Origin of the sequence: Paracoccus sp. MC1862, assembly GCF_016617715.1 — a bacterium.
In the GTDB taxonomy this organism is placed as follows: domain Bacteria; phylum Pseudomonadota; class Alphaproteobacteria; order Rhodobacterales; family Rhodobacteraceae; genus Paracoccus.
In genome coordinates this window covers 2,235,795-2,280,000 of sequence record NZ_CP067225.1, presented here as the reverse complement: position 1 = coordinate 2,280,000, position 44,206 = coordinate 2,235,795, and the positions used below count along the sequence as shown (strand labels likewise).

Here is a 44,206-nt window from a genome sequence, read left to right as displayed (position 1 = left end):
TCCAAGTCAAGTACACTAACCAAGTCTTTCTCTTCGGGGAAAGGCGGGAATAGTTGCATGCTGATCTGGAAAGAAGTTGGCTTGTCCCGCCGAAGGACAGGCCGGACGCCGCAGGGATGCGGGTCTTTCTTCTTCCGGGTCAAATCAAGCGCGAAAAGGGCGTTTGGTGGATGCCTTGGCAGCAAGAGGCGATGAAGGACGCGATACCCTGCGATAAGCTTTGGGGAGCCGGGAATAGGCTTTGATCCAGAGATCTCCGAATGGGGAAACCCACCTGAAATCCGGTTATTGTCACCATTCGGTGTCAATAACCGGGTTAACCAGGTATCTTCAACCTGAATACATAGGGTTTTAGAAGCAAACCCGGGGAACTGAAACATCTAAGTACCCGGAGGAAAGGAAATCAACAGATACTCCCTTAGTAGCGGCGAGCGAACGGGGACCAGCCGAGCCGTGAGACTGACCAGAATGGCCTGGAAAGGCCAGCCAGAGCGGGTGACAGCCCCGTATGGGAAGGTTGATCGGACGCATTAAGTAGGGCGGGACACGTGAAATCCTGTCTGAAGATCGGGGGACCACCCTCGAAGGCTAAGTACTCCTTGCTGACCGATAGCGAACCAGTACCGTGAGGGAAAGGTGAAAAGCACCCCGACGAGGGGAGTGAAACAGTTTCTGAAACCGGACGCCTACAAGCAGTCGGAGGGGCCTTGAGCCCTGACGGCGTACCTTTTGTATAATGGGTCAACGACTTGGTCTGTCTGGCAAGCTTAAGCCGTTAGGTGGAGGCGCAGCGAAAGCGAGTCTTAAAAGGGCGAATGAGTCAGACGGATCAGACCCGAAACCAGATGATCTAGCCATGTGCAGGATGAAGGTTGGGTAACACCAACTGGAGGTCCGAACCGACACCCGTTGAAAAGGGTCCGGATGACGTGTGGCTAGGGGTGAAAGGCCAATCAAATCTGGAGATAGCTGGTTCTCCGCGAAAGCTATTTAGGTAGCGCCTCGGATGAATACCCACGGGGGTAGAGCACTGCATGGATGATGGGGGCCCACAGCCTTACTGAGTCTAAGCAAACTCCGAATACCGTGGAGTACTATCCGGGAGACACACGGCGGGTGCTAACGTCCGTCGTGGAGAGGGAAACAACCCTGACCAACAGCTAAGGCCCCCAATTCGTGGCTAAGTGGGAAAGCATGTGAGACTTCCAAAACAACCAGGAGGTTGGCTTAGAAGCAGCCATCCTTTAAAGATAGCGTAACAGCTCACTGGTCTAATCAAGAGGTCTTGCGGCGAAGATGTAACGGGGCTCAAGCCACGAGCCGAAGCTTTGGGTGTGCAGCAATGCACGCGGTAGCGGAGCGTTCTGTGATATGGAACGCTGCCTCTTTTGCGTCCTCAGATGCAACGGAGGCAATGTTCTGACTGTGAAGCCGGGCTGTAAGGCATCCGGTGGAGTGATCAGAAGCGAGAATGTTGACATGAGTAGCGACAAACAGGGTGAGAGACCCTGTCGCCGAAAGTCCAAGGGTTCCTGCTTAAAGCTAATCTGAGCAGGGTAAGCCGGCCCCTAAGGCGAGGCCGAAAGGCGTAGTCGATGGGAACCAGGTTAATATTCCTGGGCCAGGAGATGGTGACGGATCCTTGAGGTTGTTCGATCTTACTGGATTGATCGGGCAGCTGCGGGGTCCCTGGAAATAGCCCTCCATGAGACCGTACCCGAAACCGACACAGGTGGACTGGTAGAGAATACCAAGGCGCTTGAGAGAACCACGTTTAAGGAACTCGGCAAAATACCTCCGTAAGTTCGCGAGAAGGAGGCCCCGTTGGCGCGCAAGCGTTGGCGGGGGGCACAAACCAGGGGGTGGCGACTGTTTACTTAAAACACAGGGCTGTGCGAAGCCGCAAGGCGACGTATACAGTCTGACGCCTGCCCGGTGCCGGAAGGTTAAAGGGAGGGGTGCAAGCTCCGAACTGAAGCCCCGGTAAACGGCGGCCGTAACTATAACGGTCCTAAGGTAGCGAAATTCCTTGTCGGGTAAGTTCCGACCTGCACGAATGGCGTAACGATCTCCCCGCTGTCTCAAACGTGGACTCAGCGAAATTGAATTGCCCGTGAAGATGCGGGCTTCCCGCGGTTAGACGGAAAGACCCATGCACCTTTACTACAGCTTCGCACTGGCATCAGGATTGAGATGTGCAGGATAGGTGGTAGGCTTTGAAGCGGGGACGCCAGTTCCCGTGGAGCCACCCTTGAGATACCACCCTTCGCACTCTTGATGTCTAACCGCGGTCCGTTATCCGGATCCGGGACCCTGCGTGGTGGGTAGTTTGACTGGGGCGGTCGCCTCCCAAAGAGTAACGGAGGCGCGCGAAGGTTGGCTCAGAGCGGTCGGAAATCGCTCGTTGAGTGCAATGGCAGAAGCCAGCCTGACTGCAAGACTGACACGTCGAGCAGAGTCGAAAGACGGCCATAGTGATCCGGTGGTCCCGAGTGGAAGGGCCATCGCTCAACGGATAAAAGGTACGCTGGGGATAACAGGCTGATGATGCCCAAGAGTCCATATCGACGGCATCGTTTGGCACCTCGATGTCGGCTCATCTCATCCTGGGGCTGGAGCAGGTCCCAAGGGTACGGCTGTTCGCCGTTTAAAGAGGTACGTGAGCTGGGTTTAGAACGTCGTGAGACAGTTCGGTCCCTATCTGCCGTGGGTGTAGGATACTTGAGAGGAGTTGCCCCTAGTACGAGAGGACCGGGGTGAACGTTCCACTGGTGGACCTGTTGTCGTGCCAACGGCAGTGCAGGGTAGCTATGAACGGACAGGATAAACGCTGAAGGCATCTAAGCGTGAAGCCCCCCTCAAAACAAGGTATCCTTGAGAGCCGTGGAAGACCACCACGTCGATAGGCCGGAGGTGTACGCGCAGCAATGTGCTCAGCTGACCGGTACTAATGGCTCGATTGGCTTGATTTGATCCGGAAGAAGACAGATCTGCCTTCTTCCTCAGCATCACTTGGACAACACGTGGCGAAAGCCGCAACGCTGAGCGTTTCTTCCCCGGTCTGGTGGCTACAGCACGAGCGAAACACCCGATCCCATCCCGAACTCGGCCGTTAAGCGCCGTCGCGCCAATGGTACTGCGTCTCAAGACGTGGGAGAGTAGGTCACCGCCAGACCTGGAAAGAAACGCACATCCCTCTGATACGATAAACCAACCCCGCACCTTACCACCAGCGGGGACGCTGCCACAGGCAGCACGGACGCGGGGTAGAGCAGCCCGGTAGCTCGTCAGGCTCATAACCTGAAGGTCACAGGTTCAAATCCTGTCCCCGCAACCAAATTTATACAATATGTCAGCAGCTTACGCCCCGCCTCAAAGCGGGGCTTTCGCATGTCCGCAATCCACATCAACGCCACATCAACGTTCGACGAGGCCCCCGACAGCGGGGAGCCTTGATCGTGGCCAGGGGCCCTCACAGCACCATCTCGTAATGCGTGCTGCGGCCTCCACCTTCCCCCTTCCGCAGCAGACCGAGGTCGATCAGTGCAGCGATGTCCCGGTTCGCCGTGTCCTGCGAACACTTGGCAATCGTGGCCCACTTCGACGATGTCATCTTGCCCTCGAAGCCGTCGAGCAGACGGTTGAGTACCTTGATCTGGCGTTCGTTCAGCGCCAGCGCCCCGGCCCGTTCCCAGAACTGCGCCTTGGCGATCACGGCCGCCAAGACGCCATCCGCTCCATGGATTGCGCGGCCGAGGCAATCGAGGAACCACAGGATCCATGGAGTGACGTCCGTGCCGCCCTTCTGGGTCCGTTCCAGCTGATCGTAATAGGCGTTCCGTTCCAGCCTGATCTGCGCCGACATGCTGTAGAACCGCTGTGGGCTGCGCTCCGACCGAGCGAGGGCCAGATCGGCGATGGCGCGGGCGAGGCGGCCATTCCCATCCTCGAACGGGTGGATGGTCACGAACCACAAATGCGCCAGCGCAGCCTTGATCACTGGATCGGTTGTCAGGGGCGCGTTGAACCAGGCGAGAAAGGTGTCCATCTCGGCCGCGACCTCAGTGGCCGGTGGTGCCGCGAAATGCACGCGTTCCCGGCCATACGGCCCTGACACCACCTGCATCGGGCCCATGCTGTCGTCGCGCCAGTTCCCGACCCTGATGCGCGTCATGCCGCTGCGCCCCGTTGGGAACAGGGCGGCGTGCCAGGCAAACAGGCGCTCGGTGGTCAGGAGGGCTTCATAGTTCCGGGTCGCGTCCAGCATCACCTCGACGATCCCTTCGACGTTGCGGTCTGTCGGGGGCAGGGCGCCGATGTCAATCCCGAGGCGCCGGGCAAGCGAGGAACGGACCTGCGAGGCATCCAGCTGCTCCCCCTCGATCTCGCTCGTCTTGACGACATCCTGAGTCAGGGTCTGCAGCACGGCCTCTTCGCGCAGCTTGAAGCCCAGCGCCTCCATGCGGCCGATCAGACGGCCTTGGTCATGGCGCACCGCCGCCAGCGGGGCTGCGATGGTCGCGTCCTGCCAGGTCAGCTTTGGCCAGTCCGGCTGCTCCCAGATGTACACTACAATCTCCGCACTATGCGCGTCGATTATGCGGGGCATTCTCCGCAAGCGCAAGGAAGAACGCCGCAGAAAATGCGGAGTAAAGAGGGCCTATTCTCCGCAGGAGCCGAGATTCAGCCATGTGCCAGTCTACGGATCCAAGTCAGGCGGTTGGGCCGGCCTGCTCCGAAAGGCCCCAGACGGCTCTGGAAAGCGTCACAAGGGAACGCTGCCGTTCATGCAGGGATGCCTCGTTCCAAGAGGCGTAAGGCACGATGGAAGCGGCAGCCTTGTCGATGCGGGTATTTGCGCCCACCTTTGGCCGTTCGCTCAACGCCCGCGTCAACAGCAGCTTGGACTGCTGATACACTGGCCGCTTCTTGCTGTAGGGCCGATTGCCGAGAGAGGTGTTGATAGATTTCTCGACGAGGACGAGGTTGCCCAATCTCTGTACAACCTCCGGGTCGCTGATCGGTCCGAACTCTGCGGCAGCTTCGGCACTCGGGATCTGCGGGAAGATATGTTCGACCTCATACCCGCCGCTGACATAATTGGTGAGCCACCTCGTGCCCTCGGTTTCGCCATAGGCCAACAAGTCAACCTGCTGGGTCAGCTTGGCGAGGACGTACTGGAAGCGGTAGAGCTGCAGGCTGCGGAGCGCGAGACGCCCCACCGCGTCATCGAATCGGTTCGAAAGGTCCGCTTTCGCCTTGTCGAACCGAGCCACGATAAAGGCGTCCAGTTCTTCCTCGCTCTTGATGGCCCGAAGCTCCGTCGCCCATTTCGCAAAGTTGCGCTCGAAGTCACGCGTCGGCTCACGCGTGATGACGTAACAGAAGAAGAGGTTCTCGACCTCGGCCGCCAGCCGGTCGAACAGTGCTGGACCAAGATGGCGCCCCGCCAGCAGCAGGATCAGATGCTGCCGCGCTGCCTGGCCCCCGAGTAGCCGAATGTTGTCGAGGAACCGGTTGCGATCACCCTTCTCGTTCTTGCCTTCACGGAAGCACTCGTAGGCCCGAGCCGCCGCGACGAGCTCCTTGGCGAAGCCGATGGGATCGCGACCGTAACCGACCAGTCCGTCGTTCTTCGAGAACCAGCCATAGATCTCGTCTTCGCGCAGAAGTTCGACGTCGTAGCGGCTAAAGATGAAGTAGCGCAGAAAGCGCAGGGGTTTTTCGCCCATGCGGAAGATCGTGTCCTGCAACTCTTTCCAAGTGTCCTTGAGCCGGTCGAACTCGCCCTTGGGCGTCTTCATGAACAGGAGGTTCTTCAGCAGGTCCATCGAGTTCAGGCCGACACCGCGGTCGTTGATCGTCTCGAATATCTTCAACGCTTTCGCCACGTCCTCGGTTTGGATGCGGATCAATTTCACCTTGTTGGTGAGATAGCCGTAGAACTTGCGAACCGCTGCGACGTCCTGGCCGAATTCCGAGATGAGGAACCGGGTAACAACATGATGGGCGTTCTGCATATTTCGCATCGACTGGGTCCAAGCCTGGTCGATGGCGTTTCCATCGGCAAGGCGTGTCAGCGCGTCGCCACTGTCTTCGTACTGCAGGTCCAGCCGGTATCGCCGACGTTCTTCGCCCGAAACGTCTACCGCCGCATCGGCAATCTGGGCGTTCAACACGGACGAAGGTGGCGCACCAAGTTCTGCCAGCCGGTCGCGGAGCGCGCAAAGTGTGATGTAGAGGGTCGTCATGCGCTGCTGGCCGTCGATTAGGTCGAGCACGCCGTCTCGGCCCGGGCAGACAACGATGCTACCGATGAAGTATTCCGGTGCATCCTGAGCGGCACCATCGCCCATCTCTTCGCGAACGTCTTTCAGAAGCTGTTCGACCTGGTCCGTATCCCAGACATACTCGCGCTGATAGTCAGGGACGGCGTAGAAGGACTGAAAGAGGCTGGCGACCGAGCAGTCTTCGCTCTGAATTCTTTGAATAACCATGCAGCCTCTCCCTCATGATCGTACAGATGACACCTCGCAAAATCGGAGGAACTCTTCTAGGCCCAAGTTGCCGTGCTGGTGCCGAAATCGGGAAACCGGTCTTCCCGCAGCGCGCTGCGGCGCAAGGGTCGCCCGCCAGATGGACGGTGGCGGCGTTCAATCGAAGTGCACAATTGTGCCTATCGCCAGACGCGACAGACGCCGCCCCGCCGTGTCATCATCCCCCTGCAGCGAATCCCTGCCGCTCGTTGACAGCGTGAATCCATGAACCGGGCCGGGCGCTGCGCCGCGGTCGAGGCGTCTGGCGCTTCCCGCAGTGCTGCTGCCGGGCCCGGTTTCTACCTGCACACCCGCGCCTGGTCGCGCAGGACGGCGTAGTCGCTGAACATGCGGATGATCACGCTCCCGTCCGGAAGGGCCTCGACCCCGTCGGCCGCGCGTGCCTGATCGGCGGCGGTGTAGTCGACGACGGGCGGGCAGGGCGCGATCCTCTCAGAACCGGCCATCCCGCAGCCGGTCAGCCAAAGCATCGCGATCAGCAGGGCGCCGGACGGCAGCAGCGAGCATTTGGCGGTGGACGGCATCGTTTCTCTCTCTGGCGTCGAGGCGTTCGGCGACGCGCCCAGCGCGTTCGCCCGCACGGCGGAGGTTCAGCAACAACAGCAGGATCGCTGCGGCGGTAAGGATGAGGCCCGGCGCCTTGAGCACCCGGCCATGGGTGAGGAGCCAGCCGATCACCGCTGGCCCCGTTTCCAGTCATCGAGCCGCGCGTGGATGGTGACGGCGATGCCGATCAGCGCCACGGCGATGAAAACCCACCGCAGGGTGTCGAGGTAAGGCACCAGCGGGACGATGGCGGATTGGGTTTCGACCAGGACCTCTTGCGCGACCTCAACACCGGCGGCACCGGCGGTGGCCAGCCCGGCCGCCCCGCCACCTTTCAGAGTGCGGCTGTCGGCCAGAATTTCGCGGGTGGGCGGCACCTCTGGCGCGAAGGGCACGGGGCGCGCCGGGAACGGCTCGCCCCAGCTGCGGGCAGGGCCGAGGTCGATGTGCATGAAGCCCGAGCGGGGATAGGTGCCGAAGCCGAGGAAGCCAACGGCGCGCGCCGCTGCTTCGAAAGCCACCGGATCGTGGTTTGCCATCGCGATGTCGAAGGCCGTGCCCTGCATGTGCTTTGAGGCCGGGGCCCCGCCGACTGCGCGGTTGTGGCTGGGACTACGATAACCCGAGCGCACGATCAGCGGCTTGCCGAGGCGATTGCGCAAGGACTGCAGCCTGTCCATCGCCTCGGAATTGATCCTGATCGCGCCGGTGCCGCGGCAGGCGATCTCGGCGGGCGAGAAGCTGGGCCAGCGCCAGGCGGTTTCGGGCACGTCGCGGAAACGGGCATAAGTCGTGGTCGGCATGTCATTCTCCAGAAATGCAAAACCCCGCTTCTCGGCGGGGGTGGATGGCAGGTTTGACGGTGTGGGAAGTCGGTCAGTCGGTGCGGCCACGCTGGAAGGCTCCGAACATCAGGTCGCGCATGGCGCGGATGTCGGTCTCGATCCGTTCCAGCCTGTCAGCGTCGGCCTTGCGATCCTCGGCGCGCAGCTTGTCGATCCGCTCGCGCTCGAGACTGAGTTCGCGGTCGAGGCGCTCCAGCATCGCCTCATTGGTGAACGCTTTGCGCGTGACGGAGGCGGCGATGGCCAAGCTGCCGCCGATCAGCGCTGTGACGGCGGCGGTCAGACCGTGGTCGCGAAATGACTGCGCAGCGCCCTCGAGAAGGGTGGGTTCGTCGGTCATGTCGGAGGCTCTCAATAGTCGGTTTCGACGTAGAGGCCGGAGCAGTCGTAGGCGACGGCGCCGGCGGTGGCGCCGGTGTTGAGATAGAGGCGAGGCGACAGGAACTGGGTGCTGGCGGGCAGATCGACGGTGATCTCCTGCTCGAAGACCGCGCCTGAGACCTCGTCGACCACCCGAACCCAGACCGAGGATCCGTTGGGCGGGGCAGCGATGAAGACGGTCAGCACGCCGCCGGTGGCAATGGCGAAGGATGCGCCCATGTCGGTCAAGGGCGGCGCACCGGTGCCATCGTTGCGGACAACCTGCCAGTTCGCATGGGTACCACGCTGGAAGCCGATGCCGATGCAGTTGACAACAGCGGCCAGCGTCAGCGTCGTCGCAACCGCCGCTGTGGATCCGTAGAGGCCGAAAAACCCCATGCCGGTTGCCTGCAACGCCGTCAGTGAAAACCGGGTGGCGAAAGTCCAGCCGCCCAAGCCCGCTCCATTGCCACGCCAGCAGGCCCAACCTGCCGATCGCTGGTCAGCGGCGGCATCGACGGTGGCGGCAGAAGTAAGTCGCCAGCGGCGCATGGATGTCGCGAGGTTTGTGGCGGCCAGGCCGGGCGTCGAGACGGTGCCGACTGAGGTGATCGGCAGGCCCTCGGTGTTGATTGTGATGCCGGTCGAGGGCGACCAGTTGGCGATGCGGTTTACCCCGAAATGCGGCTGCAGCGGGAAATCCCGACCCGAGGGTCGCATGACGTCGATCCACGGCGCCCCGGCGCGGCTGCGGGCATAAACGGCCGCCTTCCCCGCTGGCGGCGGTGACGGCGCCGCGCTCAGGCCCGGCAGGATGGTGGGCTGCGGCAACTCCACGTGGCCACTACTGCGGTCGATCTTGATCGCCTCGATGAAGCTGCTGCCATCCGGGCTGACCTTCACGCTGAAATCGTCGCTGCCGAGGAGGCCGAACAGCGCCCGGGCGGAGAAGCCGGTCTTGAAGGCGAGGGCGGCATCGTTGGCCGGCGTCGCCTTGTTCACCGTCGCCTCAATCCCCGCGCCGTCGTTGTTGAGCAGCACCGCCGGCGTGTTGACCGACAGGCGGTTGTAGCTGTCGGCGGTGGCGCCGCCGAGGCCGAGGACCCGGGCCTTGAGATCCTGCGGCATGCCGACCGTCTCCCAGACGCTGCCGTTCCAGACCACGAATGCCTGTTCGTCGGCGATCCAGGCCAGCCATCCCGGTCGCGGCACCAGCCGCATCCAGGCGCCATCGACCCGAAAGGCGACATTCAGGTCCCAGCCCGCCCAGAGGCCGGTCGCCCCCGAGGCCACGATGTGGCGGTCCCCATCGGCGAGGCTGACGGGCGGGGCGGTCAGATCCCGGTCCAGCACCGACAGCTGGATCATGGCGTCGAGCAGCCGCAGCGCTTCGTTGTGGGTGACGTGCTTCTGGGCCTGCGCGGCCAGTATGTAGGGCAGCAGGAGATGGGTGGTGAGGTCGGACATGAGGGCCTTCAGAAGCTGAGGGTGACGGAGCGCACGGCACCCGGCCCGATCAGGGCGGAGAGCTGGCAGATGCGGATGTCGAGGCTGTCGCCGGAACCGAGCAGCGCACCCCGATCGGCGATCTGCTGGGCAGCGCTGTAGAGGACACTGGTCGTCGCCGTGCTCAGCCGGCGTTTCACGGTCGCGCCGTCGAGGATTTCCACCTCATAGGCCTCGACGTCCTCGGCGAGTGGAACCTCGCCCGCGCCCCAGCTTTCAGCGACGAGCGAGCGCGAGCGGCGCATCCAGCGGATGATCAGATCGCCGGGGCTTCGGGCCGTGCGCCACGGCTGTTCGACATGGACGACCGAGAACGGCCGCAGGCCCGCGCCGTCGGGCGTGAAGGGGGTCGCGACAAAGCTGTCATCGCTGATCGGACGTGAGGCGGGAGCGATCCGCCAGTTCCATGGCAGACCGAGGTCCGCCTCGCTGATGGGCAGCGACGCCAAGGCGCTGTTGAGGACCACGACCCTCGCGCCGGTCGGGACCACACTGACGATGGCGCCTTCCGTGCCGCGCTGGCCGCGCAGCAGGCGGGTCAGACGGTAACGTCCCGCTGCGATCAGCTCGGCCGATCCGGCCTGAACGATCTCCCATTGACCGGCCGTGGTTTCCACCGCCAGTGCATTGGCCCCGCCGAACAGGGTGATGTCGGTGACGCTCTCCAGCGTGCCGGAATAGAGATCGACCACCAAAGTATTGCCGAGATCGAAGCGCGACACCGGCCCGGCGTGGAAATCCGCCGCCAGCACGCCCATGCTGGCGCGGGTGCCGAAGGTGGTCAGCAGCTCGAAACCGTCCGCGGCGGCGCTGCGGTAGACCGCCAGTTCGCCGGGCCACGGCTTCGCATGAGCGGCGATCAGGGGACGGTGGGCCGGATGATCCTCGCGCAGCTGCGGCAGGTCCAGAATGACGACATCGGGCGCGCCGAAGACAACGGGCGTCGAGAGCGACGCTGGGCGCGGCTCGCCCGAGGGCAGATCGTAGACCAAACGGTCCTGCCGCACGGCCTCGATGCCACGCACGTCCGAGTCGGCGACCGAGACCAGCCGCATCTCGGCCAAGCGGCCATCATGATCGAGGAGGATCACGTCGGCGGGGTCCAGCGCCAGCCGCGAGGGCGGCAGGCGGAAGACGGCGGTTTCCCGGCCCACCCACGCCTCCATCAGCGCGCGGCGGCAGCGGCGCTCTGCTTCCTCCGGTGGCACCGCCATCGGAAAAGCTTCCGCGGCGATCCGGGTCGTGTCGACCGTGATGCGCCGCGCTTCGACCTGCGCCGCGTCATAATCCTCGTCGGCCCGCGCAACCTGCTATTTCAGGGCCTGCGGCAGTTCGGTCTCCTGGCCACGGGTCAGCTCCATCACCTCGCCCTGTGCGGACGCAGAGGCGACCATGCTGTCCGGCGTGATGGTGGCGCTGGCGATCGAACCGCGCATCACGAAGCGGATGCGACCCTCGCTTTCCACAGCATCGAAGCCGAACTGACGGGCCAGAGTGGTGATGGACGCGCGCGGGCTTTCGAGCGCACCGATGACATAGCCCTCGACGGCGCCCCAGAGCCCGGAGACGTCAATCTGCTCTTCCGGCATACCGGCGCGCAGGCAGAGTTGCCGCACGAGCGCGGCCAGCGACACGGTGCCGAGCCGCCCGGTCAGCCATTGGCCGAGCCGCCAGTTCGGTCCATCGGTCCAGACATCCGTCAGGCCGGGAAAGAACGGATAGGGCCGGGCGTCCCAGGTCCAGGCGGCGCATTCGGGCACGTGCACCATCGGGCCGCCGTAGAGCGACGAGACCGGGTTGTTCGCCTGCTTACCCCACCAGAGATACGTCGCCTCCAAATACGCCCGCTGGATCGCATCGTCCCGCCAGCCGCGCGAGAAATGCGGGGTGAAGCTCTCCGACGACTTCGGGTCGAAGAAGACGTTCGGCTGATTGGTGCCGCGGTCGATGGCCGGGCAGCCGAGCTCGGTGAACCAGATCGGCTTCGACTGCGGCACCCATGCGGTGGGCATCCCGCTCTCAATACCGCCCAGCCTGTTGAAATGCGGGTTCGACCACCAGGCGCGCAGATCCTTGAAGCGGAACACCCACGGTTTGCCGGCGGCACCGTCCGTGATCGGCGTACGGACCTGTGCGGTGTGGTCGGCCGCGGAAGCATAGAACCAGTCGAAGCCTTCGCCGCCGGCGATGTTCGCCTGCAGATAGGCGCGGTCGTAGATCGCGGGCCAGCCCTCGGCCGCTTCGGCATGTGTGAGGCCATCCCGCCAGTCCGATAGCGGCATGTAGTTGTCGATGCCGATGAAATCGATGTTCGGGTCGGCCCAGAGCGGATCGAGGTGGAAGAACACGTCGCCGCTGCCGTCCTGCAGATGGTGCCCGAAATACTCCGACCAGTCGGCGGCATAGCCGAGCTTCGTGGTCGGCCCGAGAATCGTCCGGACATCCGCGGCCAGGTCGCGGTAGGCTTGCACGGCGGGATTAGTGCTGGCGCTGCTGCGGATCGTGGTCAGGCCGGGCATCTCCGACCCGATCAGGAAGGCGTCGACGCCTCCGGCGACTTTGCAGAGATGCGCGTAATGCAGGATCATCCGGCGAAGGCCCCAGTTGCCGGGCGCACCTAGCCAGCTGACACTCTCGCCCGAGACGCTGAAGCTGGCAGGCGTCGCGCTGCCGAACAGCGCGGAAACCTGCGCGGCGGCTGTTCCGGTCTTGTCGACCGATCCTTCGTGACCGGCGGCCGGCGAACAGGTGATGCGGCCGCGCCACGGGAAAGTCGGCTGACCAGTCGCCGCAGCATTGTCGGAATACGGGTTCGGCAGCGTGTTGCCCGGCGGCACGTCCATCAGCAGGAACGGATAGAAGGTCACCCGCAGCCCGCGGGCCTTCATCTCCCGGATCGCCTGCACCACCGCGAAGTCGGCCGGGGTGCCGCCATAGACGGGCCGGTCCTCGGCATCACGGCTGACGAGGAAGGCATCGGCACGCGTAACGCCGTTCACCGACCAGGCCGATGGCGTCGTGGTCTTCGCAGCAACCTCGACCCCGGGCCGCACCTTGCAGCTTCCGGCCCGCAGATCATCCCCGAACCACGCGACCACCAGGCTGACGCTTTCCACCGCCGGTGCCATCGCCTGCAGCCTGTCCAGCGCCACGACGATGTCGGCGGTGTCTGTCATCGCGTTCAGGTTCTCGGCCGAGGTGGCGCCGCCCGGGGCCGTCGATTTCTTCACCGGTGCGGTCGCATAGCTGAACTCGCCCGAGGCGGGGATCAGCGTCACCGCTTTCACCAGTCCCTCCGCGGTGTCGGGATCCGCGAGCGGCCGGAACACCTCGAAGCTGATCTGCGGCAGCCGGTTGCCGTAAGGGCCGAGATCGAGTTCCTCGAGGACCACATAGGCGGTGCCGCGATAGCCGGGGGTGCTCCCTGCACCCATCTTCGCCGCAATGAACGGGTCCGGGCTCTGCGCTTCGTCGCCCGGATACCAGCGCCAGGTGACGCCGGTCCTATCCATGACCTTGCCGTCGGCCCAGACCCGACCGATGCCGGTGATCGGACCCTCGCATAGCGCCACCGCGAATGAAGCGTAGTAGCGGTACTCGGTGGTCCTGACCTTCGGCCCGGCGCCTTTGCCGCCGCCCTGACGGGTCGTGCTGGTTTCCTCGCGGAAATCGGTGGCCCAGATGATGTTGCCGCCAATCCGCATGCGGCCGTAGAGTCGGGGGATCACCGTGCCCTCGGTCGAGGAGGTGATGCGCAGGCTGTCGAGCCGCGCGCCCTCGATGCGCTGCGCCGGTGCCAGCGACGAGACGATCCAGCTGTCGACGGCGGAGCCGATGGTCGAGCCAATGAAGCCGCCGATGGTCGCCGCGCTGACGCCGAGGATCGTGCCGCCGATGCTGGCGCCGATCGCGGAGCCGGCGGCCGCGAGAACCAAGGTAGCCATGTGGGATCTTTCAGATGCTGTTGGAGCGCGGGAACAGGAAGGCGAAGGCGATGCGCCGCCGCCAGACCGGGGTGAGCGGCTCCTCGATCACGCCGAGCCGCTCGTATGAATGGATGAAGCTGTCGGGCCCGGTGACGATCCCGACATGCTTGGCGATGGCACGGGGCGCCATGCGGAAGAGAAGCAGGGCGCCCGGACCGGCCTCGGAAGGTGCGATCTCCGGCATCATCCGGCGCGCCCCCTCGGCCAGCACTTCACGCGGGCCGGCCTTGCCCCAGTCGCGGCTGTAGGGCGGAATGGGGAACGGCTCCGGGCCGACGACCTCGCGCCAGATGCCGCGGGCCAGCCCGAGGCAGTCGCAGCCGACGCCGCGGAGACTGGCCTGATCGTGATACGGCGTACCGAGCCACGACCGCGCGACGGCGATGACGTCGTCTGGATCAGCTGCGATCACAACACGCCCCCTTCATGGCCGCCGTCCTGGCTGGCATAGCGGAGGATGGCGTCCTGACCCGGAATATGCGGGAAGCCGCGGAAGCTGGTGGTGTTGGCGAACCTAGCGCCGCAGGTCTCAATGCGCTTGTCGCAACCCGCGCGAATGGTGAAGACGTCACCCTCGGCAATGGGCCGCACCGGTGCTTCCAGCAGCGTCAGCAGCGCGATGCCGTCCCGGACGTCGTGACCCAGCACCTCGGTGCGCCGTCCCGCGTTGGCGCCGCGCGTCCATTCTAGCGTGCCGAAGGTGAACCAGCCGGGGATGAAGCCGCCGAGCCCCGAGGCGGTGAAGGCCCGGTCGCGCAGGAGATCGATGACGGCGCCGGTGCCCTTGAAGGCGGGATTTTCGAGATCGACACCGCAGCGGGCATCGCCCAGCGCCGCGTCACACCCCGCCTGAAACGTCCGCCCGACGGTCAGGCCGAGCACATGCGCCAGCGACCGCACCTCGGCCACGAAGGCCATCCGGCCGCGCCGGATCTGGCCGACTGCGCTGCGGCGCATCAGCACCCGCTGGCTCGGGTCGGACCAGTTCACCCGCCAGAGCTCCACGCCGGCATTGTCCCAGTACCCGTCGAGAATGTCGGTCTCGGTGATCCGGTCCGAGGTCAGCACTCCGGCGGCATCCTGCGCATCGACGGCGAGATCGGAGCCGGAGCGGAATTCCGAGGCGGCAAATCCGCTTTCCGGCTCGAAGCTGGTGCTGGCGAAGGCCAGCGCCCGATCATGATCGGTGAAGCCCAGCGTGATGCCGTCTGCCCGGGTGATCCGCCAGCACCAGGCGAGGGTCGTCGTGCCGTCGTCGAGATGGGCCTGCAGCGCAGGGGAGAGGGATTTCATCGCCGAATCTCCAGCAGCGGAATGGATGTGATGGAGCCGAGCCGCTCGAGGTCGAGGGTGACGTCGAGCGCATCGGTGTCGAAGCGCACCGGCACGTCGAACTCGAAGCCCGCGGTGATGGTGACGCCCGCGGCTGGCGGTGCGTCGAAGGTGACGCCGCCAGCGGCAGCGTCCACCGCCCAGCCTGCATGCTGCGGGGTGCCGTTCAGGGCGATGATCACACTGCTTGCGACCGGCCGGGTGATCCCCCGCGACCAGGACTGTCCGCCCGAGGTATAGCGCTTGACCAGATGGAAGGCCGTCGTCGCGCCGTCGCCGGTGCCGATGACCTGGTCGGTCGGCTGCGGCGGCTGTGACGGAAGGCAGGACTTGTAATCGGCCCAGTCCTTGAACCGGAAGCCGTGGAGGCGGCCGTTCCGCGCCTCGAAGAAGGCGACGACCGCCGCCAGATCGTCGGCGCGGCGGATGCCGTAGGCGACGTCATAGCGGCGGCGCGAGTTGGCCCAGCTGGCATTGCGCTCCTCGTCGCCGGAGGCCAGCTCAACGATCTGGGTGCGCCGTTCCGGGCCGCCGCGCGCGCCGCGGCTGATGGTGTCGGGGAACCGGACCTCGTGAAACGCCATGGCTGTTCCTCACATTCCTCTGCGCCCGAGCGACACGGCACGGGCGACGTCGGCCGCGACCTGCGTCCGGGACTGGCGGAAGCTCTCGGCATCGCGGGCGTTGATGGTGACGTTGACAGTGGGCACGGCCGCGGACTTGCCGTACCCTGCAGCTTCGCGCCGCGAGAGCACCCGCTCGCCGCGCTGCAGGATCGCCGGCACCTCGTCGGGACGCAGTCCGGCCCAGCCGCCGTTGTGCATGCGCGGGGTACCCGCGAAGGCCAGTGCCGGGACCATCCGGCCGGGCGACGGCTCGCCGACGAGGCCGCCGGCGTGCAGGATGTTCGCGGACACGCCGCCCAGCGCGCCGGAGAGCGCATTGGCGATCGGGCCGAGGATGAAGCGGCGCGCGGCCAGCTTCGCCAGATCGGCGATCATTGAGGTGACCAGATCGCGGAAGTCGAACTTGCCCGACTTTACGAAGTCACCCATGGCGGTTTCGGCCGAGGTGAACGCCCCGATGAGTGCCTGACCGATGTCGCCGCCGATCTCGCGGGCCCTGGCGGCATAGTCGGCGAGCGCCGCGGTGACCGCGCGCCAACCGGTGAGGGCGGGCTCGGCACTATCAGCCGCCGCAGTCCCGGCGGCCCGCGCCGCACCCCCGGCGCCATCCGCGGCTGCCGCGGTGTCATTCAGACCGGCTGTCAGCGCGCCCGCCGACGACGCTGCATCCCCGAGGGCCGTTTCTGCCTCGGTTCCTGTCCGGGTCACCGCGTCCTTCAGCGCCTGCCAGCTGACGAGCGGGCGACCTGCCGCATCGGAGAGCATGCCCGCGGCCTCGCGATACGCGTCCGCCCGGGCCCGGGCATCGTCGGCCATGGTGCCGAGGCCCAGGTCGGGCGGCTCGACATATGTCCGCGCCAGCGCCGCCGAGAAAGCATCGGCTGCCGCAGTGCCGGCCGCTGTCGCCGCACCTTCGAACGGGTTTCCGATCCGACCGAGTTCCACCGGATCGAGGGTGCCGATCTTCACGCCGCCTTCGCCGACCGCCCAGTCGGGCAGAAGCGCCAGCGCTCCGTTCAGCGCGGTGATGAAGAGATTGATGCGGCTGACGACTCCGTTCAGCATCGCCTCGATCCCGCTGATCAGCCCGTTCGCGGCCTGGAAGGCGAAGTCGCCGATGGCACCGGGAAGCCGGCCCCAGATCGCAACGGCCGCGTCATAGGCGCCGTGGAACACCGCCGCGGTGCGGTCGCCGAATCCGACCACGCCAGCGATGGTTCCCTCGAGGGCCGAAAGCCCCGCCGCCTTCAGACCCTCCCAGCTTGCGGCCATTCTCGCCAGAGCGGCGTCGAGCGACAGGCCCATGCGCGACCAGACTTCCCTGGCCAGATCACCGAGCAGGCGGAAGGCTTCGCCGACGCCGCCCACCCGTTCGACGAAGCGGGAGAACTGATAGACCAGCTCGCCCGCGCCGACGATCAGCGCCCCGATCCCGGTGCGGATCAGGGCGCCCCGTAGGACAACCAACGCTGTGGCGAGGCCGCGGACAGAGAGTGCCGCCGCAGCCATCCCGGCCACCCAGCGCCCGGCCATGAAGGTGGCGAAGGACGCGGCATAGGTCGCCAGTCGCCTCAGATTGCCGATCACCGCATCGATGGCCGTCCGCGGGATCCCGCCATCGGAAGCCAGCGCCACGAAGGCTGAAGCCAGCGCCTCGACGGCCGGCGCCACCGCGACGGCGATGCGGTTGCGCAACCCGTCGAAGACCAGTGACATCGTGCCCAGCGCCACCTGCGTGCGCCGCAGCGCCTCCAGCGCGTCGCCGTCCAGCACGGCGCCGAGGTCGGCAGCCTGGTCCCCCAGCCGCGCCATCTCGGCGCCGCCGTTGCGCAGCAGCGGCAGCAGCCGCGTCGCGTCCGATGCCATGGCCTCGAGATAGAAAGTCATCTCCTGCTGGCTGAGCCCGGCGCGGTCGAGCGTGTCGACGTAGAGCTGCAGCGCCTCGGGCCCGGACAGCCGGGCGAACTGGTCTGCCGTCACGCCGACGCGGGGCGCGACATTCTCGAAGAAGTCGGCCATCGGCCCGCCGCCGGTCTGCAGGAAATCTCCGACCCGGTCGTTCACGTCCTTCAGGATATCGGCGAGCTTCTCCTGCTCGACCCCGACGGTGCGGGCGCCGGCCGACCAGCGCTGCAGCGCCTCGGGCGTGGTGTTGGCGACCTGCGCGAACTGCCGGATCTGGGCGGCACTTTCCGCGGTGGAGCGGACGATCAGTCCGAGCGAGGCGGTGGCTGCAGCGGCAGCAGCCGAAAGTGCCAATCCAGTCCGACGTGCGAAACCGGCCAGCCGGGTGTTCGCCAGTCCCATCTCGCGCGACAGGCGGCCGAAGCCTTTTGCCCCGGCGTCACCGACACCCTCCAGCTCGGCGCGCACCTGACGGCCGCCTTCCGCCACGAGGCGGACGGACACACGCTTTTCGGCCATGGCGATTGTTCCTCGGTTCGTGCGTCATTGACTTATGCACCACTGACGCACATATGAGCGGCATGGCCATCGTGACCGTCGTCGAGACACCGGAATTCCAGCGGCGGTCGCGCAGCCTCATGTCCGAGGCCGAGCGGCTCGAGCTGATCGATTTCGTGGCCCGAAACCCGATGACCGGTGTGTCCATTGGCGGTGGCGTCAGGAAGTTCCGGTTTGCCCGCGAGGGTGGCGGCAAGAGCGGTGGTTACCGGGTGATCCATTTCTTCAGCCCGGAGGACGACACGCCGATCTTCCTGATCACGGTCTTTGCGAAGAACGAGAAGGCGAACCTGACGCCGGCCGAGACGGAAGCGGTGAAGCAGCTGGGCGCGGCCCTGGCCGCAAGCTACAGGAGGACGAGATGAGCGACGCATTCACGAGCATCGAGAAGGGCCTGAAGGAAGCGCTGGCGCATGCCCGCGGCGAAGGGCCCGGCACGGTGCACGAGATCGAACTGCCCGAGCCGGATGTGCAGGCGATCCGTTCGCGCACGGGGCTCTCCCAATCCGAATTCGCCCGCAGCATCGGGGTGAAGAAGGGCACACTCCTGAACTGGGAGCAGCGGCGGCGCAGCCCAGAAGGACCCGCGCGGGTGCTTCTGGCGCTGATCGACAAGGACCCGCAGATCGTCCAGCGCACGCTGGTGCGCTGAACCGGTCAGGCCCGGCCATGGTGACGTTTCCTTGCTTCCGCCTGTTTGGCGTCTTACGTTAGTGGCATCGATCCAGTGAGCGTATGACCATGGCCGAGACCGCCACCCTGTCCTCGAAGTTCCAGATCTCGATCCCCAAGGCGATCCGCACGGCCCAGCACTGGGAAGCCGGGCTCACCTTCGCCTTCTTCCCCAAAGGCACTGGCGTGCTTCTGGTGCCGGTGCCGAAGCGGGAGGAACTGAAGGGCCTCGCGCGCGGAGCCTCCGCCACCGAGTACCGTGACCGGTCCGATCGGTTCTGATGGTCCTCGTCGACACGTCGGCCTGGATCGAGTGGCTGATCGGCTCGCCGACGGGAGAGCAGCTGGCCGGGCATCTGCCCGATCAGGCGGACTGGCTGGTGCCGACGATGGTGCAGCTGGAACTGGCGAAATGGCTGACCCGCGAGGTCGGAGAGGACAAGGCCGATCAGGTGATCGCCTTCACCCAGGTCTGTCAGGTGGTGCCGCTCGATACCGAGATCGCGCTGGCCGCGGCCGACGCTTGCCGAGAACACAAGCTCGCCACCGCGGACGCCATCATCTTCGCCACGGCGCGGCTGCGCGGGGCGACGCTGCTGACCTGCGACAGGCATTTCGAGGGTCTGCCGGGCGTCACCCTGATCGAGAAGATCAAGAACTGAAGCCACTACGGCGGTCAGAGCTGGCCATCTGCTCGTTCAGCCTCCGCACCATCACCGCCTCGATCGCGGGCAGCAGTTCGGCGGCGATCAGCGCGCTGACGCCCAGCGCCTGCGCCATGGAAAGCGCCGCCCCCAAGTCCCAGCCGACGACGGCGCCGGGGATCACCCGCAGCTGGCCGCCAAGGCGCTGCGTCAGATCCCAAACCTGCCAGCCCTCAACGGTCCGGGGCTGGTTCAGCTTTCCTGGACAGTCGGGGCAGGGACCTGCGCAGGCCGCGCAGTAGCTGTCGCCCCCGCCGAAGGACCAGTCGGCGAGGGCGCGGAGACGTTTTTTTCCGCATCCAGCATCAACCCGCGGGCGACATACTGGCTCTGGAAGGCCTCGAATGCCGGCCAGACCTCCAACAGGGCGTCGATGCCCTCAGGGGTGAGGAGGAGCGGTTCGCCTTTCTCGTCGCCGACACCTTCCCAATCCAGCACCGCGAGGCGGGCGACTGCCTTGGCCATGGCCAGTGCCATCTCTTCGGTGCTGGCCGTTTCCGAGAGGGCCGCCAGCGCAGGATCGGCCCGGGCGGCGACCATCAGCGCGGTCGTCAGCGGCGCCACCTTCAGCCGCAGGCCGGGCAGCAGGGACAGCCACTCGGGGCTGTTCGACAGGTTCAGGCGGATCATGGTCAGTAACTCGCGATGCTGTTGACGAGGACGGCCGTGCACATGCGGGCCGGGCTGGTGGCTTTTGCAGCCTGCCAGTCGAAGCTCGCCTGGATGCCCTGCGGCCCGGCGATCTCCACGCGCGGAACCGGCAGGTAGACGGCATGGGCCGTGAAGGTGAAACTCGCGTTCGCCCCGAGGCTGTACGCGAACTCGAGCTCGCACGGCGTGCCGTCGATGGCCTGCGTGACCAGCGCACTGTCGGCAAAACGAACCTCGATCCGGCCGGTGAGCGATGCCATGCCGGGATCGGCGCCCTCGATCTTGCCGTCGTTGCGGATGGTCTCGATCCGGTCGAGGCTGTTGGCATAGGTGATCTCGGCCGAGACGACGTTGCCCAGAGCGGTGCCGTTCCGCTTCACCACCCCGTTGGAATGGCCGAAGCGCTGCAGGCCCAGCGCCGTCGGGGTGCCCGCAGCCGTGGTCGGGGCGATCGCCTCGCCCTGCGCGATAAGCCGCGCCGTCGCGGTCAGCAGTCCCGAGCGGCTCATCTGCCACGACAGCTGGTCCAGCACGCAGCCCGCGTACATGGCGAAACGCGGCACCTCCGGCATGGCGACCTCGATCGCCATGGAGGGCAGGGTCCAGTTGCCCGACTGGAAGCTGTGGGTCTTCGACGTGGTTCCGGTGGTCGCTGGCGCCCCGAACGCCGCCTTCAGCCAGTAGCCGAAAGCCTCCACGTCGATCGGCACGACCACTTCACCGTCCGCGGTCACCGCGTCCTTGATCGGTGCGAGCGGATCGCGGCCGTAGCCGAGCAGCTCGGAGTTCAGGAGCGGCTGCTCCGCGCCCAGCGTCGTCCGCGCGAAGGGCATCAGCCGGTAGCCGCTGGCGGGCGGGGTGCCGTAAACTGTCTCGAACGCAAGCGCCATCTGCGCCCGCGCGCCTTGCGCACGTGCCATGTAGGTCTCCTCGATATGGGGATCAGGCCAGCGGGCCGGTTATGGTGTAATGGAGCACGACGGCGATCACCGCTGCCTTCAGCGCCGCCGCGCCCTCGACCGGCAGATCGACCGAGGCCGGGGCGTCGGGCTCGATCCAGTCGCAGAGCCCGCCCAGCGTTCGGTCAGCCTCCAGCGCCGTGCCAATGGACGCGATCAGGTCGTCAAGGGCGCTGGCGCGGCCGGTGCCCGCCTGGACGACGGCCTCGAGCTCGGCCCGGTGCTGGTAGTGGTAGCGCAGCGGCGACAGAGTCACCTCCGGCTCGCCGGGGTGGCCATCGCGCAGGATGATCAGTCCCGTCGCCGGGATCCGCTCGGGCAGCACCTCATCGCGCAATACGAGGGCGGCAAGGGGCTGCAGCTGCACATGCAGTGCAGCGAGGATGGTTTCGCGGGTGGTGGGCATCTGCTGTCCTATGGTGCGGAGGGAAGCAAAGAGCCGAGGCTGTGTGAAAACTCGTGCTCATGGTAGACTTTGACATGGCTGTGGGGGATCAGCATGTCGGGCTTCATCAAGGGTGTTGAGCGCGGACAGACGGTTCTCTTTCCGGATCGTCTCGAGGACTGGATCAGTGAGGATCATCTGGTTCGAGTTGTCGATCTCTTTGTCGATGAGCTGGATCTGCCAGGCCTTGGCTTTGCTCGATCGGCTCCGGCACGAACGGGACGGCCCGGTTACCATCCCGCGGTTCTGCTCAAGCTGTTCATCTATGGCTATCTGAACCGCATCCCGTCCAGCCGCAGGCTGGAGCGTGAAGCAGGTCGCAATGTTGAACTGATGTGGCTGACCGGCCGCCTGGTGCCGGACCACAAGACCATTGCCTGTTGATTTCCACTCGGAACTGACCCGGGTTTTCCATCGAGAACTGACCCACCCTCAGGTTATGTTTCGTGGGTTAGGCTTGGGTCAAGGCATGGCCGGCCTCCTTGGTTTTCCTGGCTGCTGCGGCTGAGCTTGCCTTGAAGCGGAAGCTGTCGTTTCCGGTCTCCAGGATGTGGCAGCGGTGGGTGAGGCGATCGAGCAGCGCGGTGGTCATTTTGGCATCGCCGAAGACGGTGGCCCATTCGCTGAAGCTCAGGTTGGTGGTGATGACAACGCTGGTGCGCTCATAGAGCTTGCTCAGAAGGTGGAAGAGCAGCGCACCGCCTGAAGCGCTGAACGGCAAGTAGCCCAGTTCGTCCAGGATCACGAGATCGAGCCGGGTCAATCCCTCCGCGATCTGGCCCGCCTTGCCCTTGGTTTTCTCCTGCTCGAGGGCATTGACGAGTTCGATGGTGGAGAAGAAGCGGACCTTCCGGCGGTGGTGTTCGATGGCCTGGATGCCCAGGGCGGTTGCGACATGGGTCTTGCCGGTGCCCGGCCCGCCGATCAGCACGACATTCTGCGCGCCGTCGATGAACTCGCAGCGGTGGAGCTGGCGCACCGTGACCTCGTTGATCTCGCTGGCAGCGAAGTCGAAGCCCGAGAGATCCTTGTAGGCCGGGAAGCGCGCGGCCTTCATGTGATAGGCAATGGAGCGCACTTCGCGTTCCGCCAGTTCGGCCTTCAGCAGCTGGGACAGGATCGGCACGGCTGTCTCGAATGCCGGCGCCCCCTGTTCGATCAGGTCGGTGACGGCCTGGGCCATGCCGTGCATCTTCAGGCTGCGGAGCATGATGACGATGGCGCCGCTGGCGGGATCATGACGCATGGCGGTCTCCGATCTGCGCCCGCAGGTCGTCATAGCGTTCGACATTGGCCTTCGGCTCATGGCGCAGGATCAGCGCCTCCGGTGTGTCGATGTTCGGGCCGCCGGTCGTCTTGCCATCGATCAGCCTGTGCAGGAGATTCAACACATGGGTCTTGGTCGCGACGCCTTCGGCCAGGGCCATTTCCACAGCAACCAGCACAGCCTGTTCATCATGCTGCAGGACCAGCGCCAGGATATCGACCATCTCGCGATCGCCACCGGGTCGTCGCAGCATCTGGTCCTGCAACTGTCGGAAGGCCGCGGGCAGTTCCGCGAAGGGCGCACCGTTCCTGAGGGCACCCGGCTTGCGCTGGATGACGGCCAGATAATGCCGCCAGTCATAGATCGTGCGAGGCGGCAGGTGATGGGACCGCTGGATCACCCGCCCATGTTCGCACAGGATCTGTCCCTCGGCGGCAACCACCAGCCGATCCGGGTAGACCCTGAGGCTGACAGGACGGTTGGCAAAGGACGCCGGCACGCTGTAGCGGTTGCGCTCGAAGCTGATCAGGCAGGTGGGTGAGACACGCTTGCTCCGCTCGACGAAGCCGTCGAAGGCAGGCGGCAGCGGCATCAGCGCGGCCTGTTCTTCGGCCCAGGCGTCGGCGACGGTTCCGGGCAGAACCCCGTGCGGGATCTCGCGCCACAACTCCAGGCAGCGCCGTTCCAGCCAGGCGTTCAGCGCCGCCAGGTCAGGAAAGTTCGGCATCGGCTGCCACAAACGAGGCCGGGCATCCTGAACGTTCTTCTCGACCTGTCCCTTCTCCCATCCCGCGGCAGGATTGCAGAACTCCGGCTCGAAGACATAGTGGTTGGTCATGGCGAGGAAGCGGATGTTGACCTGCCGTTCCTTGCCGCGGCCAACGCGGTCAACCGCTGTCTTCATGTTATCGTAGATGCCGCGACCCGGCACGCCGCCAAAGACGCGGAACCCGTGCCAATGGGCATCGAACAGCATCTCGTGGGTTTGCAGCAGATAGGCCCGAACCAGGAAGGCCCGGCTGTGTGCCAGCTTGATGTGGGCGACCTGAAGCTTCGTGCGCTCCCCGCCCAGAACCGCGTAGTCCTCGCTCCAATCGAACTGGAACGCCTCGCCCGGACGAAAGACCAAGGGGACGAAGGTGCCGCGGCCCGTCGTCTGCTGCTCGCGCTGCCGGTCCATCCGCCATTGCCGGGCGAAGGCCGCGACCCGGCCGTAGGAGCCGGTGAAGCCGAGCGCCACGAGGTCGGCATGGAGTTGCTTCAGCGTCCGGCGCTGCTTGCGTGACTTGCCGGCTTCCGTCTTCAGCCACGCCGCCAGCTTCTCGGAAAACGGATCGAGCTTGCTCGGCCGATCAGGCGTCGCGAACCTCGGCTCGATGGTCCCAGCGCTCAGATACTTCCTGATGGTGTTGCGCGACAGGCCGGTCCGCCGTGCGATCTCCCGGATCGGCAGCTTCTCCCGCAACGCCATGCGTCGGATGATGTTCAAAAGTCCCATGTGGATCACTCCATTACCCCCGCCGCGCTCCGCTTTGGGGAAGGTTCACATGGGTCAGTTCTCAGTGGAAATTACGCCCCTACCCGGGTCAGTTCCGGGTGGAAATCAACACATTGCCGACTTCCGGCGTGACAATGGCGCTGCCATCCGCAGGACCTGCGCGCAGTTCGTGGAGCTTTGTCGCCGGATCGGCACGCTCAAGGGCGATTGCGTCGCTATCGACGGAAGCAAGTTCAGAGCAGTGAACAACCGCGACCGCAACTTCACCAAGGGCAAGATCGCCAGCCGCATTGCCCATCTGGAGGCTGACGTCGAGCGGTATATCCAGGAGATGGTCAGGGTGGACCGTCAGGAGGAGGGCGAGGTCCGGACCGAGAAGGTGGCGCATCTTGCCCGGCGATATGGTCGCATTCGCCAACAGATCCAGTATCTGCAAGCCATGGATAGGGCTTTGGCCGAAGCCCCCGACGGGCAGATCTCGCTGACCGATCCCGACGCCCGCGCCATGGCCACCAGTGCCAAAAACAGTGGGATGGTCGGCTACAATGCCCAGATGGCCGTTGATACCGAGACCCATCTGATCGTGGCGCACGACGTAACCAATCAGGTCCATGATCGAGACCTTCTGGCGCCCCTGGCACAAGCCGCGAAGGATGCCCTGCAGCGAGACGATCTGCATGCGCTCGCGGACAAGGGCTACTTCAGCGGTCGTGAGATCCTCCTCTGTCATGAGAGGGGCATCACCACGACCGTGCCGCGCCCCGAGACCTCAGGCAATCGCGCCAAGGGCATGTATGTGAAGGCCGACTTCGCTTACGAGCCGGAGGCAGATGTTTACCGCTGCCCGGCAGGCGAGACGCTGAGTTATCGCTACACCACCGAGGAAGACGACCTTCAGTTGCGACGCTACTGGACCGGCGAATGCGGCAATTGCGCGATCAGGTCACGCTGCACTACCGGCAAGGAACGCCGGATCACACGATGGGAGCATGAGCATCTGATCGAAGAGGCGCAGATCAGGTTGCGCGGCCCGTCAGAGCCAATGACGCTTCGTCGATCCACCGTCGAGCATCCGTTCGGCACGATCAAGGCGTGGATGGGTGCGACCCATTTCCTGACCAGGCGACTGCCCAACGTGAAGACGGAAATGGCGCTGAACGTGCTGGCCTACAACATCAAGCGGATCGTCGCTTTGATCGGCATCCGAAGCTTCATGACCGCAATCCGGGCCTGAGAAGGCAGGGAAACTCCGTCTTTGCCCGCAGGTCACACTCTGAAGCGCTGCGCCAGATCCGAACAACCACCGGCCCCGATGCGGAGAGTTTCAACACAGGCTAAGCCCTAAGCAGACGTTCTCTCATCCGCATGAGCTTGTTTCCTCGCGCGGCGCCTCACGGCCTGCCGTAGAGCGGTAGCCCAGTCCGCATTGTCCGACGCCTGCGCCAGAAGCTGCGCGCCGATCATGGCAGCGAACAGGATCTGTGCCTCTTCCGGTATCTCAGGATGTTCGCTGGTGCCGGTCTGGCTCAAGAAGCCCGACAGAAGAACTTCCACCCCCTTGCTGTAAGCCTCTCGCGCCGGATTCACGAGGTCGGTGCCGGACACATGCGGGGCAAAAGCCAGCATGGGGCAGGTCTGGTGCGCGGGCCGCTCGCGAAAGTAGTGTTCCACAATCACCGCAGCGTCGGGACGTTCGCCGACCAGCTTCTGCCAGACCCGCGCCACCTGCTCGAAGGAGAGGGCGCAAGCTTCGCGCACCAGCGCCTCCTTGGACGCGAAATGCTTGTAGAAGCCGCCGACGGTCATGCCCGCAGCAGCCATGATGTCGGCGACCGACACCGCTTCGACCCCGCGCTCGCGGAAAAGGCGGCTGGCCTCTGCCACAATCCGTGCGCGGTTCTGCTGCGCCTGTTCGGCCGAGGATCGCCCCATCGTCAGGCCCTCCGGAACGCCAGCAGGTTCGACGTCAGCTCCTGCAGCACCTCGTCCCGCTGGTTGAGCGTCAGGCTGCTCACCTGCACCATGCCTCGGTCGGGGCGGGAACGGGAGGGGCGGATCTCGCGGATCGTGCTTTTCACCCGTAGGATGTCGCCGGGGCGGGTCGGCCGCGGCCAGGCAATGTCCCCGCCGGCGCCGATAACGCCGTCAGCGAAGGGCAGGCTCTGCACCAGAAGCTTCATCGTGATCGACATCGTGTGCCAGCCGCTGGCGGCGAGGCCCTGGAAGAAGCTGTTCTTGGCCGCGTCCTCATCGAGATGGAAGGGTTGCGGATCGAACTGCCGCGCATAGGCGACGATCTGCTCGGCATCCAGCGGATGCTCGGCGCTCAGGAACTCCTGACCGACCTGGAGGTCATCGAGACTGAGCCGTTCGGCCTCGCCATTGTGTTTCATCGTCTTCCCTCGCCTTTCGGATCACTTGTGGACTCGCCAACATAGATTACAACTGTTATCTAACCGACTCAAGCCGGCGCTGCGGCGGACCGATTCCCGCGGGCAGGAGAGCCCATGAACCAGACACCTGACCCGAATGCCGCCGCGCTGCGCGGACGCCCCTGGGTCGTCCTGATCTGTGCGGCAACGCTCGTCACCATCGCCATGGGCATCCGGCAGTCGTTCGGCCTGTTCCTTCGCCCCATCGAGCTGGATATCGGCGTTGGCCGGGAAGCCTTCGGGCTGGCGATTGCCATGCAGAACCTGATCCTCGGGCTGGCGCAGCCCTTTGTCGGCGCGCTGGCGGACAGGTATGGGGCGGGACGCGTGGCGGCGGCCGGAGGGGCGCTCTATGCGCTTGGGCTTGTCCTCGCCTCGATGATCTCAGGCGCGGCGGGGCTCAATCTCACGCTCGGGTTCATCGTCGGCCTCGCCATGACAGGCGTAACCTTCGTCGTCGCCATTGGCGCGGCAATGCGGGCCGTGCCTCCCGAACGGCGCGGATTGGCGGCCGGAATCGTGACGGCCGGCGGCTCGGTCGGGCAGTTCCTGCTGGTGCCGGTCGCGCAGGGTCTGATCACCGGCTTCGGCTGGCGGGAAACCTTCCTGATCTTCGGCGCGCTGGCCGGCGCCATGGTGCTTCTCGCCATCGGCATTGCGGGGCGTCCGGCGGTGCCGCAGACCGGCAGCGCGCACGTGCAGACCTACGGCGAGGCGCTGCGCGAAGCCGCTGGCCATTCCGGCTTCTGGCTGCTGAATGCCGGGTTTTTCGTCTGCGGCTTTCACGTCGCCTTTGTGGCAACCCACCTGCCGGCCTTCCTGGGGGACCGGGGCCTCGACCCGGCGCTCGGCGCACGGGCGCTGGCGCTAATCGGGCTGTTCAACATCCTTGGCTCCTACGTCTTCGGCATGTCGGCGGACCGCTGGCGCAAGAAGCACGTTCTGGCCGGGATCTACCTGGCCCGTGCCGTGCTCATGGCGCTGTTTCTCGCCTTTCCGGTCACGCCCCTGTCCGTCACGCTGTTCGCCTGCACGCTGGGGTTTCTGTGGCTCGGCACCGTACCCCTGACGAGCGGGCTGGTCGGCCAGATCTTCGGCGTCCGCTACATGTCCACGCTGTTCGGGATTGTCTTCCTGTTCCATCAGCTCGGCTCGTTCTTCGGGGCCTGGGGCGCGGGATACGCCTACAACGCGACCGGGTCCTATGACCTCGCCTGGCAGATCTCGATCGCCATCGCCGTCCTTGCTGCGCTTCTGCACTGGCCGATCCGGGATGCCCCGGTTTCAAGGCTGCAGGCCGCTTGATGAGGGATGCGCGGATGCTGTCGATACGTTTCCACCTGTTGCTGGCCGTGGGCGTCTTCCTTGCCGTGGCTCTTGCGGGACTGGCGCTGTGGTACGAGTTCGGCCTTTCCGTTGCCCTGCTGAACGCCTTCCTCCTCTGCTGATTCAGCAGATGCTGACATACTCTGCGCTTGCAAGGGGCTGAATGGTAGCATTGTCCCGCAAGGCAGACATCAGAGCCGTTGTGTCTCCATCCATCCAGCCACGATTCGCCCCGGTACACCGTCCACCACCCGTTCTGCCTCCCGTGTCATGTCCAGCCGCTTGCGCAGTCTGACCTGCGGCACCAGCAGGAAGATCGGCACGGTTGTCAGCCCCCGTCCGGACTTGGCGCGTGAGGCCACCGCCCGGCCCTTGCTGTTCAGCCGCCCCTCGGCCACCAGCAAGCTCGGGCCGCGGCGGCGATAGACGAAGCGCAGGCGCATACCGCTGCGGCGTTCCCATTCACCCGGGGTGATCCGTCCGCCGCGCGTTGACTTCCCCGCAGCCGGGGTCGGGATTGCCAGCCAGAACCCATCGCGCGACCGGATCAGCGGCCCCGCGTCATGGGCGCCGACGATCACCGGCGCGTTCGACCAGACCAGCGCCGCGGCATTCAGGCTGTCGCTGGCCCTGGGATAGGTGGCGAGGCGGATCGAGTTGCCCAGCCGCGCGCCGAGCCCCGCGCCGGTGATCTGACCGCGCCAGGCGGATTTCAGGTCGGCGCCCGCCTCGCGCATGGCGGTGCTGACGGCCTTCTCGCCAGCCCGGATTTCGGCCTGCATCAGGGCGACGAGGTCGGGGCTGATCTCGAGCTTCAGCTTCATCGTGTCACGCAGGCCTCAGGTCCAGCGTCCAGATCAGACGCTCGCGGTCGCGCAGCGGCTCTCCCTGGATCACATGGCTGTCGGCGCCGATGACGATCAGATCGCCCGGATGCGGGGTGGGCAGGTCGGCCACGCGCACATCCACCATCATGCTGTCGCTGACGAAGCGCCCTGCGCCGAACTCGGTGATGCGGTCAGGCGCGCGGGCAATGACACGGATCGGGCGCTCCTCGGAGGTGGAGGCGGAGATCCAGAGCGCCGGGGCCGCCATGGCGGCATGGGTGAAGATGCGGTCCATGGCGGCGGCAAAGACGGACATGAGGATTTCTGCCGCGCGTCAGTTCGAGCTGTGCAGGCGGATCGCGATCCGCGGCCGCTTGTTCACGGGCAGGATCGAGGCTTCCGTCATCAGGTCGATCCAGCGGCCCTTCTCGTCGAGATGCTGGCGCGCATAGAGCGGCAGACCGAGGGTGTTGGCCGCTTCCAGCAGGTTGGCGGGCCCGCCATAGGTGGTGAAGGTGTCCATCGTGCCGAGCGGGAAGGCGATGCCTTCGTTTGCCGGGACCAGCCGTTCGGTCGCCTTCGTGGAAAGGGTCACGGCGCCCGCATATTCCTCGAAGACGATCCCGGCGAAGGGAAAGTTGCGGCGCATGTCCTGGCGGAGCGGCTGGGCGCCCGTCGCGGCGTAGAACTTGTACGCCTCTTCGGTCTTCGGATGGGCGATCAGCTTGTCGAAGAACTCGCGGCTGACGAGGGCGTGCACATCACTCATGCTCTCGCCCAGCAGGTTGTCCTCGACCGCCCGCAGGACCTCGCGCACCTTGCCCTGCACGGGGGTAGCCGCGGTGCCGAGGACGAAGTCGACCGAGATCTGGGTCAGCCCGAACTCGCTGAAGTAGTTGTAGAGGGTGGTGCCGGCGCCGTCCTTCACGATGCCGCGGAGTGCGTTCATCTCCATGTATTCGCGGGTCTGGGCGTGCTTGCGGCGCATGAGCAGCAGCTTGCGGTTCATCACCTCGACCAGCGGATCAGCGGCGTCGAACGCGCCCAGCGCGGGGGCGCCTTGGATGTCGGCAGGCAGGATGACGTCGTCATGCGGAATCCACGGCAGGGCGAAGCTGCGCATCGAGCGACCCTCGCGGGTGCCGACGGTCGCCGGGCCGCCCAGCGGCACCGAGGGCAGCAGGTTCAGGACGCCCTCATACTGCTCGATGATGACCGAGCGCTGGCTGACCCCCTCGAAGCGGAAGAGGCCGAGCTGCGCGAGACGGGTATAGAGGTTCGGCAGGATGTTGATGGCCTGCGTCATCTCGGCCAGCGAATAACCGCCGGCGTCGAAGGGATTGCGGACGAGGGTCATGGAGGGACTCCGGAGGGATGTGGGATCAGACGCCGTCGCGGGCAATGATGCCGGCGCTCGCGAGCTGGCCGATCTTGGCGGTGATCTTGGCCGCGTCATTGACCGTGGCCTCGTAGGCGAGGCCTGCGCGCGAGACGATGGCGGGGCCGCGGGCGACGACGACGCCGACCGCATCCGCCAGCGTGGCGTTCACCGGATAGAGGAGGACGGCGACGGCGGTCTGAGCGCCGTCTGCCCCGGTCGCGGCCGACAGGGTGTACTTGCCGCTGGCCGTGATGCGGCCGAGGACGGCCCCTGCCGGATAGGGCATGCCCATCAGCAGCGTCACCGTCTCGCGGGTGTAGTTCGGGTTGACCTCGTATTTGAGGACATCGCCCATGCTGGGCGGTTCCGTCAGGACGGGCATGGTTCGGTCTCCGGGATGATGGGGGTTTGGGAGGCGCCAGAAGTCAGCGCCGGATTCAGCGCAAGGCGGCGGCGGCCTTCTTCGCGGCCGCAACGATCGGGCTCTCCCTGGCTGTGGCGGCCGGAGCCGTGGCGACGATCCCGGCGGCATCGCTGCGGGCGGCGAGATCGGCCAGCACCTTCGCACGCAGCGCCTCGGGCTTCAGGCCGCGCGTGACCGCATCGGCCGCGACCACCTGGACTCGGGTTCTGTCGCCTCGCCCAACCGGGAAACCGAGTCGATGAAGGACGGCTCGGACGCCGTGTCGGACTGGCCGCTGTTGAACGCGCTGCTGAACACCGCATCCGGCGCGACCTGGGTGTCGCTGCACCACGGCGGTGGCGTGGGCATGGGCTTCAGCCAGCATTCGGGCATGGTCATCTGCTGCGACGGCACCGCAGACGCCGACCGCCGGATCGGGCGCGTGCTGTGGAACGACCCGGCCACGGGCGTCATGCGCCACGCCGACGCAGGCTATGACATCGCGATCGACTGCGCGCGCGAGCATGGCCTGAACCTGCCGGGCATCCTCAAGTGAGGCTCGTGCGTCGGGGAGAGGGCAGGGCCGTGCGCTGGAAGAACGGCGGCGGCGTCACGCACGAACTGGCCGTCTGGCCGGACGGCGCGGACCTGTCCGGCTTCGACACACGGCTGTCGATGGCCGGGGCGGCGGCGGACGGCACCTTCTCAGCCTTTCCCGGCAGCGATCGCACCCTTGCCGTGCTGACAGGCGGGCCGATGCGCCTGTCCTTCGGCGGCACCGAAGTCGCGGTGACGGCGGACGGCCCGCCCTTGTCCTTTCCCGGCGAGGCGCCGGTCCATGCGAGCTTGGACGCGGGCCCGGTGCTGGATCTAAACATCATGACCCGGCGCTGCGCCTTTTCGCACCGGATGGTCGAGCTTCCCCCGGCGACAGCCTTCCGCGGAAGACTGTCGCCCTCGTGGCGGGAGAGAAAACCGGGATTGCATTGCGGTGTCGGTGGATGGGGCGCGGCATCGGGACGATCTCGGCATAGGTCTGTTCGGGCTGGTCGGCCGCGGTCGTGCCTGGCGAGAGCGGGCCCCACGGTCCCTCGTCGTCAGCGGGGCGGCGTCGGGCTTCGGCTGAAAGCTCTTCATCGGGGTCCAGGGCCTTGACCAGCGTGCCGTCGGCCGGGAAATGCGCGTCCGACAACAGCGGCGCGACCTCGCGGCGCGCGAGGATCGCCGCCATCACCGGTGCCGCGACATCTTGGTCGTCAGCAGCCGGTCGTGGCTCTGGGTGAAGACGGTCGGCACCCAGGCAGGATCGTCAATCCCAAGGCCCACAAACCAGCGAACCAGCAGGCTATACTGCGTCTGCTCCATCAGTTGCCGCGCGGACCAGGAACAGGAACAGGATCAGGCCTGCCCTGATCAGCCGGTCCGGCGCGATCGACGGGCGGCCGCAATCGGTGTAGAGCGTCTCGAACCCGGCATCGAGGCCCGCGCGCGCGTCATTCACCACCTGCCGGACTATGCGCAGCGGGTGCCGCGCCGGGAGGCGCTCCTCCAGACCGACATGGCTCAACAGCGACCCGCTCGCCTCATCCGTGCCGCGCATCATCACGCTCGCCCTTGTCGTGCAGAGGGTGAAGCATCTCCCTCAAACCGGGGCGAAAGCCGACCGCTTCAGCAGCCTGCTACAGGACAAGCCGGTGGTTCAGCAGCTTGCGTCTGCCGGGGCGCAAGTATTCGCTGAACAATCCGCTCAAGACCGCTTCATCGCCGATAGCCGTCTACCCGGAAAGGCTCCCATGCTGCAGAACGCACCTGATATTCCCGGGACGCGGCTCTGGCGAGGCGGCTCTTTGAGTAGGGTTCGATTGTCTGCCCTCTTGCGCGGCGCTGGCCGATGTCAGCCATTGCGCCATGGGCGCAACCGCGTCAAATTCAACCCGAGACTCCGGCCTTGGCGGAATGAGCGCCGGAAGCCGGAGCAGGGGGAGCATACCATGTGCCAAGTCTATGCTGGCCAGCGTCCCGAAAGCTACGAGCCCGTGACCCGGCGCCTGAGGCTCAGCGGCCATTCGACCAGCATCCGGCTGGAACGCAGCTTCTGGCGCATCCTCGACAGCATGGCAGCGCGCGAGGGGATGACGACGCCGGCCTTCATCTCTCGCCTTCATGACGAGGTGCAGGAGATCCAGGGCGGCGTTCGCAACTTCGCCTCGCTGCTGCGCTGCGCCTGCCTGATCGAGATGCAGCAGGCGCGGGACGCGGGTTTTGCCTTGGCGGCCGAATAGGCCGAAAGGCGAACCTGTAGTAACCTGCTACTGCCCGCCCCAACCGGAAAGGCTGTAGTCGAAGGAAAAGGAAGAACGGGAAGGGCATGATGGCCAAAGCGATCCATTCCATGATCCGGGTGCTGGACGAGGCGCGCGCGGTCGATTTCTACGACCGCGCCTTTGGGCTCAAGGTGGACACGCGGCTGGATTTCCCTGCCTTCACCCTGGTGTACCTGCGCAACGCCGAAAGCGACTTCGAGCTTGAGCTGACCATCAACAAGGACCGGACGGAACCCTATGACCTGGGCGACGGCTACGGCCACCTGGCCGTGTCGGTCGACGACCTGGAGGCGGAACACGCGCGCCTGACCGAACTGGGCTTTGGCCCGCGCAAGCTGGTGGATTTCGTACCGGGGGGCGAGGTCATCGCCCGCTTCTTCTTCATCGCCGACCCGGACGGCTATCAGATCGAGGTGCTGCAGCGGCAAGGCCGCTTTCACTAGGCAAGGCCCCGGGGAGGGGGCCGGACCCAAGGGAGGAGAAACATGAACAGGATTGACCGTGCCGGGATGACCCGGCGCGAGCTTCTGGCGCGTAGTTTTGCGGCAGGGGGCAGCCTTCTGATCGGCGCAAGCTGGGTCACGGAACGCGGGGCCGCCTGGGCGCTGGAGGTGACGGCCTTGACGCCGCAGACCATGGCGACGCTGGTGCAGATGGCGCGCGACATCTACCCCCACGACCGCATCCCCGACGACCGCTATGCCGTGGCCGTCAAGGGCTATGACACGGCCGAGAAAGCGCCCATGGTCGAGGCCGGGATCGCGGGCCTCGACGCCGCGGCACAGGGGCAGGGCCATGCCAGCTACCTTGCCGCCCTGTGGGAAGCCGAGCGGGTGGCTGTCCTGCACGCCATCGAGAAGGGCGAGTTCTTCCGCACGGTCCGTGCGGGGCTGGTCACCGACCTCTACAACCAGAAAGAGATATGGCCCCTCTTCGGCTACGAAGGGGAAAGCTTCAGCCACGGCGGCTACATCGACCGCGGCTTCAACGACATCGCTTGGCTGTAAGGGAGGACCGGAACATGGCTGCTCCGTTCAGCAACACCGACGACAGCGTGGTCGTCATCATCGGCACCGGTGCAGGCGGCGGCACGCTTGCCAACGAACTCGCGCAGAAGGGCATTTCCGTCGTGGCGCTGGAGGCCGGGGGCCGCTACCTGCCCGAGGACTACGTCAACGACGAATGGGCCAGCTTCGCCCAGCTTGCCTGGCTCGATACCCGCCGGTCCGACGGCAGCTTCCGGCTGACGCGGGATTTCGCGGGCCTGCCGACCTGGATCGTCAAGGCGGTCGGCGGCACCACGACCCACTGGGCCGGCGCCTCGTTGCGCTTCCAGGAACATGAATGGAAGGCGCTGACGAACTATGGCCGGGTCGAGGGGGCGAACCTGATCGACTGGCCGATCGACGCGGGTGAGATGGACCCCTGGTACACGCTGGCCGAGGCCAGGATGGGCGTGACCCGCACCAACGGCCTGCCCGGCCTGCCCGGCAACAACAACTTCCTGGTGATGGAGAAGGGTGCCAAGGCCGTCGGCTACAAGGAAGTCCATACTGGCCGCATGGCGATCAACTCGATCGAATACGGCGGAAGGCAGGCCTGCCAGCAGACCGGCTTCTGCTTTCAGGGCTGCAAATGGGGCGCCAAGTGGTCCACCGCCTATACCGAGATCCCGCTTGGCGAAGAAACCGGCAACCTCGAGGTGCGCGAACGCTGCCACGCGGCGCGGATCGAGCATGACGACGCGGGCCGCGTCACCGGCGTCGTCTATTTCGACAAGGACGGGGTGGAACAGCGGCAGGCAGCGCGGATCGTCTGCGTGGCGGGCAACACCATCGAAAGCCCGCGGCTGCTGCTGAACTCGGCCTCGGCGATGTTCCCCGACGGGCTGGGCAATTCCTCGGGGCAGGTCGGGCGCAACTACATGCGCCATGTCACCGGCTCGGTCTACAGCATCTTCGAGCGTCCGGTGCGGATGTGGCGCGGCACCACCATGGCCGGGATCATGCAGGACGAGGCGCGGCACGACCCCTCGCGCGGCTTCGTCGCGGGCTACGAGCTGGAAACGCTGTCGATCGGGATTCCCTTCATGGCGGCCTTCCTCGACCCCGGCGCCTGGGGGCGCGAGTTCACCAGCGCGATCGACGGCTACGAGAACATGGCCGGGATGTGGATCGTGGGCGAGGACATGCCCCAGGAAACCAACCGCATCACGGTGGACACGGCCGTTCTGGACCAGTTCGGCCTGCCGACGCCGGTGGTCCATTACGACGACCACCCCAATGACGTGGCGATGCGCGACCACGCCTATGCGCGGGGGATCGCGATCCACAAGGCGGCGGGCGCGGTGCGGTCGCTGCCGACGCCGCCCTATCCGTCCACCCACAACATCGGCACGAACCGGATGTCGGACAATCCGCGCGACGGGGTGGTGAACCGCTGGGGACAGAGCCACGACATTCCCAACCTGTTCGTGTCGGACGGCTCGCAGTTCACCACCGGGGCGGCCGAGAACCCGACGCTGACCATCGTGGCGCTTGCGATCCGCCAAGCCGACCACATCGCCCGCGAGATGGGCGCGGGCAATCTGTGACGCACGGGGCGCAGAGCGGGCGACCGCTCTTTCGCCTTTCAACGGCCTGCCAAGCGCGCATCAGGGAGGATCAAGGATGAGGTTCCCGTTTCCGGCCATCGCCGCCGCCTGCATCGCGGCGGCTCCGTCCTTCGGGCAGGATGCCGCGCCTGAGGTCGTGGCGCGGCTTGAATCCATGACCTGCCGCGAGTTCCTGGCGCTCGATGCCGAGGGACAGGCCACCGTCAGGGCGGCGATGCAGGCCCATGCCTCGGGCGAGCCCTTGCCCGACGCCCCCCTGCCTGACCCCGCCGCATCCGCGGAAGGCGCGGCCGGGGTCGTCGAGGACCGGACGGGCGCCGACAGGACCGAGGCCCCGGCGGAACCGGCGGCCCCCGGTGGCGGCACCGGCGCGCCCGAGGTCGTCGCCGGAGAGAACGAAAGCGGCAAGGTTGCCCCCGACGGCACCGAGGCTTCCGTCACGGACGAGGGCGGCGACCGCAGGCTGATCGCAATGCGCACCTCCTGCGAGGGCGGCCCGGATGCGCTGGCGCTGAACGCGCTGCGGGCGGCCTTCGGGAACAACCTGTGACAGCCGTCCGTCCCGCTGCGCGCCCGCAAGGGGCGGAACCCGGGACGAAGGCCGGGGGCGGGGACGCCCTCGCCTGCAGCCCCGCCGCCCGCGGGCAGGGATCGCCCCGTCGCGCCCCTGCCTGCAGTCTCGCGCAGATCCATCCGGGAGGAGTTCCAGCCATGTCATATCGCCTGACCATCGCCGCCTGTCTTGCCCTGCCGCTGCTGACCGGGACCGCCCGGGCCCAGGACGCGCCCCAGAAGGTGGGGGTCAGCGTCGAGGGCGCCGTGGTCGAGGTGCCTGTCGATCTCGCGGCGCAGGCCTGCGGGGTCAGCGCCGAGACGCTGCTCGACCAGTGGAAGCAGCTCGACACCCAGATCGCCACCATGGCGGAGACCTCGGTTGCGGCCGATGCCACCGACCTCGCGCCGGTGGCATCGCCCGAGGATACCCAGAAGGCCTCGGGCGTGGGCCCCACAGACGCGACCAGCGCCGGGGATGCCGGCACAGCCGGCGCCGGGTCGGAGTCGACCGCCGCCGCCCCGGCAGGCAGCGGTGCAGAGGCGGCAGGCACCGGCGATTTGGCCCCGGTCGTCGCCGCCGCCTCGCCCGATGCCAGCGCGGCCGAGAACCCCCAGAAGGCCCTGGACGATAGCGCCGCCCCGACCGAGGGCACCGCGCTGTCCAAGGCCGCGGTCTGCGAAATCGACGCGCAGAAGGCGGCCGGGCTCGGGATCAAGGCACCGGACTGAGGCGCGATGCCCTTCAGGGACGCCCCCGCCTCTCGCGCCGGGACTGGCCGAAGCTGGCTCGCCTGCAACTGATCTGGCCACCGACTGCACGGAAGCGCCGGGCACAACGAAAAGGTCCCCGGCCTGATGTCCCTCTGCCCCTAGCGCCTGGGCGCCAGCGCCAGGCCGCCGACACCCGAGGCGAAGATCACGGCGAGGCCGAGCAGCGCCAGGGGTTCCGGCCAGTCGCCGAAGACGAGGAACCCGATCACGGTGGCGACGATCAGCTGGAAATAGATGAGGGGCGCCGAGACCGTCGCCGGCGTCGTCCGGTTCACGACCACCAGCAGATAGTTGCCGAAGGCAGAGGCGAGCGAACTGACGATCACCAGCACCCAGATCCGCAGGTCGGCGCTTGCCGGAATGTCGGCAAGGCCCGCAGGCAGCAGCAGCACCGCCCCGATCACCAGTTGCGATCCCAGCAGGAAGGGCGGCGGATAGAAGGCGGTCATCCAGCGCGTCGCGGCAAGATACGAGCCGTAGAGCGTGCCCGCCATCACCGCGAAGATCATGCCGGTCCCCATCTCGCCGCCGGGCCGGACGACCAGCAGCACGCCGGCAAATCCCAGCGCCAGCATCACCGTGCGCGCCCAGGACACGCGCTCGCCCAGCAGCAGGGCCGACAGCACATAGGCCACGATCGGGCCGATGAAGAAGGCGCCGAAGACGTTCGCGATGGGCTCGGTCCGAAGCGCGGTCAGGATCGAGGCGATGGCGCCGACGATCAGACCCGCCCGCAGGATCAGCCGCCAGTCCAGCAGGCGCCCCAAGCCGGACGGCCGCAGACCCAGCACCCAAGCCAGCAGCAGGGCCGCGAGCGCGAAACGCGACCAGGCCACGAACAGCGGCTGCACCCCCGCCTCGGTCAGCAGCTTGCCGGCGGTGTCGCCGCAGACGATCGCCGTGGTGGCAAGGGCGACAAGACCAAGAACCGTCAGGGGCGCAGGGGTCTGCATCGGCATTTCCTTCAGTCCGCATCGGCGCGCTATCCGGCAGCGCGCAAGGCCGGATCGGAACCCCCGCATCCCTTGCTGATGCAAGCCTGCCAGGCCCGCCGATGCAGGGCGGGGGCCGGCAGGCCCATGGGCAGAGACCTGAGCTTGCAGGCAGGTTCAGAACATTGCTCCGCCAGATACCCGGAAGAAAGGCAATGATGAAGCCCGCGTGTCGGGACACGGCCATGAAGGCGTGACATGCCGGGCCGCGCCTCGCTCCGGTCCGCCGATCCGGGCCGGATGGCAGCGGCGACCGGCATCCCGGGGACAGCAGGCGTTGATGTAGAGGGGCAGGACAGGCCGGGGCCGCAGACAGGTGGCCCGATGCGCCCGGCCGGCCGGATAGGCCCGCGCCCGGTCGTCGCTGCCGCCTCGCCGCAGGCCGGCGCGGGAACAGACCGGACGGAACAGCCGTCCCGCCGAAGGCATGAGGGCACCGGAGCGAGCCCTTCGGGACCGGCGGCAGCCTTCAGGAGCGGCGCGTGCCGCCGATCCCCGGGTTGAAGCGCGCCAGCGGATCAAGGCCTTCGTAGAAGGCGGCAAGCTGAGGCTTGGCGTGGTAAAGATGCCCCACGTTATGCTCGGCAGGATATTCGGCCCCCTCGGCGTCCAGCATCGCCAGCATGGCCTTCTTGAAGGCGGTCGGATCGGCGCCCTTCTTCAGCACATAGTCCAGATGGAAGACGTGGCACAGAAAGTGGCCATAAGAGAGGGTCGCCGCGACCTTGTCCGCCCATTCCGGCGGCACCGGCTTGATCCAGTCGCGGTCGTTGCGGCGCAGCGCCACGTCCAGCGCCACCAGTCCCCCGGTGCGGCGGCGGTTCATCGCCTCGTAGCGGACAGCGGCGCCTGCCACCGCAAAGCGGTGCAGCATCGCCTTTGACCCTTCGGCGGGCGTGCAGCGGAACCAGCCGTCTGTCCCCACTGTTTCGGTCAGGATGCGCTCGGCCCGGTCGGACGGGGCTTCCACCCTGAGGATCAGGTGATGCTCGAAACGGTTGCGGAAGTCGCGCATCCGGCGGGGCAGGCGGCCCGGCGCAAGCTGGCCCGCGAACTGAAGCAAGCGGTCGCTGAGGTCCGAGGTCAGGGGGATCTTCCGCAGGCGCGCATCCGCCCAGCCCTTCAGCGCGAACATCACCGGCATCCGGGCGGTGCCGAACCACTCGATGAAGAGCCGCGTGTCCCGGCCGAAGCGGGCCGCCATGTCCCAGGCCTCGCGGTGGATATACTCGCCCACGATCGGCAGCGGGTCGAGTTCGGTCAGCAGCCGCCGGCGCAGGGTGGCAAGCGCCGCCGCGTCGTTGGTGCCGACATAAAGGACCTCGGCCGCGGCAGGGCGCGGGAAGCTGTCCAGCCGCACCGCGAAGACGGCCAGCCGCCCGGCGCAGCCCGAGGCCTCGTAGAGTCGCCCCGGATCGGCGTTGAAGCGGCCGGGCGTTTCTGCATCCACGTCGCGGATGCGTTCGGCATAACCGTGATCGGATGCCGCGCCCGCCCGAGGGTCCACGTCCCCGGGCCGGATCTCGCCCGCATCCAGGCGGCGCAGGATTGCCTCGGGATCGTTGCCGAGCCGCAGCCCGAGGTTGTTGATCAGCCGCAGCGTGCCGTCCGCCTCCAGCCGGGCGAACAGCGCCAGTTCCGTGTAGGCCGGTCCGCGCCGCACCAGCGCGCCACCCGAGTTGTTGCAGACCCCGCCCACGACCGAGGCGCCGATGCAGCTTGATCCGATCACCGAATGGGGATCGCGCCCCAGGGGATCGAGCCTGCGTTCAAGGTCGTAAAGCGTCGCCCCCGCGTGGCAGACGACCTGCGCGCCGTCGAGGATCGTGTCGATCCGCGACAGCCGCAGCGTGTTCACGATGACCACGGGCCGGTCATAGGTGCCCTTGGGCGTCGAGCCCTCGGTCAGTCCGGTGTTGGCCGCCTGCGCGATCACGATCCGTCCCGCCTTCACGCAAAGCTGCAGCACCTGCCACAGTTCCAGCAGCGTGCCGGGGCGGACCACCGCCTCGGCCTCGCCGCCGCCAGAGCGGTATCCCATGCGGAAGCGCTCGGTATCCTGCGGCCGGGTCAGGACGTGGCGCGGCCCCACGACCGCGCGCAGCGCGTCGAGGAAGGCCGGGCCGGGTTCGAGGGAAGGGGGGTCTGGCCTGAAGTCTGTCGGGGAACGCTGCGTCATGATCGTGACCTCCGGTCGGATCGGCGATGACAGGGCAGCCCGGACGCAAGGGGGCCGGGATGCAGATGAAAGGCGGTGCCGGCCTCAGCCGCCGATCATGAGGACATGCAGGAATCCGGGGCCGTGCGCCCCCCGGACATAGCTGCCCTCGATGTCGGTTGTGCCGCTGGGGCCGGTGATGAGGATGGCGTTGCGGGGCTGCGGCTGCCCCGCCATGCGCGTCGCATAGTCTTCGAGATGGGGCAGCAGGCTGCGTTCCTCGAGCACGACGATGTGGTGCAAGGGCAGGAAGGACAGCAGGACCGGCGCCTCCGCCCCGGAATGGATGACCAGCGACCCGGTTTCGGCAATGCCCCAGAGGGCAAGCCCCAGGGCTGCCGCCTGATCCGGCGCGACGGCGTCATGGGCATCGACGCCCGTCCAGTCGAGCGCGGCGAGCGCCGGGACCGGCTGCAGCGCCAGCGCCGGCGGCAGGCCATGCCCGTCCAGATAGCGGCGGACCGCCAGCGGGATCGCCGCCCTGTCGGGCAGATGGTCGAAACTCGTGCCGAGGGCCGAGGCCTTCCGCACGAACTCGGCCGCCAGCACCGGTTCGGCAGGCCGGGGGCGGACGCTCTCGGGCGCCTCCAGCAGGACGGCGGCCTCGGCGGCGATGGCCTCGGCGGGGGGCAGGGGCGCCGGGCGGGCGGCGCGGATGGCGGCAAGGATGCGGTCGCGGGCGGTCATCTGCGGCCTTCCTTCCGGGCCTGTTCGGCGCGGTACTGTTCCATGAAGGTCCGCCCCGAAGGGCGCGGCAGGTCGCGGTAGGCGGTCCAGCCGCCGGCCAGCGGCAGGCTGGCGATCCAGCCGCGGCGCCCCAACAGCCGAAGCGCCCGCACGCCGATGCGGCTGCCCAGGCGGTAAAGCGCCGGCCGCCGCGCTGCCATCGCCCAGAGGCCGAGGGCCGCGCGGACCGTCCGGGGCTCCAGCCGCTCGCGCCAGCTTCGGGTGCGCCAGGCCCGCAGCAGCGTGGGCAGCGGGATCTCGACCGGGCAGACCTCGGCGCAGCGGCCGTTCATGGTGCAGGCATGGGGCAGGTCGCGGGATTGCGCCAGCCCGTCCAGCACCGGCGTCAGCACCGCGCCCATGGGTCCGGGATAGGTCCCGCCATAGGCGTGGCCGCCGATCTGGCGATAGACCACACAATGGTTCATGCAGGCGCCGCAGCGGATGCAGCGCAGCATGGAACGGAACTCGTCCCCCAGCATCCGCGTGCGGCCGTTGTCCACCAGGACGATGTGCATCTCCTTGGGACCGTCGGCGTCGCCGGGACGCTTCGGGCCGCAGTGAAAGGTGGTGTATTGCGTCATCTCGCCGCCCGTGGCCGACCGGACCAGAAGCCGCAGCAGCGCGAAGGCGTGGGCGGTGGACGGCACCAGCTTCTCGATCCCCGCCGTCACGATATGGATACGCGGCGGCGTGGTGGTCAGTTCGGCGTTGCCCTCGTTGGTGACGGTGCAGGTGGCGCCGGTGTCCGCGACCAGGAAGTTCGCCCCCGAGATCCCGATGTCGGCGCCCAGGAACTTGGCCCGCAGCTCGCGCCGCGCGCTTTGCACCATGGTGCCGGGATCGTCGGCGGCGGGCGGCGGATGATGGGCTTCCTTGAAGAGCAAAGCCACCTGCTCGCGGGTACGGTGCATCGCGGGCCAGACGATATGCGAGGGCCGCTCTCCGGCAAGCTGAATGATGTGCTCGGCCAGATCCGTCTCGACCCGTTCGATCCCGGCGTCGGCCAGCGCGTGGGGCAGGCCGATCTCCTCGCCCAGCATGGATTTCGCGCGGGTGACGAGCTTCGCGTTCGCCTCAAGGCAGATGCGGGTGACGATGGCGCGGGCCTCGGCGTCGTCGGCGGCCCAATGGACCTTCGCCCCGGCGGCGGTGGCGTTGCGCTCGAACACCTCGAGGTAATGGTCGAGATGGGCGATGACGTGGTCCTTGATCTCCTTGCCGCGGGCGCGGGCGGCCTCGAATTCGGGGAAAGCCGCGACGGCGGCGGCGCGCTTGCGCACGGCGTTGCCGGTGGTGCGGTCGATGGCGATCTTCAGTGCGGCGTTCTCCAGCTCGGCGTTCACGCGTTCCTTGAAGCCTGCCTGCGCTGCGTTCATGGTCAACCCTCCTCGCCAATGGCGGGACCGTCGGCGCGGCCCGCAACAACCTCGATGGTGTGGAAGCAGCGGGTCTTCGCGCCGCGCCGGTGCAGCTTGCCCGCCATGTTCATCAGGCAGCCCAGGTCGCCCGAAAGCAGCAGGTCGGCCCCGGTGCGCTCGATCGCCTCGGCTTTTTCGGTGACGATGGCGTTCGAGATGGAGGAATATTTCACGCAGAAGGTGCCGCCGAAGCCGCAGCAGATGTCGTTGCCCTCAAGCCCCCGCATTTCAAGCCCCTCGACCGAGGCGAGAAGCGCGCGCGGCTGCGCGGCGATGCCCAACTCGCGCAGGCCCGCGCAGCTGTCGTGATAGGTGGCCGTCGCGTCAAGGCGGCGGCCTTCGGGGCGGTAGCGCATGACATCGACCAGGAAGCTGGTGATCTCGTGGGTCTTCCCGGCAAAGTCGCGGGCGCGGGCCGCCCATTCCGGGTCGCCCGCCAGCAGTTCGGGATAGGCGTGCACCATCGTCCCGGCGCAGGACCCCGAGGGCAGCACGATGTAGTCATGACCCTCGAAGGCGGCGATGGTCCGCCGCGCCAGGTCCGCCGCATTCCTGTCGTCGCCGCTGTTCAGCGCCGGCTGGCCGCAGCAGGTCTGGGCCTGCGGCACCTCGACCCGGCAGCCCGCTTCCTCCAGCAGCTGGATGGCCGCAAAGCCGATCCCCGGCCGGATGGCATCGACAAGGCAGGTCACGAACAGGCCGACGCGCGGGCCCCCGGGCCTTGCCGGCATGGGGGCGGTGCCCCTGTCCGCCGGGCCTGTCCGCGCCGGCGGTCGCTGCTTCGTCGTGGTCATGGCGCTCTCCCCAATGGCTGGGGGGTCCGGCAGCGCACCGCCGGACCCTTGGCTGTCAGTGGCCGGCGGCAGCCGGGGCAACCGTGGCCATGTCTGGCACCATCGCGGTGAAGGGCCACATATAGGCCTGAGCCATGACCAGCAGGCCGACAAGGACGGCAAGGGCGATCGAGTGGAAGAAGACGTAGCGCAGGATCGAGCCTTCGTGTCCGTACCACTTGGTCGCGGTCGAGGCGACGACGATCGACTGGGCGTCGATCATCTTGCCCATCACGCCTCCCGACGAGTTGGCCGCGGCCATCAGCACGGGGTTCAGCCCGAGCTGCTGCGCGGTGACCTTCTGAAGCCCGCCGAACAGCACGTTCGAGGCGGTGTCCGAGCCGGTGACGGCGACCCCCAGCCAGCCCAGCAGCGTCCCGAACAGCGGATAGAACCATCCGGTATGGGCGAAGGCGAGGCCCATCGTCGCATCCGTGCCCGAGTAGCGGGTGACATAGCCGAGCGCCAGCATGCAGGCGATGGTCAGCAGCGAGAAGCGGATCATGTAGATCGTGCGCCCGTACATCCGTACCAGGCCCGCGGGCGAATAGCCCAGCAGGAAGCCCGAGACGATGCCGGAAAGCAGGATGCCGGTGCCGGTCATCGACAGGATGCTGAAGTTGAAGATCGCCGCCTCGGGATGGGGCTCGGGCGATACCGGGGGCACCTTCATCACCAGCTCATGCAGGCCGGCGACGGGAACCCGCAGGCTCCAGATCGAGTCGATGAAGGCCTTGGCCTGCGGCATCCCCCAGATGAAGACGAAGACCGACAGGATCGCCCAGGGCATCCAGGCCCGCAGCACCGCGTTGCGCGAGATCGCGCTTTCCGGGCGCTCGGCCGCCTCTTCCACATGCGCCGAGGACCAGTCGCGCGGCGCCTCGGTCATTGGCCTCTTGGGATGCCAGACCCGCAGGAACCCCGCGAGGGCGAGCATCGAGATGATGGCGGCGACGATGTCCACCA

41 protein-coding genes, 1 tRNA gene, 2 rRNA genes and 6 pseudogenes (1 of these 50 running past the window's edge) are annotated in these 44,206 nt (G+C 66.6%); 19 read left to right on the top strand and 31 right to left on the bottom strand.

The window, feature by feature from the left end:
- The first annotated feature begins 142 nt into the window (after window positions 1–142).
- From JGR78_RS11260 to JGR78_RS11250, 3 genes are all read left to right on the top strand, one after another.
- A 23S ribosomal RNA gene (locus tag JGR78_RS11260) occupies window positions 143–2,972 on the top strand.
- A gap of 88 nt (window positions 2,973–3,060) precedes the next feature.
- Window positions 3,061–3,175, top strand: a 5S ribosomal RNA gene (gene rrf / locus JGR78_RS11255).
- An 85-nt stretch (window positions 3,176–3,260) separates the two neighbouring features.
- A tRNA-Met gene (locus JGR78_RS11250) sits at window positions 3,261–3,337 on the top strand.
- A gap of 135 nt (window positions 3,338–3,472) precedes the next feature.
- Here JGR78_RS11250 and JGR78_RS11245 read toward each other — a convergent pair.
- The 11 genes and pseudogenes from JGR78_RS11245 to JGR78_RS11195 all read right to left on the bottom strand — a co-directional run bounded on the left by JGR78_RS11245 (window position 3,473) and on the right by JGR78_RS11195 (window position 18,182).
- On the bottom strand, window positions 3,473–4,570 hold the full coding sequence (locus JGR78_RS11245; protein WP_182793107.1) for a Fic family protein: 1,098 nt from the start codon (window positions 4,568–4,570) through the stop codon (window positions 3,473–3,475).
- Window positions 4,571–4,712: 142 nt separating this feature from the next.
- Window positions 4,713–6,497: a DUF262 domain-containing protein gene (locus JGR78_RS11240; protein WP_182793106.1), complete on the bottom strand. Its 1,785-nt coding sequence runs from the start codon at window positions 6,495–6,497 to the stop codon at window positions 4,713–4,715.
- A 338-nt stretch (window positions 6,498–6,835) separates the two neighbouring features.
- Window positions 6,836–7,081: a hypothetical protein gene (locus JGR78_RS11235; RefSeq protein WP_182793105.1), complete on the bottom strand. Its 246-nt coding sequence runs from the start codon at window positions 7,079–7,081 to the stop codon at window positions 6,836–6,838.
- A 150-nt stretch (window positions 7,082–7,231) separates the two neighbouring features.
- Complete coding sequence (locus JGR78_RS11230) at window positions 7,232–7,906, bottom strand: D-Ala-D-Ala carboxypeptidase family metallohydrolase (protein ID WP_182793104.1); 675 nt, start codon at window positions 7,904–7,906, stop codon at window positions 7,232–7,234.
- A 73-nt stretch (window positions 7,907–7,979) separates the two neighbouring features.
- On the bottom strand, window positions 7,980–8,288 hold the full coding sequence (locus JGR78_RS11225; RefSeq protein ID WP_182793103.1) for a hypothetical protein: 309 nt from the start codon (window positions 8,286–8,288) through the stop codon (window positions 7,980–7,982).
- Window positions 8,289–8,299: 11 nt separating this feature from the next.
- Window positions 8,300–9,775 (bottom strand): DUF2793 domain-containing protein, encoded by a 1,476-nt coding sequence (locus JGR78_RS11220; RefSeq protein ID WP_182805863.1) that lies wholly within the window; start codon window positions 9,773–9,775, stop codon window positions 8,300–8,302.
- 8 nt (window positions 9,776–9,783) lie between these two features.
- A pseudogene (locus JGR78_RS11215) lies at window positions 9,784–13,758 on the bottom strand (glycoside hydrolase TIM-barrel-like domain-containing protein).
- 10 nt (window positions 13,759–13,768) lie between these two features.
- A complete protein-coding gene (locus tag JGR78_RS11210; protein ID WP_182805861.1) occupies window positions 13,769–14,212 on the bottom strand; it encodes an NlpC/P60 family protein in 444 nt (147 codons plus the stop codon).
- Window positions 14,209–15,093, bottom strand: coding sequence for a DUF2163 domain-containing protein (locus JGR78_RS11205; RefSeq protein WP_182805858.1), 885 nt, complete (start codon window positions 15,091–15,093; stop codon window positions 14,209–14,211). Before JGR78_RS11205 ends, JGR78_RS11210 begins: the two co-directional genes overlap by 4 nt.
- Window positions 15,090–15,716, bottom strand: coding sequence for a DUF2460 domain-containing protein (locus JGR78_RS11200; RefSeq protein ID WP_182805856.1), 627 nt, complete (start codon window positions 15,714–15,716; stop codon window positions 15,090–15,092). Before JGR78_RS11200 ends, JGR78_RS11205 begins: the two co-directional genes overlap by 4 nt.
- 9 nt (window positions 15,717–15,725) lie before the next feature.
- Window positions 15,726–18,182: a phage tail tape measure C-terminal domain-containing protein gene (locus tag JGR78_RS11195; RefSeq protein ID WP_182805853.1), complete on the bottom strand. Its 2,457-nt coding sequence runs from the start codon at window positions 18,180–18,182 to the stop codon at window positions 15,726–15,728.
- A 62-nt stretch (window positions 18,183–18,244) separates the two neighbouring features.
- Here JGR78_RS11195 and JGR78_RS11190 point away from each other — a divergent pair, with 62 nt between their 5' ends.
- The 4 genes from JGR78_RS11190 (at window position 18,245) to JGR78_RS11175 (ending at window position 19,555) form a co-directional block, all read left to right on the top strand.
- Entirely contained in the window at window positions 18,245–18,586 is a 342-nt protein-coding gene (locus JGR78_RS11190; RefSeq protein ID WP_200559306.1) for a type II toxin-antitoxin system RelE/ParE family toxin, read from the top strand.
- Complete coding sequence (locus tag JGR78_RS11185) at window positions 18,583–18,873, top strand: DNA-binding transcriptional regulator (RefSeq protein ID WP_182793095.1); 291 nt, start codon at window positions 18,583–18,585, stop codon at window positions 18,871–18,873. The genes JGR78_RS11190 and JGR78_RS11185 overlap by 4 nt, the downstream gene beginning before the upstream one ends.
- An 89-nt stretch (window positions 18,874–18,962) precedes the next feature.
- Complete coding sequence (locus JGR78_RS11180; protein ID WP_182805849.1) at window positions 18,963–19,175, top strand: AbrB/MazE/SpoVT family DNA-binding domain-containing protein; 213 nt, start codon at window positions 18,963–18,965, stop codon at window positions 19,173–19,175.
- Window positions 19,175–19,555, top strand: a complete 381-nt coding sequence (locus tag JGR78_RS11175; protein ID WP_182805847.1) for a type II toxin-antitoxin system VapC family toxin — start codon at window positions 19,175–19,177, stop codon at window positions 19,553–19,555. The genes JGR78_RS11180 and JGR78_RS11175 overlap by 1 nt, the downstream gene beginning before the upstream one ends.
- Here the strand turns inward: JGR78_RS11175 and JGR78_RS11170 are convergent.
- The 4 genes from JGR78_RS11170 to JGR78_RS11155 form a co-directional block, all read right to left on the bottom strand.
- Window positions 19,545–19,721 (bottom strand): hypothetical protein, encoded by a 177-nt coding sequence (locus tag JGR78_RS11170; RefSeq protein ID WP_234450726.1) that lies wholly within the window; start codon window positions 19,719–19,721, stop codon window positions 19,545–19,547. The two genes, JGR78_RS11175 and JGR78_RS11170, sit on opposite strands and share 11 nt — an antisense overlap.
- Before the next feature lie 68 nt (window positions 19,722–19,789).
- Entirely contained in the window at window positions 19,790–20,227 is a 438-nt protein-coding gene (locus JGR78_RS11165) for a hypothetical protein (RefSeq protein WP_182805845.1), read from the bottom strand.
- 2 nt (window positions 20,228–20,229) lie between these two features.
- Entirely contained in the window at window positions 20,230–21,168 is a 939-nt protein-coding gene (locus JGR78_RS11160) for a phage tail tube protein (RefSeq protein WP_182805843.1), read from the bottom strand.
- Between the two features lie 22 nt (window positions 21,169–21,190).
- Window positions 21,191–21,613 (bottom strand): acyl-CoA transferase, encoded by a 423-nt coding sequence (locus JGR78_RS11155; protein ID WP_182805841.1) that lies wholly within the window; start codon window positions 21,611–21,613, stop codon window positions 21,191–21,193.
- Window positions 21,614–21,706: 93 nt separating this feature from the next.
- Here JGR78_RS11155 and JGR78_RS11150 point away from each other — a divergent pair.
- A pseudogene (locus tag JGR78_RS11150) lies at window positions 21,707–22,030 on the top strand (transposase); the annotation flags it as partial.
- A 73-nt stretch (window positions 22,031–22,103) separates the two neighbouring features.
- Here JGR78_RS11150 and istB read toward each other — a convergent pair.
- Both istB and istA read right to left on the bottom strand, forming a co-directional pair.
- Window positions 22,104–22,898, bottom strand: a complete 795-nt coding sequence (gene istB, locus JGR78_RS11145) for an IS21-like element helper ATPase IstB (protein ID WP_200559304.1) — start codon at window positions 22,896–22,898, stop codon at window positions 22,104–22,106.
- A complete protein-coding gene (istA, locus tag JGR78_RS11140) occupies window positions 22,888–24,417 on the bottom strand; it encodes an IS21 family transposase (protein WP_200559303.1) in 1,530 nt (509 codons plus the stop codon). Before istA ends, istB begins: the two co-directional genes overlap by 11 nt.
- Before the next feature lie 112 nt (window positions 24,418–24,529).
- Here istA and JGR78_RS11135 point away from each other — a divergent pair.
- Window positions 24,530–25,651 (top strand): annotated as a pseudogene (locus JGR78_RS11135) (IS1182 family transposase); the annotation flags it as partial.
- A 107-nt stretch (window positions 25,652–25,758) separates the two neighbouring features.
- Here JGR78_RS11135 and JGR78_RS11130 read toward each other — a convergent pair.
- Together JGR78_RS11130 and JGR78_RS11125 are read right to left on the bottom strand one after the other, a co-directional pair.
- Window positions 25,759–26,349 carry a TetR/AcrR family transcriptional regulator gene (locus tag JGR78_RS11130; protein ID WP_182793090.1) on the bottom strand — a complete coding sequence of 197 codons (591 nt, stop codon included), beginning with the start codon at window positions 26,347–26,349 and terminating at the stop codon, window positions 25,759–25,761.
- A 2-nt stretch (window positions 26,350–26,351) separates the two neighbouring features.
- On the bottom strand, window positions 26,352–26,810 hold the full coding sequence (locus JGR78_RS11125; protein WP_182793089.1) for a MaoC family dehydratase: 459 nt from the start codon (window positions 26,808–26,810) through the stop codon (window positions 26,352–26,354).
- Between the two features lie 114 nt (window positions 26,811–26,924).
- Here JGR78_RS11125 and JGR78_RS11120 point away from each other — a divergent pair, with 114 nt between their 5' ends.
- Both JGR78_RS11120 and JGR78_RS18445 read left to right on the top strand, forming a co-directional pair.
- A complete protein-coding gene (locus JGR78_RS11120; RefSeq protein WP_182793088.1) occupies window positions 26,925–28,154 on the top strand; it encodes an MFS transporter in 1,230 nt (409 codons plus the stop codon).
- Window positions 28,155–28,168: 14 nt separating this feature from the next.
- A complete protein-coding gene (locus JGR78_RS18445; protein ID WP_255434971.1) occupies window positions 28,169–28,297 on the top strand; it encodes a hypothetical protein in 129 nt (42 codons plus the stop codon).
- Between the two features lie 69 nt (window positions 28,298–28,366).
- Here JGR78_RS18445 and JGR78_RS11115 read toward each other — a convergent pair whose 3' ends face one another.
- The 5 genes from JGR78_RS11115 to JGR78_RS11095 are packed head-to-tail and all read right to left on the bottom strand — an operon-like array spanning window position 28,367 to window position 31,000.
- On the bottom strand, window positions 28,367–28,999 hold the full coding sequence (locus JGR78_RS11115; protein WP_182805748.1) for a DUF6441 family protein: 633 nt from the start codon (window positions 28,997–28,999) through the stop codon (window positions 28,367–28,369).
- A gap of 4 nt (window positions 29,000–29,003) precedes the next feature.
- Entirely contained in the window at window positions 29,004–29,318 is a 315-nt protein-coding gene (locus JGR78_RS11110; RefSeq protein ID WP_182805746.1) for a hypothetical protein, read from the bottom strand.
- A gap of 18 nt (window positions 29,319–29,336) precedes the next feature.
- Complete coding sequence (locus JGR78_RS11105) at window positions 29,337–30,359, bottom strand: major capsid protein (RefSeq protein WP_182805744.1); 1,023 nt, start codon at window positions 30,357–30,359, stop codon at window positions 29,337–29,339.
- 25 nt (window positions 30,360–30,384) lie between these two features.
- Entirely contained in the window at window positions 30,385–30,765 is a 381-nt protein-coding gene (locus tag JGR78_RS11100) for a head decoration protein (protein ID WP_182805742.1), read from the bottom strand.
- 55 nt (window positions 30,766–30,820) lie between these two features.
- Entirely contained in the window at window positions 30,821–31,000 is a 180-nt protein-coding gene (locus tag JGR78_RS11095; protein WP_234450725.1) for a hypothetical protein, read from the bottom strand.
- On the opposite strand from JGR78_RS11095, the pseudogene JGR78_RS11090 reads away from it, so the two are divergent.
- Together JGR78_RS11090 and JGR78_RS18645 are read left to right on the top strand one after the other, a co-directional pair.
- A pseudogene (locus JGR78_RS11090) lies at window positions 30,986–31,342 on the top strand (urocanate hydratase); the annotation flags it as partial. The gene JGR78_RS11095 and the pseudogene JGR78_RS11090 overlap by 15 nt on opposite strands.
- Window positions 31,339–31,656: pseudogene (locus JGR78_RS18645) on the top strand (HutD family protein); the annotation flags it as partial. The pseudogenes JGR78_RS11090 and JGR78_RS18645, both read left to right, overlap by 4 nt.
- A gap of 43 nt (window positions 31,657–31,699) precedes the next feature.
- Here the strand turns inward: JGR78_RS18645 and JGR78_RS11080 are convergent.
- A pseudogene (locus tag JGR78_RS11080) lies at window positions 31,700–32,386 on the bottom strand (transposase); the annotation flags it as partial.
- A gap of 391 nt (window positions 32,387–32,777) precedes the next feature.
- Between JGR78_RS11080 and JGR78_RS11075 the strand changes: the two are divergent.
- From JGR78_RS11075 to JGR78_RS11050, 6 genes are all read left to right on the top strand, one after another.
- Window positions 32,778–33,068 carry a ribbon-helix-helix domain-containing protein gene (locus JGR78_RS11075; RefSeq protein ID WP_182805740.1) on the top strand — a complete coding sequence of 97 codons (291 nt, stop codon included), beginning with the start codon at window positions 32,778–32,780 and terminating at the stop codon, window positions 33,066–33,068.
- A gap of 89 nt (window positions 33,069–33,157) precedes the next feature.
- The gene (locus JGR78_RS11070; RefSeq protein WP_182805738.1) at window positions 33,158–33,553 is read left to right on the top strand and encodes a VOC family protein; all 396 of its coding nucleotides are present in this window, start codon (window positions 33,158–33,160) and stop codon (window positions 33,551–33,553) included.
- A gap of 42 nt (window positions 33,554–33,595) precedes the next feature.
- Window positions 33,596–34,117: a Twin-arginine translocation pathway signal gene (locus tag JGR78_RS11065; RefSeq protein ID WP_182805736.1), complete on the top strand. Its 522-nt coding sequence runs from the start codon at window positions 33,596–33,598 to the stop codon at window positions 34,115–34,117.
- Window positions 34,118–34,131: 14 nt separating this feature from the next.
- A complete protein-coding gene (locus JGR78_RS11060; protein WP_182805734.1) occupies window positions 34,132–35,703 on the top strand; it encodes a GMC family oxidoreductase in 1,572 nt (523 codons plus the stop codon).
- A 76-nt stretch (window positions 35,704–35,779) separates the two neighbouring features.
- Window positions 35,780–36,274 carry an HdeA/HdeB family chaperone gene (locus tag JGR78_RS11055; RefSeq protein WP_182793079.1) on the top strand — a complete coding sequence of 165 codons (495 nt, stop codon included), beginning with the start codon at window positions 35,780–35,782 and terminating at the stop codon, window positions 36,272–36,274.
- A 161-nt stretch (window positions 36,275–36,435) separates the two neighbouring features.
- The gene (locus JGR78_RS11050) at window positions 36,436–37,008 is read left to right on the top strand and encodes a hypothetical protein (RefSeq protein WP_182793078.1); all 573 of its coding nucleotides are present in this window, start codon (window positions 36,436–36,438) and stop codon (window positions 37,006–37,008) included.
- Window positions 37,009–37,148: 140 nt separating this feature from the next.
- On the opposite strand, the gene JGR78_RS11045 is transcribed toward JGR78_RS11050, so the two are convergent.
- From JGR78_RS11045 to JGR78_RS11020, 6 genes are all read right to left on the bottom strand, one after another.
- Window positions 37,149–38,003 carry a DMT family transporter gene (locus JGR78_RS11045; protein WP_182793077.1) on the bottom strand — a complete coding sequence of 285 codons (855 nt, stop codon included), beginning with the start codon at window positions 38,001–38,003 and terminating at the stop codon, window positions 37,149–37,151.
- A 508-nt stretch (window positions 38,004–38,511) separates the two neighbouring features.
- Window positions 38,512–40,221 carry a D-lactate dehydrogenase gene (dld, locus tag JGR78_RS11040; protein ID WP_182805732.1) on the bottom strand — a complete coding sequence of 570 codons (1,710 nt, stop codon included), beginning with the start codon at window positions 40,219–40,221 and terminating at the stop codon, window positions 38,512–38,514.
- Window positions 40,222–40,305: 84 nt separating this feature from the next.
- Window positions 40,306–40,947: a lactate utilization protein gene (locus JGR78_RS11035; protein WP_182805730.1), complete on the bottom strand. Its 642-nt coding sequence runs from the start codon at window positions 40,945–40,947 to the stop codon at window positions 40,306–40,308.
- Window positions 40,944–42,365: a LutB/LldF family L-lactate oxidation iron-sulfur protein gene (locus tag JGR78_RS11030; RefSeq protein WP_182805728.1), complete on the bottom strand. Its 1,422-nt coding sequence runs from the start codon at window positions 42,363–42,365 to the stop codon at window positions 40,944–40,946. Before JGR78_RS11030 ends, JGR78_RS11035 begins: the two co-directional genes overlap by 4 nt.
- A gap of 2 nt (window positions 42,366–42,367) precedes the next feature.
- Window positions 42,368–43,201, bottom strand: a complete 834-nt coding sequence (locus tag JGR78_RS11025) for a (Fe-S)-binding protein (protein ID WP_370576456.1) — start codon at window positions 43,199–43,201, stop codon at window positions 42,368–42,370.
- Window positions 43,202–43,256: 55 nt separating this feature from the next.
- Window positions 43,257–44,206, bottom strand: the 3' portion of a protein-coding gene (locus JGR78_RS11020; RefSeq protein WP_182793073.1) for an L-lactate permease. The gene runs 742 nt beyond the window's last position; the window shows 950 of its 1,692 coding nt (coding positions 743–1,692); its start codon lies beyond the right edge, outside the window; the stop codon is at window positions 43,257–43,259.

What these genes read in the sequence shown, in the direction of transcription:
- JGR78_RS11240 (WP_182793106.1), bottom strand. Translation starts at nt 6,497, where the DNA reads ATGGTTATTCAAAGAATTCAGAGCGAAGACTGCTCGGTCGCCAGCCTC.
- JGR78_RS11235 (WP_182793105.1), bottom strand. Translation starts at nt 7,081, where the DNA reads ATGCCGTCCACCGCCAAATGCTCGCTGCTGCCGTCCGGCGCCCTGCTG.
- JGR78_RS11230 (WP_182793104.1), bottom strand. Translation starts at nt 7,906, where the DNA reads ATGCCGACCACGACTTATGCCCGTTTCCGCGACGTGCCCGAAACCGCC.
- JGR78_RS11225 (WP_182793103.1), bottom strand. Translation starts at nt 8,288, where the DNA reads ATGACCGACGAACCCACCCTTCTCGAGGGCGCTGCGCAGTCATTTCGC.
- JGR78_RS11220 (WP_182805863.1), bottom strand. Translation starts at nt 9,775, where the DNA reads ATGTCCGACCTCACCACCCATCTCCTGCTGCCCTACATACTGGCCGCG.
- JGR78_RS11205 (WP_182805858.1), bottom strand. Translation starts at nt 15,093, where the DNA reads ATGAAATCCCTCTCCCCTGCGCTGCAGGCCCATCTCGACGACGGCACG.
- JGR78_RS11200 (WP_182805856.1), bottom strand. Translation starts at nt 15,716, where the DNA reads ATGGCGTTTCACGAGGTCCGGTTCCCCGACACCATCAGCCGCGGCGCG.
- JGR78_RS11195 (WP_182805853.1), bottom strand. Translation starts at nt 18,182, where the DNA reads ATGGCCGAAAAGCGTGTGTCCGTCCGCCTCGTGGCGGAAGGCGGCCGT.
- JGR78_RS11190 (WP_200559306.1), top strand. Translation starts at nt 18,245, where the DNA reads ATGGCCATCGTGACCGTCGTCGAGACACCGGAATTCCAGCGGCGGTCG.
- JGR78_RS11185 (WP_182793095.1), top strand. Translation starts at nt 18,583, where the DNA reads ATGAGCGACGCATTCACGAGCATCGAGAAGGGCCTGAAGGAAGCGCTG.
- JGR78_RS11180 (WP_182805849.1), top strand. Translation starts at nt 18,963, where the DNA reads ATGGCCGAGACCGCCACCCTGTCCTCGAAGTTCCAGATCTCGATCCCC.
- JGR78_RS11175 (WP_182805847.1), top strand. Translation starts at nt 19,175, where the DNA reads ATGGTCCTCGTCGACACGTCGGCCTGGATCGAGTGGCTGATCGGCTCG.
- JGR78_RS11165 (WP_182805845.1), bottom strand. Translation starts at nt 20,227, where the DNA reads ATGATCCGCCTGAACCTGTCGAACAGCCCCGAGTGGCTGTCCCTGCTG.
- JGR78_RS11160 (WP_182805843.1), bottom strand. Translation starts at nt 21,168, where the DNA reads ATGGCACGTGCGCAAGGCGCGCGGGCGCAGATGGCGCTTGCGTTCGAG.
- JGR78_RS11155 (WP_182805841.1), bottom strand. Translation starts at nt 21,613, where the DNA reads ATGCCCACCACCCGCGAAACCATCCTCGCTGCACTGCATGTGCAGCTG.
- istB (WP_200559304.1), bottom strand. Translation starts at nt 22,898, where the DNA reads ATGCGTCATGATCCCGCCAGCGGCGCCATCGTCATCATGCTCCGCAGC.
- istA (WP_200559303.1), bottom strand. Translation starts at nt 24,417, where the DNA reads ATGGGACTTTTGAACATCATCCGACGCATGGCGTTGCGGGAGAAGCTG.
- JGR78_RS11130 (WP_182793090.1), bottom strand. Translation starts at nt 26,349, where the DNA reads ATGGGGCGATCCTCGGCCGAACAGGCGCAGCAGAACCGCGCACGGATT.
- JGR78_RS11125 (WP_182793089.1), bottom strand. Translation starts at nt 26,810, where the DNA reads ATGAAACACAATGGCGAGGCCGAACGGCTCAGTCTCGATGACCTCCAG.
- JGR78_RS11120 (WP_182793088.1), top strand. Translation starts at nt 26,925, where the DNA reads ATGAACCAGACACCTGACCCGAATGCCGCCGCGCTGCGCGGACGCCCC.
- JGR78_RS18445 (WP_255434971.1), top strand. Translation starts at nt 28,169, where the DNA reads ATGCTGTCGATACGTTTCCACCTGTTGCTGGCCGTGGGCGTCTTCCTT.
- JGR78_RS11115 (WP_182805748.1), bottom strand. Translation starts at nt 28,999, where the DNA reads ATGAAGCTGAAGCTCGAGATCAGCCCCGACCTCGTCGCCCTGATGCAG.
- JGR78_RS11110 (WP_182805746.1), bottom strand. Translation starts at nt 29,318, where the DNA reads ATGTCCGTCTTTGCCGCCGCCATGGACCGCATCTTCACCCATGCCGCC.
- JGR78_RS11105 (WP_182805744.1), bottom strand. Translation starts at nt 30,359, where the DNA reads ATGACCCTCGTCCGCAATCCCTTCGACGCCGGCGGTTATTCGCTGGCC.
- JGR78_RS11100 (WP_182805742.1), bottom strand. Translation starts at nt 30,765, where the DNA reads ATGCCCGTCCTGACGGAACCGCCCAGCATGGGCGATGTCCTCAAATAC.
- JGR78_RS11075 (WP_182805740.1), top strand. Translation starts at nt 32,778, where the DNA reads ATGTGCCAAGTCTATGCTGGCCAGCGTCCCGAAAGCTACGAGCCCGTG.
- JGR78_RS11070 (WP_182805738.1), top strand. Translation starts at nt 33,158, where the DNA reads ATGGCCAAAGCGATCCATTCCATGATCCGGGTGCTGGACGAGGCGCGC.
- JGR78_RS11065 (WP_182805736.1), top strand. Translation starts at nt 33,596, where the DNA reads ATGAACAGGATTGACCGTGCCGGGATGACCCGGCGCGAGCTTCTGGCG.
- JGR78_RS11060 (WP_182805734.1), top strand. Translation starts at nt 34,132, where the DNA reads ATGGCTGCTCCGTTCAGCAACACCGACGACAGCGTGGTCGTCATCATC.
- JGR78_RS11055 (WP_182793079.1), top strand. Translation starts at nt 35,780, where the DNA reads ATGAGGTTCCCGTTTCCGGCCATCGCCGCCGCCTGCATCGCGGCGGCT.
- JGR78_RS11050 (WP_182793078.1), top strand. Translation starts at nt 36,436, where the DNA reads ATGTCATATCGCCTGACCATCGCCGCCTGTCTTGCCCTGCCGCTGCTG.
- JGR78_RS11045 (WP_182793077.1), bottom strand. Translation starts at nt 38,003, where the DNA reads ATGCAGACCCCTGCGCCCCTGACGGTTCTTGGTCTTGTCGCCCTTGCC.
- dld (WP_182805732.1), bottom strand. Translation starts at nt 40,221, where the DNA reads ATGACGCAGCGTTCCCCGACAGACTTCAGGCCAGACCCCCCTTCCCTC.
- JGR78_RS11035 (WP_182805730.1), bottom strand. Translation starts at nt 40,947, where the DNA reads ATGACCGCCCGCGACCGCATCCTTGCCGCCATCCGCGCCGCCCGCCCG.
- JGR78_RS11030 (WP_182805728.1), bottom strand. Translation starts at nt 42,365, where the DNA reads ATGAACGCAGCGCAGGCAGGCTTCAAGGAACGCGTGAACGCCGAGCTG.
- JGR78_RS11025 (WP_370576456.1), bottom strand. Translation starts at nt 43,201, where the DNA reads ATGACCACGACGAAGCAGCGACCGCCGGCGCGGACAGGCCCGGCGGAC.